This window comes from Microbacterium sp. 1262 (assembly GCF_040544895.1).
Classification (GTDB): domain Bacteria; phylum Actinomycetota; class Actinomycetes; order Actinomycetales; family Microbacteriaceae; genus Microbacterium; species Microbacterium plantarum.
Map to the genome: position 1 here is coordinate 342461 of NZ_JBEPKU010000001.1, position 53361 is coordinate 395821.

61 protein-coding genes, 1 tRNA gene and 1 riboswitch (2 of these 63 only partly in view) are annotated in these 53361 nt (G+C 70.4%); of the genes, 37 read left to right on the forward strand and 25 right to left on the reverse strand.

What is annotated here, in order from left to right; all coding sequences use genetic code 11:
- Positions 1-1047, forward strand: the 3' portion of a protein-coding gene (locus ABIC53_RS01555) for an MFS transporter (RefSeq protein ID WP_274178842.1). The gene continues 210 nt to the left of window position 1, outside the view; 1047 of the gene's 1257 nt are visible here — the last part of the coding sequence; its start codon lies beyond the left edge, outside the window; its stop codon occupies positions 1045-1047.
- 4 nt (positions 1048-1051) lie between these two features.
- On the opposite strand, the gene metX is transcribed toward ABIC53_RS01555, so the two are convergent.
- Complete coding sequence (metX, locus tag ABIC53_RS01560; RefSeq protein WP_269267789.1) at positions 1052-2254, reverse strand: homoserine O-acetyltransferase MetX; 1203 nt, start codon at positions 2252-2254, stop codon at positions 1052-1054.
- Positions 2255-2299: 45 nt separating this feature from the next.
- A complete protein-coding gene (locus ABIC53_RS01565; protein WP_274178841.1) occupies positions 2300-3316 on the reverse strand; it encodes a DUF2332 domain-containing protein in 1017 nt (338 codons plus the stop codon).
- 180 nt (positions 3317-3496) lie between these two features.
- Between ABIC53_RS01565 and ABIC53_RS01570 the strand changes: the two genes are divergently transcribed.
- Positions 3497-4528 (forward strand): TerC family protein, encoded by a 1032-nt coding sequence (locus ABIC53_RS01570; RefSeq protein ID WP_112617318.1) that lies wholly within the window; start codon positions 3497-3499, stop codon positions 4526-4528.
- A gap of 78 nt (positions 4529-4606) precedes the next feature.
- On the opposite strand, the gene ABIC53_RS01575 is transcribed toward ABIC53_RS01570, so the two are convergent.
- Positions 4607-5929, reverse strand: coding sequence for a bifunctional o-acetylhomoserine/o-acetylserine sulfhydrylase (locus tag ABIC53_RS01575; RefSeq protein WP_274178840.1), 1323 nt, complete (start codon positions 5927-5929; stop codon positions 4607-4609).
- Positions 5930-6049: 120 nt separating this feature from the next.
- Between ABIC53_RS01575 and ABIC53_RS01580 the strand changes: the two genes are divergently transcribed.
- Positions 6050-6835: an SDR family oxidoreductase gene (locus ABIC53_RS01580; RefSeq protein ID WP_274178839.1), complete on the forward strand. Its 786-nt coding sequence runs from the start codon at positions 6050-6052 to the stop codon at positions 6833-6835.
- Between the two features lie 20 nt (positions 6836-6855).
- Here the strand turns inward: ABIC53_RS01580 and ABIC53_RS01585 are convergent, their stop codons facing one another.
- The gene (locus ABIC53_RS01585; protein ID WP_274178838.1) at positions 6856-8349 is read right to left on the reverse strand and encodes an MFS transporter; all 1494 of its coding nucleotides are present in this window, start codon (positions 8347-8349) and stop codon (positions 6856-6858) included.
- 81 nt (positions 8350-8430) lie between these two features.
- Between ABIC53_RS01585 and ABIC53_RS01590 the strand changes: the two genes are divergently transcribed.
- Both ABIC53_RS01590 and ABIC53_RS01595 read left to right on the forward strand, forming a co-directional pair.
- The gene (locus ABIC53_RS01590; protein WP_274179035.1) at positions 8431-9087 is read left to right on the forward strand and encodes a uracil-DNA glycosylase; all 657 of its coding nucleotides are present in this window, start codon (positions 8431-8433) and stop codon (positions 9085-9087) included.
- Between the two features lie 47 nt (positions 9088-9134).
- A complete protein-coding gene (locus ABIC53_RS01595; protein ID WP_274178837.1) occupies positions 9135-9761 on the forward strand; it encodes a GNAT family N-acetyltransferase in 627 nt (208 codons plus the stop codon).
- Between the two features lie 4 nt (positions 9762-9765).
- Here the strand turns inward: ABIC53_RS01595 and ABIC53_RS01600 are convergent, their stop codons facing one another.
- The 8 genes from ABIC53_RS01600 to ABIC53_RS01635 all read right to left on the reverse strand — a co-directional run bounded on the left by ABIC53_RS01600 (position 9766) and on the right by ABIC53_RS01635 (position 17615).
- Complete coding sequence (locus ABIC53_RS01600; RefSeq protein ID WP_354450087.1) at positions 9766-10125, reverse strand: protealysin inhibitor emfourin; 360 nt, start codon at positions 10123-10125, stop codon at positions 9766-9768.
- Complete coding sequence (locus ABIC53_RS01605) at positions 10118-11170, reverse strand: M4 family metallopeptidase (RefSeq protein ID WP_354450089.1); 1053 nt, start codon at positions 11168-11170, stop codon at positions 10118-10120. Before ABIC53_RS01605 ends, ABIC53_RS01600 begins: the two co-directional genes overlap by 8 nt.
- A gap of 48 nt (positions 11171-11218) precedes the next feature.
- Complete coding sequence (locus ABIC53_RS01610) at positions 11219-12028, reverse strand: ABC transporter ATP-binding protein (protein ID WP_269267780.1); 810 nt, start codon at positions 12026-12028, stop codon at positions 11219-11221.
- Entirely contained in the window at positions 12025-12807 is a 783-nt protein-coding gene (locus tag ABIC53_RS01615) for an ATP-binding cassette domain-containing protein (RefSeq protein ID WP_274178835.1), read from the reverse strand. The genes ABIC53_RS01610 and ABIC53_RS01615 overlap by 4 nt, the downstream gene beginning before the upstream one ends.
- Positions 12804-13685 carry an ABC transporter permease gene (locus ABIC53_RS01620; RefSeq protein WP_354450092.1) on the reverse strand — a complete coding sequence of 294 codons (882 nt, stop codon included), beginning with the start codon at positions 13683-13685 and terminating at the stop codon, positions 12804-12806. The genes ABIC53_RS01615 and ABIC53_RS01620 overlap by 4 nt, the downstream gene beginning before the upstream one ends.
- The gene (locus ABIC53_RS01625; protein WP_274178833.1) at positions 13682-14632 is read right to left on the reverse strand and encodes an ABC transporter permease; all 951 of its coding nucleotides are present in this window, start codon (positions 14630-14632) and stop codon (positions 13682-13684) included. Before ABIC53_RS01625 ends, ABIC53_RS01620 begins: the two co-directional genes overlap by 4 nt.
- Positions 14629-16140 carry an ABC transporter substrate-binding protein gene (locus ABIC53_RS01630; protein WP_354450094.1) on the reverse strand — a complete coding sequence of 504 codons (1512 nt, stop codon included), beginning with the start codon at positions 16138-16140 and terminating at the stop codon, positions 14629-14631. The genes ABIC53_RS01625 and ABIC53_RS01630 overlap by 4 nt, the downstream gene beginning before the upstream one ends.
- Positions 16141-16667: 527 nt before the next feature.
- The gene (locus tag ABIC53_RS01635) at positions 16668-17615 is read right to left on the reverse strand and encodes an alpha/beta fold hydrolase (protein WP_404568747.1); all 948 of its coding nucleotides are present in this window, start codon (positions 17613-17615) and stop codon (positions 16668-16670) included.
- A 53-nt stretch (positions 17616-17668) separates the two neighbouring features.
- Between ABIC53_RS01635 and ABIC53_RS01640 the strand changes: the two genes are divergently transcribed.
- The 3 genes from ABIC53_RS01640 (at position 17669) to ABIC53_RS01650 (ending at position 19398) form a co-directional block, all read left to right on the forward strand.
- Positions 17669-18145, forward strand: coding sequence for a carboxymuconolactone decarboxylase family protein (locus ABIC53_RS01640; protein ID WP_274178830.1), 477 nt, complete (start codon positions 17669-17671; stop codon positions 18143-18145).
- Entirely contained in the window at positions 18142-18864 is a 723-nt protein-coding gene (locus ABIC53_RS01645) for a tyrosine-protein phosphatase (protein ID WP_282501330.1), read from the forward strand. The genes ABIC53_RS01640 and ABIC53_RS01645 overlap by 4 nt, the downstream gene beginning before the upstream one ends.
- A gap of 72 nt (positions 18865-18936) precedes the next feature.
- Entirely contained in the window at positions 18937-19398 is a 462-nt protein-coding gene (locus ABIC53_RS01650) for an SIP domain-containing protein (RefSeq protein ID WP_354450097.1), read from the forward strand.
- A 6-nt stretch (positions 19399-19404) separates the two neighbouring features.
- Here ABIC53_RS01650 and ABIC53_RS01655 read toward each other — a convergent pair whose 3' ends face one another.
- The 4 genes from ABIC53_RS01655 to ABIC53_RS01670 form a co-directional block, all read right to left on the reverse strand.
- Positions 19405-19854: a Fe-S oxidoreductase gene (locus tag ABIC53_RS01655; protein ID WP_282502592.1), complete on the reverse strand. Its 450-nt coding sequence runs from the start codon at positions 19852-19854 to the stop codon at positions 19405-19407.
- Between the two features lie 11 nt (positions 19855-19865).
- On the reverse strand, positions 19866-20705 hold the full coding sequence (locus ABIC53_RS01660; protein ID WP_274178827.1) for an arginase family protein: 840 nt from the start codon (positions 20703-20705) through the stop codon (positions 19866-19868).
- Positions 20706-20789: 84 nt separating this feature from the next.
- On the reverse strand, positions 20790-21524 hold the full coding sequence (locus ABIC53_RS01665; RefSeq protein ID WP_112617301.1) for a PspA/IM30 family protein: 735 nt from the start codon (positions 21522-21524) through the stop codon (positions 20790-20792).
- 41 nt (positions 21525-21565) lie between these two features.
- Positions 21566-23578: a TPM domain-containing protein gene (locus ABIC53_RS01670; RefSeq protein ID WP_354450099.1), complete on the reverse strand. Its 2013-nt coding sequence runs from the start codon at positions 23576-23578 to the stop codon at positions 21566-21568.
- 181 nt (positions 23579-23759) lie between these two features.
- Between ABIC53_RS01670 and ABIC53_RS01675 the strand changes: the two genes are divergently transcribed.
- The 5 genes from ABIC53_RS01675 (at position 23760) to ABIC53_RS01695 (ending at position 27090) form a co-directional block, all read left to right on the forward strand.
- The gene (locus tag ABIC53_RS01675) at positions 23760-24593 is read left to right on the forward strand and encodes a DUF3097 domain-containing protein (RefSeq protein ID WP_269267769.1); all 834 of its coding nucleotides are present in this window, start codon (positions 23760-23762) and stop codon (positions 24591-24593) included.
- A gap of 49 nt (positions 24594-24642) precedes the next feature.
- A complete protein-coding gene (gene trmB / locus ABIC53_RS01680) occupies positions 24643-25392 on the forward strand; it encodes a tRNA (guanosine(46)-N7)-methyltransferase TrmB (protein WP_274178824.1) in 750 nt (249 codons plus the stop codon).
- Between the two features lie 15 nt (positions 25393-25407).
- Positions 25408-26265, forward strand: a complete 858-nt coding sequence (locus ABIC53_RS01685) for a CPBP family intramembrane glutamic endopeptidase (protein WP_323986288.1) — start codon at positions 25408-25410, stop codon at positions 26263-26265.
- A gap of 19 nt (positions 26266-26284) precedes the next feature.
- Positions 26285-26350: riboswitch (guanidine-III (ykkC-III) riboswitch) on the forward strand.
- Between the two features lie 10 nt (positions 26351-26360).
- On the forward strand, positions 26361-26675 hold the full coding sequence (locus ABIC53_RS01690; RefSeq protein WP_114588482.1) for a DMT family transporter: 315 nt from the start codon (positions 26361-26363) through the stop codon (positions 26673-26675).
- 1 nt (position 26676) lies between these two features.
- The gene (locus tag ABIC53_RS01695) at positions 26677-27090 is read left to right on the forward strand and encodes a DMT family transporter (protein ID WP_282501328.1); all 414 of its coding nucleotides are present in this window, start codon (positions 26677-26679) and stop codon (positions 27088-27090) included.
- On the opposite strand, the gene ABIC53_RS01700 is transcribed toward ABIC53_RS01695, so the two are convergent.
- Entirely contained in the window at positions 27022-27201 is a 180-nt protein-coding gene (locus ABIC53_RS01700) for a hypothetical protein (protein WP_112617295.1), read from the reverse strand. The two genes, ABIC53_RS01695 and ABIC53_RS01700, sit on opposite strands and share 69 nt — an antisense overlap.
- 159 nt (positions 27202-27360) lie before the next feature.
- Here ABIC53_RS01700 and ABIC53_RS01705 point away from each other — a divergent pair, with 159 nt between their 5' ends.
- Positions 27361-27552, forward strand: a complete 192-nt coding sequence (locus tag ABIC53_RS01705; protein ID WP_274178821.1) for a hypothetical protein — start codon at positions 27361-27363, stop codon at positions 27550-27552.
- A 113-nt stretch (positions 27553-27665) separates the two neighbouring features.
- Positions 27666-28148, forward strand: coding sequence for a pyridoxamine 5'-phosphate oxidase family protein (locus tag ABIC53_RS01710; RefSeq protein ID WP_274178820.1), 483 nt, complete (start codon positions 27666-27668; stop codon positions 28146-28148).
- A gap of 75 nt (positions 28149-28223) precedes the next feature.
- Here ABIC53_RS01710 and ABIC53_RS01715 read toward each other — a convergent pair whose 3' ends face one another.
- On the reverse strand, positions 28224-29060 hold the full coding sequence (locus ABIC53_RS01715) for an alpha/beta fold hydrolase (protein ID WP_323986285.1): 837 nt from the start codon (positions 29058-29060) through the stop codon (positions 28224-28226).
- Between the two features lie 117 nt (positions 29061-29177).
- Between ABIC53_RS01715 and ABIC53_RS01720 the strand changes: the two genes are divergently transcribed.
- Positions 29178-29978: a DNA-formamidopyrimidine glycosylase family protein gene (locus tag ABIC53_RS01720; RefSeq protein WP_354450103.1), complete on the forward strand. Its 801-nt coding sequence runs from the start codon at positions 29178-29180 to the stop codon at positions 29976-29978.
- A 4-nt stretch (positions 29979-29982) separates the two neighbouring features.
- Here the strand turns inward: ABIC53_RS01720 and ABIC53_RS01725 are convergent, their stop codons facing one another.
- Positions 29983-30495 carry a MarR family winged helix-turn-helix transcriptional regulator gene (locus ABIC53_RS01725; RefSeq protein ID WP_282501325.1) on the reverse strand — a complete coding sequence of 171 codons (513 nt, stop codon included), beginning with the start codon at positions 30493-30495 and terminating at the stop codon, positions 29983-29985.
- A gap of 119 nt (positions 30496-30614) precedes the next feature.
- On the opposite strand from ABIC53_RS01725, the gene ABIC53_RS01730 reads away from it, so the two are divergent.
- Genes ABIC53_RS01730 through ABIC53_RS01740 form a run of 3 tightly spaced genes read left to right on the forward strand, consistent with a single transcriptional unit; the run spans position 30615 to position 31603 of the window.
- Positions 30615-31001, forward strand: coding sequence for a DUF7882 family protein (locus ABIC53_RS01730; RefSeq protein ID WP_274178816.1), 387 nt, complete (start codon positions 30615-30617; stop codon positions 30999-31001).
- Positions 30998-31348: a peptide ABC transporter permease gene (locus ABIC53_RS01735; RefSeq protein ID WP_274178815.1), complete on the forward strand. Its 351-nt coding sequence runs from the start codon at positions 30998-31000 to the stop codon at positions 31346-31348. The genes ABIC53_RS01730 and ABIC53_RS01735 overlap by 4 nt, the downstream gene beginning before the upstream one ends.
- A 42-nt stretch (positions 31349-31390) precedes the next feature.
- The gene (locus tag ABIC53_RS01740; protein WP_114588477.1) at positions 31391-31603 is read left to right on the forward strand and encodes a hypothetical protein; all 213 of its coding nucleotides are present in this window, start codon (positions 31391-31393) and stop codon (positions 31601-31603) included.
- Between the two features lie 87 nt (positions 31604-31690).
- Here ABIC53_RS01740 and ABIC53_RS01745 read toward each other — a convergent pair whose 3' ends face one another.
- The gene (locus ABIC53_RS01745; RefSeq protein ID WP_354450106.1) at positions 31691-32203 is read right to left on the reverse strand and encodes a hypothetical protein; all 513 of its coding nucleotides are present in this window, start codon (positions 32201-32203) and stop codon (positions 31691-31693) included.
- Positions 32204-32567: 364 nt separating this feature from the next.
- Here ABIC53_RS01745 and ABIC53_RS01750 point away from each other — a divergent pair, with 364 nt between their 5' ends.
- A complete protein-coding gene (locus ABIC53_RS01750) occupies positions 32568-33722 on the forward strand; it encodes a hypothetical protein (RefSeq protein WP_323986275.1) in 1155 nt (384 codons plus the stop codon).
- Between the two features lie 18 nt (positions 33723-33740).
- Here the strand turns inward: ABIC53_RS01750 and ABIC53_RS01755 are convergent, their stop codons facing one another.
- The gene (locus ABIC53_RS01755) at positions 33741-34343 is read right to left on the reverse strand and encodes a TetR/AcrR family transcriptional regulator (protein WP_274178813.1); all 603 of its coding nucleotides are present in this window, start codon (positions 34341-34343) and stop codon (positions 33741-33743) included.
- A gap of 243 nt (positions 34344-34586) precedes the next feature.
- Here ABIC53_RS01755 and ABIC53_RS01760 point away from each other — a divergent pair, with 243 nt between their 5' ends.
- From ABIC53_RS01760 to ABIC53_RS01775, 4 genes are all read left to right on the forward strand, one after another.
- Entirely contained in the window at positions 34587-36014 is a 1428-nt protein-coding gene (locus ABIC53_RS01760; RefSeq protein ID WP_274178812.1) for a hemolysin family protein, read from the forward strand.
- Positions 36011-37039 carry a CNNM domain-containing protein gene (locus ABIC53_RS01765; RefSeq protein WP_112617286.1) on the forward strand — a complete coding sequence of 343 codons (1029 nt, stop codon included), beginning with the start codon at positions 36011-36013 and terminating at the stop codon, positions 37037-37039. Before ABIC53_RS01760 ends, ABIC53_RS01765 begins: the two co-directional genes overlap by 4 nt.
- A 134-nt stretch (positions 37040-37173) precedes the next feature.
- Positions 37174-37773, forward strand: coding sequence for a TetR/AcrR family transcriptional regulator (locus ABIC53_RS01770; protein ID WP_354452139.1), 600 nt, complete (start codon positions 37174-37176; stop codon positions 37771-37773).
- Positions 37770-38555 (forward strand): NAD(P)H-dependent oxidoreductase, encoded by a 786-nt coding sequence (locus ABIC53_RS01775; protein WP_282501322.1) that lies wholly within the window; start codon positions 37770-37772, stop codon positions 38553-38555. Before ABIC53_RS01770 ends, ABIC53_RS01775 begins: the two co-directional genes overlap by 4 nt.
- Positions 38556-38632: 77 nt before the next feature.
- Here the strand turns inward: ABIC53_RS01775 and ABIC53_RS01780 are convergent.
- Positions 38633-38708: transfer RNA gene (locus ABIC53_RS01780), tRNA-Arg, on the reverse strand.
- Positions 38709-38796: 88 nt separating this feature from the next.
- Between ABIC53_RS01780 and ABIC53_RS01785 the strand changes: the two genes are divergently transcribed.
- Genes ABIC53_RS01785 through ABIC53_RS01800 form a run of 4 tightly spaced genes read left to right on the forward strand, consistent with a single transcriptional unit; the run spans position 38797 to position 40548 of the window.
- Entirely contained in the window at positions 38797-39222 is a 426-nt protein-coding gene (locus tag ABIC53_RS01785; RefSeq protein ID WP_282501321.1) for a hypothetical protein, read from the forward strand.
- The gene (locus tag ABIC53_RS01790; protein ID WP_282501320.1) at positions 39219-39572 is read left to right on the forward strand and encodes a transcriptional regulator; all 354 of its coding nucleotides are present in this window, start codon (positions 39219-39221) and stop codon (positions 39570-39572) included. The genes ABIC53_RS01785 and ABIC53_RS01790 overlap by 4 nt, the downstream gene beginning before the upstream one ends.
- Positions 39569-40168: a GNAT family N-acetyltransferase gene (locus ABIC53_RS01795; RefSeq protein WP_282501319.1), complete on the forward strand. Its 600-nt coding sequence runs from the start codon at positions 39569-39571 to the stop codon at positions 40166-40168. Before ABIC53_RS01790 ends, ABIC53_RS01795 begins: the two co-directional genes overlap by 4 nt.
- Positions 40165-40548: a YybH family protein gene (locus ABIC53_RS01800; RefSeq protein ID WP_274178806.1), complete on the forward strand. Its 384-nt coding sequence runs from the start codon at positions 40165-40167 to the stop codon at positions 40546-40548. Before ABIC53_RS01795 ends, ABIC53_RS01800 begins: the two co-directional genes overlap by 4 nt.
- A gap of 17 nt (positions 40549-40565) precedes the next feature.
- Here ABIC53_RS01800 and ABIC53_RS01805 read toward each other — a convergent pair whose 3' ends face one another.
- Positions 40566-41372 carry an SGNH/GDSL hydrolase family protein gene (locus ABIC53_RS01805; RefSeq protein WP_274178805.1) on the reverse strand — a complete coding sequence of 269 codons (807 nt, stop codon included), beginning with the start codon at positions 41370-41372 and terminating at the stop codon, positions 40566-40568.
- 75 nt (positions 41373-41447) lie between these two features.
- Positions 41448-41855, reverse strand: coding sequence for a RidA family protein (locus tag ABIC53_RS01810; protein WP_274178804.1), 408 nt, complete (start codon positions 41853-41855; stop codon positions 41448-41450).
- A gap of 104 nt (positions 41856-41959) precedes the next feature.
- Here ABIC53_RS01810 and ABIC53_RS01815 point away from each other — a divergent pair, with 104 nt between their 5' ends.
- Genes ABIC53_RS01815 through ABIC53_RS01825 form a run of 3 tightly spaced genes read left to right on the forward strand, consistent with a single transcriptional unit; the run spans position 41960 to position 45335 of the window.
- A complete protein-coding gene (locus tag ABIC53_RS01815; RefSeq protein WP_274178803.1) occupies positions 41960-42787 on the forward strand; it encodes a transglutaminase-like domain-containing protein in 828 nt (275 codons plus the stop codon).
- 59 nt (positions 42788-42846) lie between these two features.
- The gene (locus ABIC53_RS01820; protein ID WP_323986172.1) at positions 42847-44514 is read left to right on the forward strand and encodes an arginine--tRNA ligase; all 1668 of its coding nucleotides are present in this window, start codon (positions 42847-42849) and stop codon (positions 44512-44514) included.
- Positions 44515-44519: 5 nt separating this feature from the next.
- On the forward strand, positions 44520-45335 hold the full coding sequence (locus ABIC53_RS01825; RefSeq protein ID WP_323986170.1) for an LmeA family phospholipid-binding protein: 816 nt from the start codon (positions 44520-44522) through the stop codon (positions 45333-45335).
- Between the two features lie 32 nt (positions 45336-45367).
- Here the strand turns inward: ABIC53_RS01825 and ABIC53_RS01830 are convergent, their stop codons facing one another.
- Positions 45368-45883: a hypothetical protein gene (locus ABIC53_RS01830; RefSeq protein ID WP_269267742.1), complete on the reverse strand. Its 516-nt coding sequence runs from the start codon at positions 45881-45883 to the stop codon at positions 45368-45370.
- 35 nt (positions 45884-45918) lie between these two features.
- Here ABIC53_RS01830 and ABIC53_RS01835 point away from each other — a divergent pair, with 35 nt between their 5' ends.
- The 6 genes from ABIC53_RS01835 to rho form a co-directional block, all read left to right on the forward strand.
- Complete coding sequence (locus ABIC53_RS01835) at positions 45919-46512, forward strand: YdeI/OmpD-associated family protein (protein WP_323986169.1); 594 nt, start codon at positions 45919-45921, stop codon at positions 46510-46512.
- A 129-nt stretch (positions 46513-46641) separates the two neighbouring features.
- Complete coding sequence (gene lysA, locus ABIC53_RS01840; protein WP_323986167.1) at positions 46642-48051, forward strand: diaminopimelate decarboxylase; 1410 nt, start codon at positions 46642-46644, stop codon at positions 48049-48051.
- A complete protein-coding gene (locus tag ABIC53_RS01845) occupies positions 48048-49367 on the forward strand; it encodes a homoserine dehydrogenase (RefSeq protein WP_269267739.1) in 1320 nt (439 codons plus the stop codon). The genes lysA and ABIC53_RS01845 overlap by 4 nt, the downstream gene beginning before the upstream one ends.
- Position 49368: 1 nt before the next feature.
- Positions 49369-50454, forward strand: a complete 1086-nt coding sequence (thrC, locus tag ABIC53_RS01850) for a threonine synthase (RefSeq protein ID WP_323986165.1) — start codon at positions 49369-49371, stop codon at positions 50452-50454.
- Positions 50451-51380 (forward strand): homoserine kinase, encoded by a 930-nt coding sequence (gene thrB / locus ABIC53_RS01855; protein ID WP_112617273.1) that lies wholly within the window; start codon positions 50451-50453, stop codon positions 51378-51380. Before thrC ends, thrB begins: the two co-directional genes overlap by 4 nt.
- Positions 51381-51532: 152 nt before the next feature.
- On the forward strand, positions 51533-53361 hold the 5' portion of the coding sequence (rho, locus tag ABIC53_RS01860) for a transcription termination factor Rho (protein WP_354450114.1). Its footprint extends 322 nt past the window's final position; 1829 of the gene's 2151 nt are visible here — the first part of the coding sequence; its start codon is at positions 51533-51535; its stop codon lies beyond the right edge, outside the window.

Consider the following 53361-nt stretch of genomic DNA (forward strand, 5'->3'; position numbering starts at 1 on the left):
GTCGTGGGGGCGCCGACCATCGCAGGAGTCGTGGCGAAGTACCCGCGGCACCGGGTCATGGTCTTCCTCGCGCTCGCCCTCACCCTCGGCAACGCGCTGACGCTCGTGCTGCCGACGTTCGAGCTCGTCGCGGCATCCCGGTTCCTCGCGGCCCTGCCACACGGTGCCTACTTCGGCATCGGTGCTCTCGTCGCCGCCGACGTCCTGGGTCCGGGCAAGCGTGCGCAGGGCGTCGCGTTCGTGCTGACGGGCCTCACGATCGCCAACGTCGTGGGTGTTCCGCTCGGCACCTTCCTCGGCCAGCAGTTCGGTTGGCGGGCCGCGTTCCTCGTCGTCGCGGCGATCTTCGCGCTGGCCACCGTGGCGATCGCACTGACCGTCCCGCATCACGCAGGGGAGCCGTCGCGCACCCTGCGCGCCGAACTGCGGGTCTTCGGCATCGGCCAGGTGTGGTTCGCGCTCGGCATCGGGGCGATCGGCTTCGGCGGCTTCTTCGCGGTCTACAGCTACGTCGCGACCCTCGTCACCGAGGCGGCCGGCTCGCCGCAGTGGGCGGTGCCGATCGTGCTCGTCGTCGCGGGTCTCGGCATGACCGTCGGGAACCTCGTCGGAGGCAGGCTCGCCGACAACGATCTGCGGCGCAGCCTTCTGGGCGGCCTGCTCGCTCTTGCGGCGGTTCAAGCGCTGCTCGCACTGACGGCCGGCTGGATCGTGGCGGTCGGCCTGTTCGTCTTCCTGGTCGGGTTCTTCTCGTCGGCGTTGAGCCCGACCATCCAGACGAGGCTGATGGATGTCGCGGGCGACAACCAGTCGATCGCGGCGGCGCTGAACCACTCGGCGCTCAACATGGGCAACGCGTTGGGTGCGGCACTGGGCGGAGTCGTCATCGCCGCCGGGCTCGGGTTCGTCGCGCCGGTCTGGGTGGGGGTCGTCCTCGCCCTCGCCGGGTTCGGGGTCGCGTGCGCGAGCCTCGCCGTCGAGGCTCGTGCGCGGCGGCGCTCGCCTTCGCTGATCGACCGATCCGACGCGCCTGCGCCGACACGCTGAGACGTCAGCTTTCGAGCAGCCGTCGCAGGTGAGCGCCGACGATCGGCGTCTCGATCAGGAAGGCGTCGTGCCCGAAATCGCTCGAGATCACCACCGCCGCCTCGTCGATCGTCGATCGGATGCCGCGGGCGATGCGGTGCTGGCCCTCGACGGGGAACAGCCGGTCGGAGTCGATGCCCAGCACGAGGGTGCGCGCGGTGACGCGTGCCAGGGCGTCGTCGATCCCGCCGCGGTCACGGCCGACGTCGTGCGAGTTCATCGCCTCGACGAGCGTGATGTAGCTGTTCGCGTCGAAGCGTCGCGTGAACTTGTTGCCGTGGAAGTCGAGGTAGCTCTCCACCGCGAAGCGTCCGCCGAGACCGAGCGGGCTCTTGCCTGACTGCCACGTGCGCTGGAAGCGCAGGTTCAGCTCGGTCGGGCTGCGGTAGTTCAGCAGAGCCATGCGGCGCGCGAGCGCGAGACCGCGGTGCGGGCCGTCGCCGTCTGCCGCGTCGTAGTACTCGCCGTCCTGGAACCTGGGGTCGATGCGGATGGCTTCGAGCTGGACCGAGTTCAGCGCGATCTGGTCGGCGGTGTTCACGGGCGGGGCGGCGAGGATCGCGAGCCGCTCCAGGCGGTCGGGGTGCCCGATACCCCACTCGAGCGCGTGCATGCCGCCCATCGATCCGCCCACGACCGCGGCCCACACCTCGATCCCGAGGGCGTCGGCCAGCCGGACCTGCGCGGCGACCTGATCGCGGATCGTGAGGTACGGGAACCGAGCCGCCCATTCGTAGCCGTCGGACGAGATCGACGAGGGGCCCGTCGACCCCTGGCAGCCGCCCAGCATGTTCGGGGCGACCACGAACCAGCGGTCGGTGTCGATCGCCAGACCGGGACCGACGATGTCCTCCCACCAGCCTGCCGTCGGGTGCCCCGGGCCTGCCTCGCCGCGCAGGTGGCTGTCGCCGGTGAGGGCGTGGAGCACGAGCACGGCGTTGTCGCGTTCGGGTGAGAGCTCGCCCCACGTCTCGTAGGCGAGGCGGAAGCTCGGCAGCTGCTCGCCGCTCTCGGTGATGAGCGGACCGAACGCACCGAAGCTCCGATGGCCGACAGGGTCGCCGTCGCGCCAGGCGCCCGTGGCGGGCGGGCGTCCGCGCAGCAGGCGCGCATCGGCCTCCGTGATCGGCGCGCTCGGCACCGTGTCCTCGGAGGTCTGCCAGTCCATGTCGCCATTCTCCCGGGTGCGGGCGCACGCTGCTCGCGTGTTACGTCACGACCGGAACGGAGACACCTCGTAGGCCGCGCCGTGCTGGCCCGCGAGTGCGACGGGCATCCCGTCGATCGTCTGGACGAAGCTGCCGGTGGGGTCGACGCCGTGCGGCATCCGTCCGTCGATCTCCGGCAGGGTGCCCACCGTCTCGTTCGAGATCCAGACGACGTGACGGTTCACCCGTTCGCCGAGAGCGCTCACGAGGTCGGCGAAGCGGCGACGTTCGTCGGCACCGAGGTAGAGGAGCACCGCGCTGTGGAAGACCACGAGCGTCGCCTCGGGCGGGCTCTCGGCTGCGACCTCGGGAAGGAGTTCGAGGATGTCGCCGGCGACGATGCGCGGTGGGTCGGCCCGCGCCACCTCGACGGCAGCGCGGAGTCGCCCGATGCGCTCGTCGTGGACGGGGCCCGGCCAGATGAGCGTCTCGAGCCAGGCGATCGCATCGGCGTCGCGCACGTCGATCGGGGCGAGGTCGATGCCGGCGCGCCAGACGATGTCGGGAAGGGACTCGGGCACGGCGCCGGGGTCGTCGATGCGGCAGCGCAATAGCGGGCGCGGAGCGGCATCGGGTCCCGCGGGCACGATGGTCCGGGGGTGCTCGCAGCCGGGAGACGAGTACTCGTACGCGTACCGATCGGGATAGAGGCAGAGGCCGGCGGCGGTGCCGGTCTCGAGCAGGGCGATCGGGCCGTCGATGCGCGAAAGGGGAGGTAGGAGGGTGGCGCAGCGTCCGACCTCGTTGGTCTGCGTGCGGCGCTCCGCGGTGATGGCGGCGACCCGGTCCCACTCCGAGATCAGCCGCTCGCGCCAAGCGGCGAACGGCCCGAGTCCGCAGCCGGCCCATCGCGCCGCGGCGAAGACGAGATTCGGCTGGCCGCGCCGCTCGCCCAGGAGCGCGATCCGCTCGGTGAGATCGTCGTCGCCGGCGATGCCCTCGGCCCATTCGGCGTAGAGCGGCGAGCTGCCCCGGGCCCAGTCGGCGAACGCATGGTAGCGGCGGGAGGTGTCGGCGTCCATCGCTTCAGGGTAGATGCGCTGAGCGTCACGATCGTCGCGTAAGATACCGCGAAGCAAGGGGAGTACTTCCGCCTGCGGCGCTCTCGTCATTACGGATCCGACGTCGGATTCCGGGACGCCGGTCCCTCCGGGGATGAAGGAGACCTGGCCGTTCGCTACTGTCGACCCCTTGGAGCCTTCGTGGACATCACTCCGCTCGTGTGGATCATCACCATCGCGGTGACCATCGCCTTCTTCGTGTACGAGTTCTTCGCGCACGTGCGCACTCCGCACGAGCCGACGATCGCCGAATCGGCGCGCTGGTCGGCGTTCTACATCGGCCTCGCGCTCATCTTCGGCGTGGTCATCGGCTTCGTGCCGGGCTGGGGCTGGGTGTTCGCGGGCGAGTACTTCGCCGGTTACTTGACCGAGAAGGCCCTGTCGATCGACAACCTCTTCGTCTTCCTGATCATCATGACCGGCTTCGCGGTGCCGAAGAAGTACCAGCAGAAGGTGCTGATGATCGGCATCGTGATCGCGCTCATCATGCGCGGCGCGTTCATCGCCATCGGCGCGGCGCTCATCGACAACTTCTCATGGATTTTCTACATCTTCGGTGCGCTGCTGCTCTTCCTCGCCTACCGTCAGGCCTTCTCGCACGGTGACTCCGACCCGGCCAACGGCAAGTTCATGACGTTCGTCCGCCGCCACCTTCCCGTGACCGACGAGTACAACAGCGACAAGCTGACGGTGCAGAAGGACGGCAAGCGCTTCGTCACGCCGATGCTCCTCGTCATCATCGCGATCGGCTTCATCGACCTCGTCTTCGCGGTCGACTCGATCCCGGCGATCTACGGTCTGACCAACGAGGCCTACATCGTCTTCACGGCGAACGCCTTCGCCCTGATGGGCCTGCGGCAGCTGTTCTTCCTCATCGGCGGTCTGCTGGAGCGTCTGGTCTACCTCGCGCAGGGCCTGGCGGTCATCCTCGCCTTCATCGGCGTGAAGCTCGTGTTCCACGCGCTCCACGTCAACGAGCTGCCCTTCATCAACGGCGGCGAGCCGCTGTTGTGGGTTCCCGAGATCCCGATCTGGTTCTCGCTGCTGTTCATCGCCGCTACCGTCGCGGTCGCCACCGTCGCGAGCCTCGCCAAGACGCGCGGGGACAAGGCGAAGAACGATCGCGAGCAGGTTCAGGGCGAGCAGATCACGACGGCCACCGACGCCGACTGACGGCGCCGCGAACGACGGATGCCCCGGCCCCACCGCTCACGGTGGTCCGGGGCATCCGGTCGTTCTGAGGAGGAACGATCAGGCGCGCGCCGCCTCGGCGACGTTGCGCGCGGCCGCGAGGGCCTGCTCGAGGTCGGCCTTGAGGTCGTCGATGTTCTCCAGCCCCACCGACAGGCGGACGAGGCCGGGGGTGACGCCCGTCGTGAGCTGCTGCTCCGGGGTCAGCTGCGAGTGCGTCGTCGACGCGGGGTGGATGACGAGCGACCGCACGTCACCGATGTTCGCGAGGTGGCTGAACAGCTGCAGCGAGTCCACGAACGCGCGGCCGGCGGCGACGCCGCCCTTCAGCTCGAACGACAGCACCGCCCCGACGCCCTTCGGCGCGTAGCGGTTGGCCGCGGCGTACCAGGGCGAGGTCGGCAGGCCCGAGTAGTTGACCGAGGCGATGTCCTCATGGTTCTCGAGCCACTCGGCGATCTCCTGTGCGTTCTGCACGTGGCGCTCGATGCGCAGGGAGAGCGTCTCGATGCCCTGGATGAGCAGCCACGCGCTCTGGGGTGAGATCGCCGCGCCGAGGTCGCGCAGCAGCTGGACGCGGGCCTTGATGACGTAGGCGAGGCCGTCGCCGACAGCCTGCGTGTAGACGGCGCCGTGGTACGAGGGGTCGGGCGTCGTGAGCCCCGGGAAGCGCTCGGAGTGCTCCGTCCAGGGGAAGCTGCCGCCGTCGACGATGACGCCGCCGATGACCGTGCCGTGGCCGCCGAGGAACTTCGTGGCGGAGTGCACGACGATGTCGGCGCCGTGCTCGAAGGGACGGATGAGGTAGGGCGTGGCGATCGTGTTGTCGACGATGAGCGGCACGCCGGCCTCGTGGGCGACGTCGGAGACACCGCGGATGTCGAGGACGTTGATCTGCGGGTTGCCGATCGTCTCGGCGAAGAAGAGCTTGGTGTTGGGCCGCACTGCGCGGCGCCACTCCCCGAGATCGTCCTGGTTCTCGACGAACGTGACCTCGATGCCGAGCTTGGCGAGCGTGTACTTGAACAGGTTGTAGGTGCCGCCGTAGATCGAGCTCGAGGCGACGAAGTGGTCTCCGGCTTCGGCGATGTTGAGGATCGCGAACGTCTCGGCGGCCTGACCCGACGCGACGAGGAGGGCCCCGGTGCCACCCTCGAGTGCGGCGAGGCGCTGCTCGACGACATCCTGCGTGGGGTTCTGGATGCGCGTGTAGATGTTGCCGAACTCCGCGAGCGAGAACAGGTTCGCGGCGTGGTCGGAGTTGTCGAACACGTACGAGGTCGTCTGGTAGATCGGCGTCGCCCGTGCCTTGGTGACCGGGTCCGGTGCGGCTCCGGTGTGGATCTGCTTCGTCTCGAAGCGCCAGTTCTCGGATGCGGACATGCGTGGCTCCATCGGGTCGGGAAGCGGCGACGGTCGCCGGCCTGGGTCGAGCGTACGGAAACCGGGTGTGCCCGACAATGCGCGGGACACGCTGCGTAACCTGACGGCTACGGTGGGAGCATGACGCGACGTGCAGTGGTCACCGGTGCGAGTTCGGGAATCGGCGAGGCGGTCGTCCGCGCGCTGCGGGCGTCGGGGTGGGAGGTCGTCGGCGTCGCCCGGCGGGCGGAGCGCCTCGAGGCGCTCGACGCCGAGGTCGGCTCCGCCTCATTCGCCGCGGATCTGACCCGCGAGGGGGATGTCGCCGCCCTCACCGAGCACCTCGCCGCCTCCGGCGATGTCCACGCCCTCGTCCACGTCGCCGGCGGTGCCCGCGGCACCGACCGCGTCGAAGACGGCGCGGCCGAGGACTGGCAGTGGATGTTCGAGGCGAACGTCCTGTCGGCGCAGCGGCTGACCGCGGCTCTCCTCCCGCTGCTGCGACGCGCCGTCGCGGCGGGCTCCGGCCATGCCGACACCGTCTACGTCACCTCGACCGCCGCTCAGACGGCCTACCCGGGAGGCGCCGGCTACAACGCGGCGAAGGCGGGGGAGTCGATGCTCGTCCACGCGCTGCGGCTGGAGCTGAACGGCGAGCCGATCCGTGTGGTCGAGATCGCGCCCGGCATGGTGCGCACCGAGGAGTTCACGCTGAACCGTCTCGGCGGCGACCAGGAAGCGGCGGACCGCCTGTACGAGGGCGTCGAGCAGCCTCTCGTCGCCGAAGACGTGGCGGATGTCGTCGCGTACGCCCTGAACGCGCCGGGGCACGTCAACCTCGACCTCGTGACGATGCGTCCCGTCGCGCAGTCCGCGCAGCACCTGCTGGCGCGCGGTCCGCTGCGTCCGCGGTCGACCGGAGCCTGACCGCCGGGCGATCAGCCTCCTCAGCCGCGGGGCTGGGCGATGGTCCCGTCCGTGCCGCCCGCGGGCTGCGGAGCGGCATCCTCAGCGTCGGCGAACGCCACGCGCGGCACGACGAACAGCAGGACCGCTGCGACGAAGCCGCCGGCGGCGCAGATGGCCCACACCGTGAGGTAACCGCCGAGGGAGGCGGCGGTCTCGCTCGCGACGACACCCGCGCCGGCAGCCAGCACCACACCGAAGATCGCCGACGAGAACGTTCCGCCGACGGTCTTGGTCGTGTTGGTCATGGCCGACGCCACACCGGTCTGCCCGCGCGGGGCGGCCGCTGCCGCCGCAGCCGGCATCGCGCCGACGAGCGCGCCACAGCCCAGGCCCGCGATGCAGAGGTTGAGCAGAACCTGCCAGAGCTCCCGGTGGAACGGCAGGAAGAGCGCGTACCCGATGCCGACGAGCAGCGCTGCGCCGATGAGGACGACCCGGGGACTCGCTCGGCGAGACGTGACCGCGAACAGTACGGCGCCCACGATGAGCGACACGAGGTAGACCCCGATGATGTTCGACCGGTCGGTGGCGTCGAGCCCGAGACCGTAACCGAGCGCAGGGTCCGTGCCCGCATAGGTCGACAACGGGCCCTGGGCTCCGAGCAGACTGATGCCGACGAGGAACGCGGTGGCCTGCACCGGCCACATCTCCGGGCGGGCGAGCATCCGAATATCGACCGCGGGGTCGGGCTGGCGCAGTTCGAACCGTCCGAAGACGACGAAACCTACGATTCCCGCGAGGAGCAGCGCCCACACCCAGAAGGCCGCGGGGCCGTTCAAGCGGAGGAACGTTAGGGCGCTGGTGACGAACAGCAACGAGACCGCGAGGAGCACGAAGCCACGTGAGTCCAGCTGCCGCCGGCCCGGCTCCGGCTTCGACTCGGGCACCCAGAGCCAGATGACGATCGCGACGAGGGTCACCGCCACCGCCGGCACGATCAGCGTCAACGTCATGTCGCCGGCTGTGGCGGCGTAGATCCGGCCCGCGGCCAATGCGCCCATGATCGCGCCGGCCTGAAGCCCGACGACCAGGAGCCCCGCCGCGCGCCGGGTGAGCGAGACGCCCCGGCTCTGCCGCCTGCCCCGTTCGAAGATGAGCGCGATCTCGAGGGGGAGCCAGACGACGTAGAAGCCCTGCAGCGCCCAGGCGATGAGGAAGGTCCAGAAGGATGCCGCAAACGCGAGCCACCAGGTCGCCGCGGCGGTCAGGACAGCTGCGACCAGCAGGATCCGCTTGTGCCCGTACATGTCGCCGAGCTTGGCCAGCACCGGTACGACGAGCGCCGACAGCAGCAGTTGCGCGGCCTCGAACCAGTTCACGTCCGAGTCGTGGATCCCGAGCTCGGCGACGATGTCACTGAAGAGCGGAACGTAATAGCCCTGCAGGATGCCGCTGACGATCTCGACCAGGATGAACCACCCGATCAGACCCGCGGTGACGCCCAGAGCGGAGGTGCGCAGCGTCGTCGACACGGGGCGAGCATACCGGCACGACCGGCCTACCCTGAGAGGGTGACGCCCCATTCCCTGCCCGAGCTCGCCGCCGCCGGTCTGATGGCCCCCGAGTGGGCCGAGGCGCTGCAACCCGTCGCCGGTGACATCGCGTCGCTGGGTGACCGGCTGCGCGCCGAGACCGCCGCCGGTCGCGGGTACCTGCCGGCGGGCGACCGCGTGCTGCGCGCCTTCCAACGGCCGATGGCCGACGTCCGCGTCCTGATCGTCGGTCAGGATCCCTACCCGACCCCGGGGCATCCGATCGGACTCTCCTTCGCGGTCGACGCCCACGTGCGGCCATTGCCCCGGAGCCTCGGGAACATCTATCGGGAGCTCGAATCGGACCTCGGCATCGCCCCCGCGCCGCACGGCGACCTCTCCGCCTGGAGTGATCAGGGCGTGCTGCTGCTGAACCGAGTGCTGACGGTCGCCCCCGGGGCACCGGCATCCCACCGGGGGTGGGGCTGGGAACGCGTGACGGAGCACGCCATCCGCGCGCTGGTAGCGCGGGAGCGCCCCCTCGTGGCGGTTCTCTGGGGGAAGGATGCCGCGACCCTGCGGCCGCTGCTCGGCGACGCGGCGATCGTGGCGTCGCCGCATCCCTCACCGCTCTCGGCGAACCGTGGCTTCTTCGGGTCGCGCCCCTTCTCGCGCGTGAACGAACTGCTCGTCGCGCGGGGTGGCGAGCCTATCGACTGGCGCATTCCGGAGGCCTGAACCGCCGTCGTCATCGGCGCGAAACGTCTGCGCCGTAGAGTTGCTGCATGCTCGAGGAGGACTCCAACCGCGACCGCCGACGCCTGCCGCGGCACCTGCGCCGTCCGGCCGAAGCCGAACGGCCCTTCTCGTACGAGATCCGGCCGGCGCGCCCGGATGACCTCCCCGACATCCGCGAGATCTACAACTACTACGTGACCAACTCCGTCGTGACCTTCGACGAGAAGAAGTGGTCGCTCGCGCAGTGGCGCGAGAAGTACGACTATCTGACGAAGCTCAAGCTGCCGTTCCTCGTCGCGGTGTCGCCGACGGGGCAGATCCTGGGATACGCACTCGCGTCGCCGTGGAACGGCAAGACCGGATTCCGCTACACCGCCGAAACGTCCATCTACCTCGGTCAGGCGGCCACCGGGAAGGGCCTCGGGCGTGCGCTGCTCGAGGCACTCATCGACGCATGCCAGCAGCTGGGACTGCGCGAGATCGTCGCGGTCGTGAGCGACAAGGGCGCCGAGGCGTCGATCGCCCTGCACGAGCGTTTCGGGTTCGTCGAGGTCGGCCGGATGGGGCGCGTGGGCCACAAGTTCGGCCGGTGGCTGGGCACGATCTACCTGCAGAAGTCGCTGGAGCAGCCGAAGAAGGGGCTGCGCGGGCTTTTCACTCAGAAGTCCGGCTGAGGCCTCACCCCGCGTCGTCGGCATTCGGGTCGGGTTCGGCCGGGTGACCGGTTCGCACCGCCTCGACGAGCGATCGCCACGGTTCGTCGAGGTCGTCGTTCAACTCGGCCTGACGCGTCGTCTCGCTGTCGGTGACGGCGATCCGCCAAAGGAAGCGGTCGGCCCCGCCCGATCCGGTCTTGCCTGCCGGTGCCGACGCGTCGATCTCCTGCCAGGGGCACCGCCCTATCAGCTCGCGCCACCCGTCGCGGTCAGCCGGCGTCGGCTCGACGCGCCACGTCCGGGTCAGGCCGGCGAAACCGCCGGTGCGCTCCACGACGATCCGCAGCTGCGCCGCGGAACCGTCGTCACGGGTGTCAGGCATCCTCCAGCACGCCGACGCCCTGCCATCCGGCACGCACGGCGGCGACCTCCTCCGTCTCCTCACCGTACTCGTCGACGGCCTGGGCGATGGTGGCGGCGGCGAAGGCAGCGAAGTCGGAATCGGGGGAGAGCGCTCCCGAGGCGAGTGTGCGATACCAGATGAGTCCCGCGCGTTCCCAGGCGTAGCCGCCCAGCCGCGCTGCGACGAGGTGGAACGCTCTGTTGGGAATGCCCGAGTTGATGTGAACCCCGCCGTTGTCGCTGGTCGTCACGACGTAGTCGCGCATGTGCCCGGGCTGCGGGTCGCGTCCGAGAACATCGTCGTCGTAGGCCGACCCGGGTTCGGCCAGCGACCGGAGGGCGCGCCCCTGGACGGCATCCGTGAATATGCCCGCGCCGATGAGCCACGACGCCTGCTCGGCGCTCTGGCCGAGTCGGTGCTGCTCGGTGAGCGCGCCGAACACATCGGACAGCGACTCGTTGAGAGCGCCGGACTGACCCGCGTACGTCAGGCCTCCCGAGGACTCGGTGATGCCGTGGGCCAGCTCGTGGGCGATGACGGTCAGCGACCCGGTGAACCCGGTGAACACCTCGCCGTCGCCGTCGCCGAAGACCATGCGCTCGCCGTTCCAGAACGCGTTGTCGTACGCCTCGCCGTAGTGGACGGTGGCCGCGAGCACACCGCCTCGCCCGTCGAGCGAATCGCGGCCGTAGGCGTCGCGGAAGAACGAGAACGTCGCGCCGAGCCCGTCGAAGGCCTCGTCGACCGCGCGATCGCCGGTGGGCGGGTCGTCTTCGCGGCGGACGAGGACGCCCGGAAGCTCTTCGCGGCCCTGCGCGTCGGATACGGCCCGGTCGGCTGCGGCGATGCGCTCGGCGACGAGAGTGCCGCCCGGCTCGACGGAGAGACGCAGCTGCGAACGTCCGGCCAGATCGGACGGACGCGCGGCGAGGGTGGTCCGCGCGGCGACCGCGGCCCGCGCGAGGTGGGGCTCGCGAGCGGAGGCGACGCGGGCGAGGAGGTACGGGGGGATGATCGCGCGCATGGCCTTACGGTAGCGGCGGTCACCGACATCGAGTGCGGAAGGGGACGTCTAGTCCTGCGTGCGATGCGGGTCGATCACGGGCACCGAGGCGAGGAGGCGACGCGTGTAGGCCGCCTGCGGCTGGAGCAGCACCTTCTCGGTGGGGCCCTCCTCGACGATGCGCCCCTCGGTCATCACGATGACCTCGTCGCAGAGGTTCTGGACCACGCCGATGTCATGCGAGACCAGCAGCAGCGTCATCCCCTGTTCCGCACGCAGACGGCGCAAGACCTCGAGGATCTGCGCCCGCACCGTCACATCGAGCGCCGACAGCGGCTCGTCGCCGACGAGGATCGCCGGGCGGTGCGCGATCGCGCGGGCGAGCGCGATGCGTTGGCGCTGACCCCCCGAGAACTCGTGCGGGTAGCGCTCCGCCGCGTCGGCATCCAATCCGACGTCCGACAGCACCTCGTGGACGCGCGCGCGGCGGTCGCCGGGAATGTCGAGCGCCCACAGGGGCTCAGCGATGATGCGGCCGACGCTCATGCGGGGATCGAGCGAGGCGTACGGGTCCTGGAAGACGATGCCGGTGCGTCGGCGGAGCCAGTGCAGGCTGCGAGCCGACGCGCGGGCGTCCACGGGACGCCCGTCGATCGTCACCGTTCCCGTCGAGGGCGTGTCGAGGCCCAGGAGGAGCCGCACGAGGGTCGACTTGCCCGACCCCGATTCGCCGATGATCCCCAGCGCCGAGCCCGAGCGGACATCGACGTCCACGTCGTCGAGCGCGACGGTCTCGCGTCGTGGCGCACCCGCACCGCCGGCGCGCACCCGATAGCGCTTGCTCAGGCCGCGCGCCGAGATGAGCACCTCGCCTGTCATGCGTCTCCCTCCGGCCGCCAGACCGTGGCCGTCGCGTCGCGGAGCAGGCCACGGGTGACCTCCGACTGCGGAGCGGTGAGCAGGTCGGCGACCGTGCCGTCCTCGACGACGCGACCATGCTCGAGCACGACCGCCTCCGACGCGACCTGAGACAGCACGGCGAGGTCGTGGGTGATGAACAGCAGCGACATCCCGTCGTTCTCGACCAGCTCTCCCAGGAGCGCCAGGATCTCGGCCTGGATCGTCACGTCGAGCGCGGTCGTCGGCTCGTCGGCGATGAGCAGGCGCGGCCGAGCGGCCAGGGCCATGGCGATCGCCACCCGCTGGCGCTGGCCGCCCGAGAGCTGATGCGGGTAGCGGCGCAGCGCGCCCTCGGGGAGCCTCACCCGATCAGCATCGGCCTGAGCCCGTGCGAGAGCCTCACGCCGGCCGGCGCGGCCGTGGATGCGCAGGGGCTCCGCGACCTGCCGGCCCACCGTCCGCAGCGGGTTCAGGGCGGTCTGAGGCTCCTGGAAGACGATGCCGATCTGCTCGCCGCGGAGAGCGGCCAGCTCGCGGTCCGGCAGGCCGATCAGCTCCCGCCCGTTCCACCGGATGCTGCCCTCGACCTCGGCGCCGTCGGGAAGCAGCCCGAGCACAGCCAGGGCGGTCAGCGACTTGCCCGACCCCGATTCCCCGATGAGCCCGACCCGCGCGCCGTCGGCGACGCCGAACGACACGTCGTCGACCACGCGGCGCCCGTCGAGCACGACCGACAGGCCCTCGACCTCGAGACTCATGCGACCACCGCCGGAGTATGCGATGCGGCGGGGGAGCGCCGCCGGGCGAGCGTCGGGTCGGTCGCCTCGCGCAGACCGTCGCCGAGGAGGTTGAGTCCCAGCACGGTGATCGTGATCGCGAGCCCCGGCCACACGACGCTCAGCGGATGCGCCGTCAGGTACGTCTGCAGCTCGCTCAGCAGCAGCCCCCACGAGGGCTGCGTGGGGGGAGCGCCGAAACCGAGGTAGCTCAGGCCCGCCTCGGCGAGGACCGCGACCGCCATGCCCCACGACAGCTGCACGATGAAGACGGGCGCGACGTTCGGGAGCAGGTGGCGCAGGGCGATCTGCGACGGCGTGAGGCCGTTGGCGCGCGCCGCGAGCACGAAATCGCTGTGCAGCGTGCGGCGCAGCTCCGGCCGGGTGACGCGCGCGATGTTGACGCCGAATCCGATGCCGACGGAGATGACGACCACCCACAGTGAGCCACCCCACACCGCCGAGATCATCATCGCGATCAGCAGCACGGGAAAAGCGATCAGGATGTCGACGAGCACGGCGACGACCTCGCGGGTCCAGCGGCGGGTGAGCGCGCCGAGGCAGGCGAGTGCGATACCGATCAGCGTGGCGACGACGCCCGCGCCTGCGGCGACGAGGACCGTCGTGCGCGCCCCCGCGATCAGCAGCGAGAGGATGTCGCGACCCGACGCGTCGGTGCCGAGCAGATGCGGCCAGCTCGGCGGGCTCCACCGCGCCGGGATGTCCACCCGCTGCGGGTCGAACGGGGTCCAGACGAGCGAGACCGCGGCCACGACCCCGATGGTGACGACCACGATGAGCCCGAAACGGCTGGCAGGAAGCGACCACAGTCGCCGCAGCCACGGCATCCGGTCGTTCATGAGGCCTCCCGCTGTCTCGGATCCAGACCGCGATGCACGAGGTCGACGATGAAACCGACGACGAGAACGACCGCCGTGAGCGCGAGGAGCTCGCCCTGGACCTTCGGCAGATCGCGCAGGCCGACATCCGAGACCAGCATCCGGCCGATACCCGGCAGGGTGAACAGCTGCTCGATCACGACCGCTCCCACGACGATGCCCGCGACCTGCAAGCCCAGGACGCTGATGATCGACAGGCCAACCGTCGGCAGGCCGTGGCGAAGCAGCGCGGCACGGCGCGTGAGTCCCTTGGCAGCTGCGGTGCGGACGAAATCCTGCCCCATCGCCGAGAGCGTGGCGCTGCGGACGAACCGCATCAGCATCGCGCCCTCGACGACGCCGATGGTGACCGCGGGAAGGATCAGTGCGGCGAAGGCCCGCGCCGGGTCGCCCCACCCGCCGCGCGGGAAGCCCTGCGCGGGCAGCCAGCCAAGCCAGATCGCGAACACGACGACCAGCATCATGCCCGCCCAGACCACGGGTACGGCGGCGATCGCCTGCGCGCCGAACGAGAGCGCCGTGCCGTCGGCGCGGCCGCGACGGATGGCCGCGATCACGCCGAAGGGAAGCGCGATGATCAGTGCGACGAACATCGACATGAGCCCGAGGGGAACGGTGACCTGGGCCTTGGCCGCGAGTTCGGCCGCGACCGGCGAGCCCGTCACCAGCGACGTGCCGAGGTCGCCGCGCAGCAGCCCCGACACCCACTCGAGGTACTGCGTAGGCAACGGCACGTCGAGACCGAGGCGTTCACGCAGCGCCGCGACCTGCTCCGGCGTGGAGTTGGTTCCGGCGATCTGCTGCGCGACATCGCCGGGCAGAACCCGCAACGTCACGAAGATCAGCACGCTGGCGACGACCAGACCCAGCAACAGCAGGGCCAGTCGCGTCAGCGCGTAACGGATCACCCGTCGCTCTTGGCGATCTCGGCGAGGCTGATGCGCGCGTTCACGTTGTCGACGGGCATACCCGAGACGTTCGTGGCGACCGCGACCACTGAAGCCCAGTTGTAGAGCCAATCGGCGGCGTGGTCCTCGGACACGATCCGCGCGGCCTTCTTCAGGAGGTCATCGGCGGACTGCTCGTCCGTCGCGAGCAGCGACTGCGCGTAGAGATCCTGCACCTCGGCGTTGTCGTAGGTGAAGTAGTAGTCGGGATTCGCCCAGTTCTCGAAGTCGCGCGGCTCGGCGTGGTTGACGACGCTGAGCTCGTAGTCCTTATTGGTGTACACGTCGCTGAGCCAGGTGCCGAAGTCGACGGGGTTGACCTTGAGGTCGATCCCGACGTCGTTGAAGTTGGAGACCAGGATCTGCGGGAGCGTCGTGCCGTAGGCCGACGGGATGGTCAGGGTCAGCGCGAGATCGCTGACGCCGGCCTCACTCAGCAGCGCCCGGGCTGCCTCGGGGTCGTAGGAGACGACATCCGAGAGGTCCTCGTATCCGGGGTCGGCCTCGGGGATCGGACCGTAGAGCGTCTGCCCTGCACCGACGGCCTCGACGATCGCGTCGTGGTCGATGGCGGTTCGGATCGCCTCGCGCACCCGGACATCAGCCAGGGGCCCCGACGTGGAGTTCATCGCGAGCACGCTCTTATCGGTCGCGCTGCCGGTCTCGACGACGAAGTCGCCGCCGCCCTCGACCTGATCGGCGAGGTTCGCGTCGAAGCCGACGACGACGTCGATCTCGCCGGCGAGAGCGGCGTTGATGGCTGCTTGGTTGTCGGGGATGAAGTCGAACGTGACGTCGGCTACCTGAGCCGCATCCCCCCAGTACGCCTCGTTCCGCTCGAGCGTCAGGCTGGCGCCCTGGCGCCAGTTGGCCAGGCGGAACGGGCCGGTGCCGTTGGCGGCGGTGTTGTAGTCGACGGTGTCGCCCTCTTTGAGGATGATGCCCGCGCGGCCCGTGAGGTTCCACAGCAGCGACGAGTCGGGCTGCGACAGCGTCAGCACGATCTTCTGCCCGTCGGCGGTGACCGACGTGACGTTGGCGAGTCGTTCGCTGTCCGCCCATTCGGCGGTGGCCTGCCGGGTGGTCAGCGACGACACGACATCCTGAGGCGTGAGGGGTTGGCCGTCGTGGAAGGTGACTCCCTCACGCAACGTGAACGTGTAGGTCAAGCCGTCTGCGGAAACCTCGTGGGCGCTGGCGAGCGCGTCGACGATCTCGCCCTCCGCGGTGCGGGCGACGAGGCCCTGATAGACGTTGTCGATGAGCGTCTGATCGAGCGAGATGCCCGCGGTCTGCCGGATGTCGAGGTTCGAGGGCTCGAGCACCAGGCGGATGTTGACGCTGGCGTCCGGGTCAGGGGCGCCCATGGTGGCGGACGGCCCGGGCTCGGTCGACCCGGTGCAGCCGGCGAGGAGGAGGGTGCCTGCAGCCAGCAGTGCGGCGGCGGTCACGGTGGTGCGGCGGAGCATGTGGAGGAGGGTTCCTTTCGCAAGGGCGGTGGCATCGTTGCTGTCCGATGCGCGTCCGCGAACTCAGTGCGGCATACAGCCTAGGGTCCGCCACGACCGCGAGACGCATTCACCGACGTCCAGCGTCGCACGGCGACTCCCTATTTCATCGAGAGCGGGCCGTGCGCAGGCTGAGCGCGGGCTGCGGGGCGGGTGAGACGGCCGCAGGCCGGTTGAGCCTGTCGGCGGTACGGCTTGGCCGGTGGAGCTCGCCGCAGTAGCGCAGACCGGGCCGATCTCCGCCGACCAGACGCGCCCTCCAACCCGGCGATGCCCGCTGTTCGCGGGGGTTCCGTCGCCAGGATGAACAGCTGAATCGCGCGACGCAGCTGGGCCACGCGCGCGTTGAGCCTGTCGGCGGCACCGCAGCACGGCTTCGCCGCGGCGCCGCGGCCGTTGACAGGCTGAACAACCCTCCTGCGGCGCCCGGGTGCCCGTGACGTCGGCTCCGCCTGTTGACGGCACAAAGCCCGCAGTATGCGGGGGAGTCAGGCGGTGGCGGCGTCGCGGATGATGCGGGCGAGCTCGGTCGGGAGCTCCTCCTGCACGTTGTGGCCCGATTCCACCGTGACGATGCGCGCTGCGGGAAGGCGCTCGCCGAACCGATCGACGTCGGCGTCGGTCAGATAGCCCCGTGTGCCCCGTACGAGCGTGATGGGCGCCGCCACGGCGGCGAAGTCATCCCAGCCCGATGCCGCGAGGGCCGGAGCCAGCGCATCCTGCCGCTCGGATGCCGCGGCCGCGGCGCCGGGGTCGCCGGCGAGCCCGTTGGCGATGCGTGCGAAGTGGTGCTTCCACTCCACGCGGCCGTCATCGCGCACGCGCGAGTTGAGGAAGACGCCGCGCTCGGCCGCGGTGCGGTCTCCGCCGAGCCCGAACGACAGTGCACGCTCGACCATCTCCGCGCGAGAGGCCCAGCTGGTCGGTCCGGCGAAGAACCGCCGGATCTGCGACGCCGCTCCGGCGGGGTCGAGCCCGGGCGCGATGTCGACGATCACGAGGGCACGCACCAGCTCGGGGTGCGCTGCGGCGAGGGCCGCGGCCGTGAGGCCGCCGAGCGACTGCCCGACCACGACCTGCGGAGTCGTCGTCCACTGCGCGAGCGCCGGTGCGATGTCGGCCGCGAGCGTCCGTCCCGTGTAGTCGGCGTCGTCGCGCCACGCGGAGTCACCGTGTCCCGGCAGGTCGATCGCCAGCGCCGGCCGCCCGAGCGCGAGGACGGTGCGATCCCACGTATGGGCGTTGAGGCCGGCCCCGTGAAGAAGGGTGACCTCGGGCTCGCCGTCGCCGAGTCGGAGCGCGCTGACCGGTCGCCCGTCAGGGGCGAAGGTGAACAGCCGCTCGGCCGCGGGTGTCGGAACGCCGGCCTCAGCGGCCTGGACGGGCAGGAACGAGAACTCGTCGAACGTGTCGTCGTGCACGGTGATCCTTCGCATCGGGGAGGGACCATTCTCCCGCGACGGGGGAGGGCGGTGGATAGGGTTGACGCATGAATCCGGAGCGGCGCATCCATCTCGCCAAGGCGGCTCGTCCGGCCTACGACGCGCTCGACGCGTTCGCCCGCACGGTCGGGACCATCGCGCAGGATGCCGGCATCGACGAGCGTCTGAAAGAGCTCGCGCTCGTCCACAGCTCGCAGCTCAACGGCTGCGCCTACTGCGTGCGTGTGCATGTGGGTCGGGCGGTGGCTGCCGGTGTGACGGCCGACGAGATCGCCCAGCTCGCCACCTGGCGCGAGTCGGGGGTCTTCGACGAACGCGAGCGTACGGCTCTCGAGCTCGCCGAGGCGTATGTGCACATCGCCGACGAGGGCGTCTCGGACGAGCTGTACGACCGCGTGGGCGGGGTCTTCTCCGAGGCGGAGTACGTCGCGCTGAGCTGGCTCTTCATCTCGATCAACGCGTTCAATCGCCTGACGATCGCGGGCCGGTACCCCGTGCCGCCGCTCCCGCGTCCCGGCGGATGAGCGGCGCGGCATCGCTGTCGGTGCCGGGAGCCCTGAACTTCCGCGACACCGGCGGCCTGCGGGCGGGAAACACCTCGACACGATCGGGCGTGCTCTACCGTTCGGGCAACCTCTTCCGCGTCGACGACGCCGGGCGCCGCGCTCTCGGCGCGCTCGGGCTGCGTCGCATCATCGACCTGCGCGACGACGACGAGGTGCGCTCCGAGCCCACGGTCCTCGGAGATCTCTCCATCGAGACCCAGCGGGTGCCGCTGTTCCTGGGGTCGGTCGCCTCGCTGTTCCGCGCCGACATGTCGCTCGAGTCGATGTATCGTTCGCTCATCGACGACTCGGCTCCGCGCGTGCTCGAGGTCGTCCGCGGGGTCATCGCCGATCAGCCGGTGCTCGTGCACTGCACGATCGGCAAGGACCGCACCGGAGTGACGATCGCGATGATCCTCGCGGCAGCGGGAGTGGACGAGGATGCCGTCGTCGACGACTACGCCCGCACGGAGACGTTGCTGCCGGCCGAGCGCAACGCGCCGATCCTCGCGTATCTCCGCGCGCACCACCCCGACGCCCCGCAGCTGGTCGACCTGGCCACGCGGTCGCCGGCGCCGGTGATGCGCGCGCTCCTGGCCGACCTGCGCGAGCGATTCGGTTCCCCGGCCGACTACCTCCGGTCGCATGGACTCGCCGACGACGAGCTCGCCGAGCTGCGCCGCATCATCCTGATGTGAGACCTCGGGGGGCCGTCCGGTTTCGGCTACGTAGGTAAGGCATGCCTACACCGCGGGTATAGTGGAGTCATCATGACCGAGCTCCACAGCGCCGCCGCCTGCCGCGCCTCGAAGCACGTCCGGGTGCAGCACCTGGTGACGGCCGACGAGCACTCGCTCGCCGAGCTCGAGGCGCTCCTCGCCACCCTGCCGCTGTGCTCGACCGGCCGGGTCTTCATCGAGGTGCCCGACGCCGCTTGGATCGGCACCGTGTCGGCGCCGGCCCGCATGGTCGTGACCTGGCTCGACCGTTCACGCCGAACCGGTGCTCCGGGTTCGGGCCGGGGCTGCGGGTCGGGCGAGGCGCTCTCTCGCGCGGTCACCGCGTGGGCCGACGAGATGCTGTGCACGGATGCCGCGAAGGCGACGCGCGTGCACCTGCTGGGCGGGTTCCTCGGCACGGTCGACATCGTCGATCACCTCACCGCGCGCTGCGGAATGACCGCCGCGTCGATTCACACGCCCGAGCGCTTCGGGCTCGCGACCGCCCGCTGAGGTCCGTCAGCGGCTCTCGGCGCGCCGGGGGATGTAGTTGCCGTCGGCCAGTCCCGCGTCGATCTCGAATCGGTTGCGCAGGGGATCGCGGCCCGCGATCAGGTAGAGCAACGGCATGAGGAGCCCGTATCGCCGCCACTGCCGAGCGTGCACGGCCTCGTGCGTGAGGATCCGCTCGCTCGGTTCACGGTCGCCGGTCAGGAAGCACGACCCGACGCAGACGCCCCCGCGGCCGAACGTCCATTCCGGCATCCCGCGGAAGACCCACAGCCCCTGACGTCGCTCGACGCGGCCGGTCGACCACAGCGTGCCCCAGACGAACCCGAAGGCGGTGCCCGCCCGGGCGCCGAACTCGCTGACGGGGGAGTCCAGCAGCATCCGGGGGATGAGCCGGTCCACCGCCGCGCCTCGCGCGACCGCCGCGTCGGCTCGCTGCCGCCATCCGGCGGGCGGCATCCGGACGCTGCTCACGCCAGAGCCCCGACGACCCGCAGCACGGAGCCCATGTCGTCCACGACGGCCTCGGGATGCGGCGGAGCGAACCCGGAGACGGACGCTCCGGCGAACGAGAACCGCCCGCGCAGGATGCCGATCGCGTTGGTGAGGGTTGGGATGTCGATTCCGAACGGCACGGCCGTGCTCACACCCGTGATCGCCGCGGGGTCGAGGACGTCGAGATCGACGTGAACGTAGACCGAGCCGGCGCCGGTGGCAGCGACCGCGTCCGCCAGACGGGCGGGATCGGCCAGATCGTCGACGCCGAGATGCGTCAGACCCGCGATCTTCGCCGCATCGGTCTCTGCGTCGTCGAACTCGCGGGCGCCCGCAAGGACGATGCGATCGGCGGGCACCGCGGCATCCGGTGACAACGGGGTCGTCTCGAACACCGCGCGCAGGGCCATCCCCGCGAACGCACCCGAGGAGGACGATTCGGGGGTATGCAGGTCGGCGTGCGCGTCGAACCAGACGACGGCCATGTCGGGATGCAGCGCGGCCGCATGCGCGATCGCCGGCACGGCCACTCCGCAGTCGCCGCCGACGACCAGCACGTGGCCGCTCGGGCTCGCGCCGTCCGCGGCACCGTCGGCCTCGGTGAGGGCGGCCGTGACCAGGTCGCGGGTGCGCTGGAGCGAGCTGAACCGCCGGATGCCGCTGCCGAGCGCCTCGCCGGCCTCGATCGGCACGTCGACCCGGACGGTCGCGCTGCGCGGGAGGTCGCCCGCGATCGCGTCAGCGCCGTCGATCAGCGTCATCGATCGAGTTGAGGGCGAGCCCTGCCATTGCGGGACCACGATGAATCGGGTCATTCCTTCGTCCTTCGTCGGGCGTTCTCAGCGGTTCGAGCGTCGACGCCCGGGCGGCAGAGCCGGCCCGGGCGTCGACATCGGCACTCAGCGCTCGATGGCGCCGGCGGCTCCGCCCGTCTTCAGCGCGGCGAGTCGCGCCTCCACCTCGGTGAGCTGGCCCACGTCCTCGAGGCTCTCGAACTGCGCGTCGAGGCTCGAGGCGGCGAGTTCCTGCTTGCCGGCGGCGAGCGCCTCCTGGCGGCGGACCTTGTCTTCGAAGCGTCCGAGCTCGCTCGTCGGGTCGAGTACGTCGATCGACTTGACGGCGTCGTGGACGCGGTTCTGCGCCTCGGCAGTCTTCGCGCGCGCGAGCAGCTCGGAGCGCTTCGCGCGGAGCTGGTCGAGCTTGACCTTCATGCCGTTGAGGCCGTCCTTGAGCTTCTCGACGACCTCGGTCTGGGTCGCGATCGTCGGCGCGATGGTCCGGGCCTCGTTCTCCTCGCTGATCTGACGCTGCAGCGCGACCTTCGCGAGGTTGTCGAACTTGTCGGCGTCGGCGGTGTTGCCCACCGCGCGCAGCTCGTCGGCCTTCCGGCTCGCGGCGAGGGCCTTGTTGCCCCACTCTGCCGCGGCCTGGACATCCTCCTGGTGGTCGCGCTCGAGCAGGCGCAGGTTGCCGATCGTCTCGGCGATCGCCGACTCCGCGTCGGCGATCGAGTTGGTGTAGTCCCGCACGAGCTGGTCGAGCATCTTCTGCGGGTCCTCGGCCTGGTCGAGGAGGGCGTTGATGTTCGCCTTCACGAGCGTCGAGATGCGACCGAAGATGGACTGCTTTGCCATCGGGGTTCCTTTCGTGGGTGGTCGGGAAGAGGGAGAAGTCGTCAGAATCGGCCGCCGCCGCGCCGAGAGCGGCCGCCACCGAACCCGCCGCCGCCGCTGCGACCGCGTGAACCGCCGCCGAACCCGCCGCGCGAGCCGTTGAAGCCGCCGCCGAAGCCGCTGCCGCCGAAGCCCGACGAGCGGCGTCCGGACGACCCGCCCCCGAGGAGCGAGTTCAGCACCATGCCGCCGATCATGGCACCCATCATGCCGTTCGAGTTCGATCCGGGGGAGCCAGTTGCGAAGCCGCCGACATCGGTGCGTGCCGCGTCGATCGCGAGTCCGCTCAGCTGCGTCGCACGTGTTGCGTCGGCCAGCGCGCGCTCGGGTTCGATCTGCGCGGTCGCCTCCGCCCGGTCGAGCGACGCGCGAGCTTCCGCCACTCGCGTGCGGGCCGTGGCGCCGACGGCTCCGCGTCGCGTGCCGATGTAATCCTCGGCGGCCGACACCTGCGCCCGGGCCTGCTGCAGCTGCTGTTCGAGCGTCTGTCGCGCGCGGGCGGCTCGCTGCGCGGCATCCCGGGCGCCGGCCAGCGCGGCGTCGATCGCCGAGTTCGCGCCCAGCAGCGTGGACAAGGCGGCCTGCGGGCGACGGTGCTCGCCGGTCAGCTGGGAACGGGCGGCGTCGATGTGCTGCCGGGTGGCGGAGGCGACCGCGGCGAGCGTGCCGTCGGGGTCGGGTACGCCGACCGCTGCCGCAACGTCCTGTTCGAGGTCCGTGATGAGCGCCGCAGCGTCGCGCTCGGCGGTGGCGAGATCCGCGGCGACCTTCTCGACCGCGGCCTCCAGCTGAGCGGCCTGCGCGACGGCTCCTTCGGCGGCACGCAATGACACGGCCGCCGCAGCGCCGTCCCCCGCGGCGATCGCACGCTGCGCCGTCGCGAGCTGCTCGTCGGCGTAGTCGAGGCGGCTGCGCACCTGCTCGGGGTTGTCGCCGATGGTCGCGAGTTCCTCGGGGGCGTACGCCGATCGAAGCCGCTCGAGAGAGGCGACCGCTCCGTCGAGCCCGGTTCCGGCGGCGCCGCGTTCCTGCTGGATGCGAACGAGCGCTTCGGGGGCGTTCTGCTCGAGGTCGCGCAGACGGTCGAACTCCTCGGCGCGCGCGTCGAGCTCGGAGTCGGCGTGCGCGCACAGCTCGAGGATGCGGGTGTGGATCGCGCGGACGTCCGCCTCGGTGTCGGGCTGATCGTCGTCGAGGCGCTGCTGCAGCGTGAACGCCTCGTCGAGGTCTCGGCGTGCCTGCGCCAGGGTCTCGGCGAAAGCGGTTGCCGCCTCGTCGCCGAACTGCGCCGTCGCGAAGCCGAGCTCCTGCTCGCTCGTCCGGATGGCGTCGTCGGCTGCCACGAGCGCGCTGGCGGAGCGCCGGGCGAGATCCTCGATCGGCTCGGCGGCCGCGCCACGGGCGGAGCCGGGGCCGGCGCCCGCCCGACGACGGCGCACCAGGACGACGATGACGGCGATCACGGCACCGACCGCGAGAATTCCGAGGACGATCGTCAGGCCCGACATGCCCGAGCCGCCCGCCGCGCCGCCGGATCCACCGACCGCCGCCGCGAGTCCGCCGGCGGCGGCGAACGCGGCGCCGCCCCAATCCTCCGACCGGAGCTCTGGAAGGATGTCGCGCGTCTCGATGTCGCCGAGCGTCTCGCCGTCGACGGGGCCGTTGGTGTCGCCCGACAGGTAGAAGTTTCGCTGCTCGGTCGCGATCGCCAGTACGTACTGGTCCACGCCGAGGCCGCCGCGCTGGGCGACCGCGTTGGCCCAGCCCTCGGCGTCGGACGGGCTGGTGAACGCGTCGACGTACACGACCCACAGGTCGATGCCCGCCTCCGAGCTCAACGCGGTGAGCCTCTCGTCGACGGCACGCTCTTCGCCTGGCGTCAGCGCGTCGGCCTGATCCACGACGCGTCCCGAGCCGAGGTCGACCGGGTCGGTCGCCCAGGCCGCGGCGGAGCCGCCCGCGACGAACATCAGGCTCGCCAGGATCGAGAGCGTCACCGCTCGGAGCACGCGCATCCGTTCCCCTTCCGAGGTCGGAGGACCGGCCTCGTCTCCACTCTATTGAGGGCGTCGTGCCTGAGCCTATGCCGGGACTGTGAATCAGCGGCCAGCGGAATCGCGGCGCGGATACCCGGCGACGGGAACGGCCGCGGTTACGCTGACCCGCGGCCCGACGGGGCGCGAGGCGGGAGGAACCATGGACGACAGATACGGCACCGATGTGCTCGCAGCCGGATGGCGCGATGCCGGACGCAAGGTGGTGCCGGAGGTGCCCGCCGATCCCGATCTCGTCGTCGAGGTGGCGGCCGACGGCTACTGCGGAGCGGTCGTGGCCGTCCGCGGCGGGAACGTGGAACTCGAGGACCGCCTCGGCAAGGTGCGTCTGTTCCCGCTCGGGGGCGGCTTCCTCGTCGACGGCGAGCCCGTCAAGCTCGTCGCTCCGAAGGCCGCACAGCCCGCGGGTCGGCTGCGTACCGCTTCGGGGTCGTTCGTCGCGCCGCAGCAACGGGCGCGCGTGGCACGCGCGTCGCGCATCCTGGTCGAGGGACGACACGACGCCGAACTCGTCGAGAAGGTCTGGGGCGCCGACCTCCGCGTCGAGGGCGTCGTGGTCGAGTACCTGCAGGGGATCGACCTGCTGGAGGACCTCCTCCGAGACGAGCCGCCCTCTGCCGAGCGTCGCTACGGGGTGCTCGTGGACCATCTGGTCGCGGGCTCGAAGGAGACCCGCATCGCGGAGCAGATCCTGCGTGGTCCGCACGGTGCCCACCTCAGGATCGTCGGGCACCCCCACATCGACGTCTGGCAGTGCGTGCGCCCCGAGGCCGTCGGCATCCGCGCGTGGCCGCAGGTGCCGCGGGGCATCGAGTGGAAGACCGGCGTCTGCCGGGCGCTCGGCTGGCCCGCCGAGGACCAGGCCGACATCGCGCATGCCTGGCAGCGCATTCTCGGATCGGTTCGGACGTACCGCGACCTGGATCCTGCGCTGCTGGGCCGGGTCGAGGAGCTCATCGATTTCGTCACGGCCTGACGCCCCAGGTCCGCTCGGCGCACCTCCCGTCGCTCGATACCCTGGACTCATGCCGCAGACCGACGCGCCCGACACCGGTGACGAACCCCGCTACCGCGAGCGGCCCGTGTCGTTCGCCCGCCGCAGCGGGCGGATGAGCGACGGACAGGAGCGCGCCTGGAACCAGCTCGGCGGCTTCTACAACGTCCCCGTCGAACGGGATCAGGCTGTGCTGAGCGTCCGGCCGGGCTCGGAGGTCGACCCCGCCGCGCTGTTCGGTCGCAGTGCGCCGCTCGTGGTCGAGATCGGCTCCGGCCAGGGGCACGCGATCGTCGCGGCTGCACAGGCCGCGCCGGAGACGGATTTCCTCGCCGTGGAGGTGTTCCGGGCGGGGCTCGCCCGCACCATGCTCGACGCCGATCGTGCGGGCGTGCGGAACCTCCGCCTCGTCGAAGCGAACGCGCCCGAGGTACTCGAGCACCTGCTGCCCGCGGCATCCGTCGACGAGCTCTGGATCTTCTTCTCCGACCCGTGGCACAAGACGCGTCACACGAAGCGGCGCCTCATCTCGCCCGACTTCACGCCGCTGGCGGCGCGGGCGCTCAAGCCCGGGGGCGTGCTCCGACTCGCGACCGACTGGGAGGACTACGCGCGCCAGATGCGCGAAGTGATGGGGGATGCCGCGGGCTTCGTCCCCGACTTCGAGGATGACTGGGCGCCGCGTTTCGAGGGCCGCGTGATGACGGCCTTCGAGCGGAAGGGCATCGCCAAGGGGCGCGACATCCGCGACCTCGCCTATCGCCGTACCGACGCGGTCTGACGGAGGGCGGACGCCGTGAAGACGCACCCGGGACTGGCCGCCCGCCCCGTCGTCTCGGCGAGCACCGTGCCCGCCCTTCTGGTCTGCCTGGCGGCGCCGGCGTTCTTCGTGCTGCTGCAGCCCTGGCTCGGGTGGACGCTGCTGGTCCTGGGGCTCGTCTCGGCTCTCGGCGTCGACCGCTGGCGGGTGGGTGAGGAGACGCGGCCCTCGCTGGCGCGCGATCTCTCCCTGATCGCCCTCGGTCTCGTCGTCGTGAGCCTCATCGACCTGAAGGCCGAGCTCGACAACCTCGCGATGCTGCGCTTCACCCTCGCGCTGGGCGGGGCGGTGCTGCTGCCGTACCTCGTCTCGCGCTTCGTGTATCGCGATCACGCCATTCGCTTCCCCTGGCGCGGCGGAGGGCGCTGGACCACCTTCCAGTGGGCCTGGCTCGCCGCGGTCCTCGTGCTCGGCTGGCTGATCCTGCCCTTCTACTTCATCACGTCGGGCGTTTACACCAACTGGCCCGTCGTCGACACCCCCGACCTCATCGCGCGCCTCTTCGTCGGCGTCGGCGCCGTAGGCATCTGGGACGAACTGTTCTTCATCTGCACCTGCTTCGCGCTGCTCCGGCGGCACTTCGCCGATGTCTCGGCCAACGTCCTGCAGACGATCGTGTTCGTCTCATTCCTCTGGGAGCTCGGCTACCGCGCCTGGGGACCGGTGCTGACCATCCCGTTCGCGCTCCTGCAGGGCTACATCTTCCTGCGCACGCGGTCGCTCACCTACGTCGTGACGGTGCACCTTCTCTTCGACGCGGTCGTCTTCGGCGTGCTCGTCCACGCGCACAATCCGGGTCTCCTCGACGCGCTGTTCCTCGTCCCCGCGCCCTGACCCGCGGCTACGCTGGGTCGCGGGGCCCCGACGCGGGGCCCGCGGACGAGGGAGCAGTACCCGCAACGGACAAGACTGACTCGGACAGGTCTGTCATGGCATGGGTGATCCTGATCGCAGCCGGCGTCCTCGAGGCGGTATGGGCTGCCGCGCTCGCGGCATCCGAGGGATTCCGCCGCAAACGGCCCGCGTCGCTCTTCGTCGTCGCGCTCGCCGCGAGCATGGCGGGCCTCGCATACGCGATGACCGAGCTGCCGACCGGCACCGCCTACGCCGTCTGGGTCGGGGTCGGAGCGACGCTCACTGTCGTGTGGGCGATGGTGACCCGTCGCGAGCGCGCGTCGACCGCGCGCATCCTCCTGCTTCTGCTCCTGGTCGCCTGCGTCGTCGGCCTCAAGGTGGTGAGCTGACATGACGCGTGCATGGACGATCCTGCTCGCCAGCGCGGTCTGCGAGGCTGTCTGGGCGACGGCCCTGGGCGAATCGGACGGGCTACGCCACCCCGTGCCGAGTGTCGTGTTCGCCATCGGTCTGCTGCTCAGCATGCTCGGGCTCGGACGCGCTATGAAGCACATTCCGATCGGTACGGCCTACGCGGTCTGGGTGGGGGTGGGCGCGGCGCTGACCGTGACCTGGTCGATCGCGACGGGCGCTGAGGCGTTCGCTCCGGGCAAGGTGGTCTTCATCGCCGGCATCGTGGTCGCTGTCATCGGCTTGAAGCTCGTTCCGGCCACGAGCAGGACTGCGGCGCGAGGGTCACAGCCGAGCGAGGAGCGCGGGACCGAAGACGAGAGCGGCGGCGATCGGCACGACGAGCGCCGCTAGGGCGATGATGCCGAGGATGGCGATGTTGCCCAGGATCGAGCCGAGCAGGGCGCGACCGCGGCCGGCGGCGAGGTGGATGCGGTCGAGGGGAGAGAGGGGAGCGGCGGTCACAGTTCGACGCTACGAAGCGGTGGCCCTGCGACGCGTCGGTCGATCGGCTGAGAAGCATCCCCCTGCGGGATGATCCGTGCCTCACGTGTGTCAATACCCTCGGTCCGCGCCGGCTCGGTGCGTAGCGTCGCGGTCACGCAACGACGAGAGGACGAACACATGAGTGACCGAGAGCGTCCCGACATCCCCGGCGACGACATCGAGACCGGAACCGCCACCGGCGGGGCATCGGCCTTTCCGGGGGCTCCGAGCGCGGCGCCCGACGAGCCCGCACCGGAGGGCCATGGTGGAGATGCCGACACGACGACCGATGGCGACGGTCAGCCGCTCGAGAACCCCTCGGGCGGTTGAGGGGTCGCGCGACTGTCGCGCATCGAGTCGGCTGTCAAGACGGCGACCGAGGGCTGGTCCCGGTGCGAGCCTGGACCCACGGATGACGACCACGCCAGATCGAAGGAGAAACGATGAGTGACAACGAAGACCCCCGCGCGATCCTGGCGGAGCTGCTGCCCGAGTTCCGGTTCGCCATGGTGACGACGGTCGACGAATCGGGGAAGCTCACAGCGCGCCCGCTGACGGTGCAGGAGGCCGAGTTCGACGGAGACCTCTGGTTCGTCGTCGACCGCGGATCGTCCGTCGCGACGCACGTGGCCTCGCGGCCCGCCGTCGGCGTCGCCCTCAGCAAGGACGACGCGTGGGTCTCGCTCGCCGGTGAGGCGACTGTCGTCGACGACCGCGCTCGCCTCGAACACTACTGGTCGAGCACTCTCGAGGCCTGGTTCCCCGACGGCCCGGACGACCCCAGCATCACGCTGCTGCGGGTCGACGCGATCTCGGGGGAGTACTGGAGCAGTGCCGGCGGACGCATCGCGACCGCCATCGGCCTGATCAAGTCGAAGATCACCGGTGAGACCTATGAGGGCCGCAACGAGAAGCTGGACCTCTGAGTCTTCGGGCCTCTACGCCACGATGGGCCGTCGCCGCTGCTGCGGGACGGCCCATCGTCGTCGAGCGGAGCAGGCCTACTTCGCGAGGAAGGCGAGCAGGGCGTCGTTGAACTCGCGGGCGTGGCTCACGTTGAGGCCATGAGGTGCGTCTTCGATGAGCGCCAGCTCACTGCCCGGAAGCTGCTCGTGGGTCCGCTTGCCCGAGCCTTCGAAGGGGACGGTGCCGTCGCCGTCGCCGTGGATGATCAGCGCGGGCACGGTCACCGCGGCCAGATCGCGGCGGAAGTCGGTCGTCGCCCACGCCTCCATCGACTTCAGTGCCGCGTGGTGGTCGGCCTGGCGCGCGAGCGCGAGGGCCTCCTGGCGCTGCTCCTCCGTGACCTTGAGCTCGCCGTCGACGGAGAAGAAGGCGGTCGTGAAGCCGTCGTAGAAGGTCGCTTCATCCGCGCGGAGGCCGTTCTCCATCTCGTCGGCGGCCTCCTGTGTGAGCGGGCCCTCCGGGTTATCGGGCGTCTGCGCGAGGTACGGCGGCACCGCGGCGGCGAACACGACGCTCCGCAGCCGATCCTGGCCGTGATTGGCGACATAACGGGCGACTTCGCCGCCTCCCATCGAGAAGCCGACCAGGGTCACGTCGCGCAGGTCGAGGGTGTCGAGGACGGATGCCAGGTCCTGAGCGAACGTGTTGTAGTCGTAGCCCGAGCGAGGCTTGTCGCTGCGCCCGAAGCCGCGGCGGTCGTAGGCGACGACGCGGTACCCGGCGGCGGTGAGCGCGGGAATCTGCTCGGACCACGATTCCGCCGACAGCGGCCAGCCGTGGATCAGCACGACCGGGCGACCCGATCCGCCGGTGTCGTCGACGTGCAGCTCGATGTCGTTGAAGAGGCCCTTGTGGGCGGTGATCTCAGTCATGCCCACATCGTCATCGCTTCCGAAGCGTTTTTCGAGCAGTTGACGGTTCTCGGAGCCGAGGCTAGGCGCCCGCGGCAGACTGGAGGAATGAGGTCGGCGTGATGTCCGGGGGAGCCCGTGCCGGAAGGTGACAGCGTCTTCCGCATGGCAGCCCGGCTCCGGCCTCAGGTCGTGGATCGGACGATCTCGTCCGGAGAACTGCGCTCTGGCCCGGCGGCCGGGACATCCCTCGCCGGTTGGCGGATCGCTGGGCTCGAGACCCGGGGCAAACATCTGATCACCTGGCTGGATCCCGATTTCGCACTCCACACGCATCTTCTGATGCAGGGGTCGTGGACGGTCACCCGTTCGGGGCGCGTCGTTCCCGTGCGCGTGCAGCCGGCCGTGCGTGTGCGAGCCGAGTTGGACGACGGCGCGACGCTGTGGGGCATCGACATGCCCGTCGTCGAACTGCTGCGCGCGAACGGCGTCGCGACTGCGCTCGGTCACCTGGGGCCGGACCCGCTGCGCGACGACTGGGATGCCGTCGAGGCCCTTCGGCGGCTCGATGCTCGTCCGGATCGGACGTTCGCCGGCGCTCTGCTCGATCAGCGCAACATCGCGGGTCTGGGGAACCTCTGGGTGAACGAACTCGCGTTCCTCTCGGGTGTCCACCCGTTCGACCCCATTGCGACCGCTGACCTCGAGTCGCTCGTCGCCCGTGCCGCGCGCGCTCTGCGCTTCTCCGCGACAGTGCCCGGTATGTATCAGGTGACCACCGGCACCGCGCGTCGGGGGAGCGCGCACTGGGTGGCCGGCCGCGCCGGCAAACCGTGCCTCAGGTGCGGGACGCGCATCCTCGTGCGCGCCGAGGTCGCGGGCGATTCGGAACAGCGGCGCACGTGGTGGTGTCCCGCCTGCCAGCCGCGTCGAAGCTGACGGATCAGCCGGCCGGCGCTGCTCCGCGCTGGCGCTGCAGACTAGGGGCCGGTTCGACGGAGTCGACCGCATCTTGCATCCGCGAGAGGAAGTCGATCACGGCCGCGGTCGCCTCGGGCGTGGTCTCGTCGGCCACCTGATGCATACGGTCGTGCATGGCCGACAGTGTGGAACGGACCTCGTCGTCTGCGCGTTCCGTCGGTTCGAGATAGACGCTGCGCCGGTCGCTCGGATGCGGCACGCGACGAAGGTAGCCGGCGGACTCGAGGCGGTCGAGAAGGCTCGTCGTGCTGGCCGTGGAGATGCCGAGGTACTTAGCGACGTCCCCCGGCTTCACGGGAACGTTGCGCGACTGCGCGCGCAGAAGCTGACGGATGACCAGCAGCTCGTTCTCTCCCATCGACATCGACTCGCGCGTGCGGCGTCGCATCGCCGCCTCGGCCGCTTGGTAGAGACGCAACGCCTCGAGCGCGCTGGTCGCGCGCTGACGATCGTCGTTGTAGAAGAAGCCGCTCATCTGCACACCTCCGCGGTCCTGGCTGATGCGTTTTACCTTACCAGATATCTAACTTGACGAGATACTTTCCCAACTAGTAGCGTTCCCAACAAGTCATCCAGCATCTGTGAGGAGCAACAATGGGCCAGCTGTTCTACGGCAACGCGTCCGAGTCGATCGAGATCCCGGACCGCCTGCTCGCGCACCTCAAGGTGCTGACCGCGACCAAGCTCCGCCGCTCCGAGAGCTTCACGCTCACCTGGCGTCACGGCGCCGACATCGCGGCGGGGCGTCAGACCATCTGGCTGCAGCCCGCGATCCCGCTCCGCTTCGTCTTCGGCGGGGCGGAGATGGAAAAGCTCGACTCGGCGCTGCTCACCGAGATGGCACGGGCGGCAACTTCCTCCACCGGCCTCGTCGTCGACTTCGCGGACTTCGACGCGGCTCCTGCTGCCCCGATCGCCGCTGCTCCCGCCGCTGCCGAGAGCATCGCAACCGCTCCGAGCGCGCTGGCGACGGCAGCATGACCCTGCTCGAGCGCGCCCCCGAAGCGCCGCGCATCCTCACCGCCCGAACGATCACCTGGTCGACGGTCGCCCCCGGTTTCTACGTCGCCTCCACCGACGGGGAGTTCGTCGGATCCGTCGACACCTCTTCTGACGGGCACTTCATCGCGTTCGACGGTCAGGCCACCCCCATCGGCCGCTTCGCAACGCTGAAGGAAGCGCAGCACTCGCTTCTGACGACCGAGGCGCCCGGAAACCGGGCTCGGAAGTCCCGCGCACGTCGTCATCTGCGGATGACGGCCACCGCCTCGGGCGCTGTCGCGGGCGCACTCGCCCTGACCGCCGGAGCACTGGCTCCGTTCATCTGAGACCGGACGGCATCGGCCGTCGCCGAAGAGAAGGAGAACGCCATGAGCAACGATGACACCCGTCGCGAGACCGACGAGAACGCTTACGAGGGACCCGACGTCGAGGTCTCCACGGCCGACACCGACGGCGACGGTACGCGCGAGCCGGGAGGTCTCGGCAAGGACGGCACCATCCCGAGCAACCCGGACGGCGTCGCGGCCGGACACACCGGAACCGCCTCGACTTTCGAACCGGAAGAAGACGAGAAGTCCTGACCCGATCGATGTGCCCGGAGACCTGCTCTCCGGGCATTTTCGCGTCAACCGGGGTGTTCTTGCCTGGACGACGCGACGTTCACAGAGTCACAAGCCGTCAGCAGGCTCCGTAGCCGTGGACCACTGATCGAAGTCATCCGCGTCCGGGGCGATTCGACCCCAGCTCGCATCGACGGTCATGTCGGCGTTCAGCAGGCACGCGTACTCGAGCGGCGCATCGACCGTGGGATCGGTGACGGGGACGACGACGTACCAGAGGCCATCCGGGCGGAGCGCGGATCGGGCACTACCGCTCTCGACCGTGGAACGATCGAGTTGCTCGGACGCCGGAGCGTTTCCGTCTCTGACCGCGACGAGGCACGCATCGAGCAGATCGGATGTCGACAGGGACGGTGCCGGCGAGGAGATCGGGGGCGTCGTCGAGTCCGGCGTCGCGGACGGTTCCGGCTGAGTCGTCGGTGACAGGGTCTCGCTCGGGGTCGGCGATGGCGAGGGTGCTGCCGCGCCGCCGATGCCCGGGGTGGCGCACCCCGCGGTGAGCAGCGCGAATGCGAGGATGGCTGGCACACTGATGCGACGCCGAAGGACGATGCTGGTCATGGGTACTCCTCGTTCTCAGTTCTCGACGCTTGCGGGCACGCGGAAGCTGTCTCCCTCGTACTGCCAGATGTCAGGCCAGCGCGCGATCACGCCGTCGCGCTCCTCCGCGCGCGGCATGCTCGGCAGGCGTCTTCACGCTGTAGGTCAAGGCTCGGGCGGGTGTCGCAGAGGCGAGCACCAAAGAGCCAGCCGCGACGGATCCGAGCAGCACCGCCCGGCGGCTGAGCGCTCGCGGGGTCTCGTTCTCGTCCGTCGACACGAGAAGAACCTAACAGGAGGCTGAGATCCTGCCGAGGTTCGGTCTCCCCCCTCCCGCCGCTGGGACGTTTCTCCGCGGCTTGCGCCCCGCCGATAGGGTCGGATGGTGCTCCGCCTGATCTTCTTCGCAGCTGTCGGCGCGCTCCTCGGTGGCGCGGTGGTCGAGTACGTCGGGCCGCCGGACGCCGGCTGGGCGATCATCAGCATCGCGCTTCCGGTCGCGATCATCAGCGGGACGTTCATCCTCATCGGCCGATCGATGGCCGGGGGAGTGGCGGTATCGAAGGACGATCTCCGTCGCGCTCTCGATTCGCGGCGGCTCGGCCTCGCCCGCGTCGATGCGATCCGGCAGACCGGTACCCAGATCAACGATCAGCCGTTGTGCGAGATCGATCTGACCGTGCGGCCGATCCAGGGGGAGGCGTACGCGACCACTCTGCGCACCGTCGTCGCCCTGACGGAGCTTCCCGCGTTCCAGCCCGGAGTTCAGCGCCAGGTCGCCATCCTTCTCGACGGCGGACCCGAGGTCGCCTTCGTCGACGGTGAGCTCTCACCGTCTGAGGTCGGCAACCTCACGGTCCCCGATCGGTCGTCGGTTGGGTTCGTCCCCATCGCGAGCCACACCCGGATCTCCGGCGGGCGCCGCAAGGGGCCGCTGATCGGCGTGGGCAGACGCGGCCGGCCGCTGCGCCTGCTCGTGTTCACGGCTGTCGCCGTCGCGGTGGCCGTCGCTGTCGTCGCGCCCTATCGGGAGGCGGTGGCACAGACCGTCGAGGCGGTGCTCGACGGCAGGGCGCACGTCGACATGCGTCAGCCCGGGCCGCTCGCCCAGGCCCAGGCCGCCCTCGAACGCGAGATCGGCCACGACCGCGTGAGCTCGATCTACGTCACCCCGGATTTCGTCATCGTCGAGGCTCCCGTCACCGCCGGCACCACGCATACCGACAGGTGGATGTACCGCGGTGGTCAGGTGGAGCATTCCGGCGCCGTGTCGATTCAACCGAAGTCGGCCACGGAAGCGTTCTCATGGGAAGACGTCGATCTTGCAGGCATTCTTCCGGCCATGGAAGAGGCTGCGTCCCAGAGCGGGCTCCCCGTCGATGACGCGGGGGCGACGGTCATGCGCACGTGGGGTGGCGCCGAAGCGGTGTCATCCGGAGAGAAGTCGGGGCCCATCGAGATCAACTTCTCACTCGAGGACGACTACGAGACCGCGTCGTTCCGGATGTCGGCTGACGGCAGCGGGCTCACCCGCGACTGACCCCCAGGCCGGCGCGACTCACGGGCGGGCGAGGTCGTCCGACCCGAGCCGAGTGAGCGCGGAACGAACGCTGCTCTCGGCGAGAGCGTCGTCGGGCGGGGCGTACGGCGGCAAGAACATGCGTGTGATGAGGGGGCCCATCAGCATGTCGTAGACCTGATCGGCATCCACGTGCGGGGGCTCGGTCTCTCGTCGCGCAAAAGCGGCATCGATCACCTGCTTCACGCGGGCGCGGCGCGGGCGGATGAACTCCGCGTCGAGCAGCGCCGAGAGATCTTCGTCCGTCCTTGCGACCCCCACGAGGTCGACCACGCTGTTTCGAGCGACCGGGTCGGAGAGCACAGCGATCCCCTCCCGCTGGACCGCCCGAAGGTCGCCGGCAAGCGAGCCGGTATCGGGCAGCGGCCCCGGTTCGAATCGGCGAGACAAGACGGCGACGGCGAGGTGGGCCGTGCTTCGAAACCGCCGATAGAAGGTGGGGCGCGTCGACCCGGCCCGGCTCACGAGGCCGTCGACCGTGAGAGCGCAGAAGCCCTCCTCGGCGAGGACCCGCTCGCCTTCCCGGAGAAGTTCCTCGGTGATGTCCTCGACGCGCGGGCGACCGACCCTTTTCCCGGACATGCCCGTCACTGTAGCTGTGGTCTCTTCGCGCATGTCCGCGACGCTTCGTGGTGCGGATCGTTCGGCGCGGGTTCCGGTGCCCGTGCCGCGCAGGCCTTGGCCCGGTCTCGCCGACGGCCCGCTATCCTGTGAGTGCCCACCCGTGCCCTATCGAGAAAGAACACCCGTGAGCAATCGCCATTCCTCCACCGACCAGGAGGGTCGATCTTCGTACCCCCTCGCTGAGAGAGGGGGTGAATCCGAATGATCGAAGCAGTCCTGACGCTGCTGTTGGGAATCCTGCTGACACTGGCGATCATCGCCGCCTGCGGCTTCTTCGTCGCGCAGGAGTTCGCGTACATGTCCGTCGACCGGTCGCGCATGGCCGCCCGTGCCGAGAAGGGCGATGCCCAGGCGGCACGTGTGCTCGCGATCACCAAGCGCACGTCGTTCATGCTCTCGGGTGCGCAGCTCGGCATCACGGTCACCGGCCTGCTGATCGGTTACGTGGCGGAGCCCCTCATCGGCGAGTCCATCGGCACGCTGCTGGGCGGCGTCGGCATCGATCCGGCTGTCTCGGTGCTCATCGGAACGGTGGGCGCGCTGCTGCTGGCCACCATCGTGACGATGATCTTCGGCGAGCTGTATCCCAAGAACCTCGCCATCGCCAGCCCGGAGCCCCTGGCCCGCGCCCTCGCGGTTCCGACCCGCATCTACCTGATGCTCTTCGGCTGGCTCATCACGGTGTTCGATGTCGCCGCGAACGCCCTGCTGCGGCTGCTGCGCATCGAGCCGCTGGAAGACGTCGACGAGAGCGCGACCGCGCGCGACCTCGAAGCGATCATCGAGGAGTCCCGCGCGAGCGGCGATCTGCCCGACGATCTGTCGATGATCATCGACCGCATCCTCGACTTCCCGCAGCGCGACGTCGAGCACGCGATGGTCCCGCGCTCGCGCATCGACTCGATCTCGCCCGACACGACCGTCGGAGAGGTGCGCGCGCTCATGGCGACCGGCCACACCCGTTATCCCGTCATCGGCGAGGAGGACGACCCGGTCGGTGTCGTCGAGCTCATCGACCTGCTCCGCGGTCGCCATGACGACGACGCGCCCGTCTCGACGATGATGCGCGAGGCGGTCGTGCTGCCGACGACGATGCAGCTGCCGGTCGCCCTCGACCGCATGCGGCAGACGCGCAACGAGCTCGCCTGCGTCGTCGACGAGTACGGCAACTTCGACGGCATCCTCACCATCGAGGATCTGACCGAGGAGGTCATCGGCGAGATCTCCGACGAACACGACCTCGAGGTCCACGAGATCGTGAACGTCGGCGAGGACCATTGGCGTCTGCCCGGCGACGTCCATCTCGACGAGGTCGAGCGCCTGATCGGCTTCGACCTGCCGCGCGACGACGCCGAGACCATCGCAGGTCTCATCATCAGCGAGCACGGTGACCTGCCGCCCGAGGGCGCGGTCGTGCGCATCGACCTGCCCGAGCGGGCGTCCGAGACGGTGCAGGGGCTGCGGATGCAGCGCTGGCTGGATGTCGAGGTCGCCGAGGTCGCCCGTCTCGTGCCCTCCGAGCTCGTCGTGCGTCTGCACGAGGTGGATCTGGATGCCGTTGAAGCCGGTCCCGAGGTCGGCGTCGATGCCGTCGTCGCGGCTGGCGCGACCGAGGAGGTCACCCGATGAGCTGGTGGGTCGTCACGATCATCACGATCGCGCTCATCCTGGCGAGCGCGTTCTTCGTCATCGTCGAGTTCGCGCTGCTCGCGGCTCGGCGCCACCGCCTGGAAGAGGAGGCCGACCGCAGCGCGTCGGCGCGTGCCGCTCTCCGCGGCGTCAACGAGCTGACCGTCATGCTCGCGTTCGCCCAGCTCGGCATCACGGCGTGCACGTTCCTGCTCGGTGCCATCACCAAGCCCGCGATCGACTACGCGCTCGCTCCGGTGTTCGAGCAGTGGGGACTTCCTTACGTGCTCGCCGACATCATCGCGTTCATGCTGGCGCTCATCGTGGTGACGTTCCTGCACCTCGTCATCGGCGAGATGGCGCCCAAGTCGTGGGCGATCGCCCACCCCGAGGTGGCCGCGAAGGCGACGGGCATCACCGCCCGTGCGCTGACCTGGCCGCTGCGTCCCTTCCTGCTGTGGATCAATCACATCGCCAACCGGCTCGTGAAGGCCTCGGGTGTCGAGCCCGTCGAGAAGGCTGCCGCAGGCGGTCAGGACGCCGACACCATCCGCGAGATCGTCGCGCACTCACGCGCCGCGGGAACGCTCGAGGAGCAGTACTCCGAGCCGATCGCACGCGCCATCGCCCTCGGGTCGCTGACGGTCGGCGACATCGTCCGTACCGACCGGGTGCCCACCGCGGTGCCGGCGACGGCCAGTGCCGCCGATGTGCAGGCGGCCGCCGCATCCTCCGCGCACCTGCGCATCCTCGTGGGGGAGGGGCCTTCGAGCCGCGTCGCGCACGTTCGCGACACGCTCGCGGTGGCTCCCGAGACGCCGGCGCTCGAGATCGCCCGTGACGCGCTCGTGCTCGCGCCCGATGCGTCGGCGTACGACGCGCTCGCGCGTATGCGCCGCGGACACGTGCAGCTCGCGACGGTCGTCGACGGTGACCGTCTGCTCGGCGTCGTCACACTGGACGACCTGCTGCGCGAGGTGCTGCCTGGCGCCGCTGAGGCGGAGTTGGTGGCGCCCGCGAGTTGACCCGACGGCGCGAGCTCGTTCAGTTGGCAGGTCCCGCCCCATCCCGCTCGATGTGGCGGCGGGAACTGCCAGGTGAGCGCCCATCGTGCCGAGACTCCCGCTAAGCTACTGGTAGTAACTTAGCGGGAGGCGTGATGGGCGAGGGCGCACGGCGACAGCGGATGCCGCGGCGCGAGCGGCGCGCGCAGCTGCTGGCGGTCGCTCGCGAGCTGATCCGCGAGCGCGGGACCGACGAGTTCACGCTGGGTCGGCTCGCCGAGCGCGCGGGGGTGACCAAGCCCGTCGTGTACGACCACTTCGGCGATCGCGCGGGCGCCCTGGCCGAGCTCTACCGGGAGTTCGAGGAGCAGCAGCGGGCGGCTCTCACCGCGGCGCTCGCCGACGAGCCGCTCGCGCTCGATGCCGTGTGTCGCGCCGTCGCGGGAGCCTACATCGACTGCTCGCTGGCCGAGGGGCGCGAGCTGGCGGACGTCGTCTCGGCGCTCGATGGATCCGCGATGCTCGTCGAGGTGCGGCGCGAGGCGCAAGGCGCCTACCTCGCGTTGTGCGATGACGTGCTCGCCTCGTGCGGCGTTCGTCTCGATGACGCCGGCGCGCAGGCTCTCGTCGGGGCCGGCGACGCACTCTCGCGGGCGGCGCTGGACGAACGCGTGAGTCCCGCGGCCGCGCGCTCCACCCTCACGCGCGTCCTGCGCGCCCTCGTGACATCAGCCACCGAACCGGAGGAATCATGACCATCTCGCACGAGCCCGCGCCGGGCGTCGCCCACTGGGTGCTCGCCCATCCGCGATCGACCTCTTTCAACGCCCGGCTCTTCCGTGACGGGGTCGCCGAGCTGTCGCGAACGCGCAGTGTCGAGACATCCGATCTGTACGCGCAGCGGTTCAATCCGGTGTTCCCCGACAGTGAGCTCGACGTCACGCTTGGGCGGGCGGCGGGCCCTGCGGGGGGCGAGTACGGCGGCGTCCCCTTCCCGGACGACGTGCTCGAGGAACAGCGCAAGCTCGCTGCCGCGGAACTGCTCGTGCTGCAGTTCCCGCTGTGGTGGTACGGGCCGCCCGCGATCCTCAAGGGGTGGATCGACCGCGTGCTCACCAACGGCTTCGCCTACGGCGACATGGATCCGGAGCTCGGTGTCCCGCGGCGCTACGGTGACGGCGGGCTGGCCGGCCGGCGTGCGCTCGTCGTCGTGACGGTGGGAGAGGACGAGCGCTCGATCGGGGAGCGCGGAATCAGCGGCGACCTCGACTCGCTCCTGTTCCCGCTGACGCACGGCGCGCTCTGGTACGTCGGGATCGAAACCCTCGACCTTCACGTCGTCTACGACGCCGACGGGTTGGATGCCGCGGGCGTCGACCGCGAGGCCGAGCGCCTGCGTGCCCGCATCGCCGGGCTCGACAGCGAGACGCCGCGTCGCTACCGGGCGCTCCGCGACGGTGATTACCGCGGCACCCGGTCGCTGCGCAGCGACATCCATCCGGGGCGGACCGATTTCGGCATCCACCTCGCCGACTGAGCCGGACCGTGCCCACGATGGATACACCTCTGGGTACGCAGAAGGGCAGTCGAACCCTCGACTGCCCTTCTGCTCACTGGTGCCCCCGACAGGAATCGAACCTGCGACCTTTGGTACCGGAAACCAACGCTCTATCCCCTGAGCTACGGAGGCGTGCCGATCGAGACTATCACCGCGGAGGCGACCGGAACGACCGTGGGAGAGGTGGCAGCATTGGCTTTACAACTGTTAAAGTCGTTGCATGACGCAAAACAGCTTCGCTTACGATGACGCAGCCCGCATGGTCGCCATCGGGACGAAGGCCGAGAGGGATGCGCGTCGCGCGACGCGCTGGTTCCGGATCTTCGTCGTGGCGCAGGCCGCGTACGCGCTCGCGTTCACCCTGTCGATCGACGTCGCCGGCGTCGGCTACTGGAAGGCCTTCGCACCCTTCCTCCTCGCCACGCTCTGCATCTGGACCATCGCGTTCCGCTACCAGCGGTCGGTGCCCCGCAACGGACTGCGGAACATGGGGATCGCGGTCGCGACCTGGTTCGCGCTCTACACGCTGATGCTCGACCCGGCGCTCCAACTGCTCCAGCTCTCGTCGCCGTGGTGGTGGGTTCTCGCGGGAGTCGTGTCAATCTCTCCGATCTTCGCCTGCCTCTTCCCGAGCTCACGCCGATGAGTCACCCGCGCAAGGACATCGACGCCCTCATCCATTCGCCCGTGCGCTTCTCGCTGCTAGCTGCCCTCCGCAATCTCGAGGACGTCGACTTCCGCTTCCTCGCCGACCTGCTCGAGGTGAGCGACTCGACCCTGTCGCAGACGCTCACCGTGCTGGCCGACGCGGGGCTCCTCGAGGTGCGGAAAGAAGCCGTCGGCCGGCGGACGCGGACGTGGGTCGGCATCACGGATGCCGGTCGCGAGGCGTTCGCCCGCCACCTGGCGACGCTGCAGGCGATCGTCGAATCCGGTTCCGCGACGCCGACAGCACCGGCATCCGACCGCAAGCAACCCAAGGACGCACCCGCATGACACCTCGCACTCGTCTTGCCGCCGAGAACGAACTGGATGCCGCCGCCGACGCTCTCGCGGAGGCGTTCGAGCATTACGCGTGGACACGCCATGTCATCCCCGACGATGACTACGCGTGGCGGCTCCGTGAGCTGCAGCTCGTCTACCTGCGGCACGCGCACGCCCACGGCTTCGTCGGGGTCGCGGGGCCCGCTGACGGAGTGATCGCCGTGCTCCCGCCGGATGCGCCCGACCCGGCACCGGCCGTCGTCGACCGCATCGTTCAGCTGCACGGCGACCGACTCGGACGACTCGGCGACGCCGCTGACACGCCGTCCGAGCCGGACTCGTGGCGGATCGAGACGGTCGGCGTCGTGCCCGCCCGTCAGGGGCAGGGCCTCGCATCCGACCTCATCCGGTTCGCGCTCGCGGAGGGCGGGCGACGGGGTGCCGACCGCTTCGCGCTCGACACGTCGGACGAGCGCAACGTCCGGCTCTACGAACGACACGGCTTCTCGGTCGTCTCGCGGGTCGAACCGCGGGACGCGCCACCGGTGTGGAGCATGAGCGCCGTCGTCGGCGCCGCCGCTCCGATGAACGAAAGGACCAAGACATGACCGCATCCGAGACGCTCGCCCGCTACATCGCCGCGACCAACACGCATGACTTCGACGAGGTTGCACAGGTGCTCGACGCGAGCGCGGTGTACTACTTCGGCGATGCCACCTGCGTCGGCCTCGCTTCCGTCCGCGCCTACTTCGAGCGGACGTGGACGCTCATCCCCGATGAGGTCTACGGGGCGGAGGACGTCGAGTGGGTCGTGGATGCCGCCGACGCGGCGGTGGCCGTCTACACGTATCGCTGGAGCGGACACATCGACGGACAGGCCCGAAGCGGTCGCGGTCGGGCGACCAACGTCTTCCACCGCACCGGCTCGGGCTGGCGCCTCGTGCACGAGCACCTCAGCACGGGCCCTTCGCCCCACAGCGGCGCTTAGGCGGCGAGACCAGCGGGTCAGGGGACGAGCGGCTCGGGAACGGGCTCGGCGGCGACGGCCGGTGCATCCGTGATCGCCGCGACGTCGGCTGCGAGGCGATCGGCGAGATACGCGTGCCCCGCTGTCGATGGGTGGTCGCGCCCCGTGGCACTGGTGTCGATGACGTCGCTGTAGTTGGCGTCGGTGATCCAGCCCTCGGCGATGGGGGAGAGGTACCACCAGCCCCGGGCGCCGGCGAGCTCGGCGAGATCCCGGTCGATGCGGGCCGTCTCACTCTCGACCGGGAGCACCTGCGGTGCGGGGCCCAGCACGACGATGCGCGCTTCGGGGTAGGTCGCCGCGAGATCGTCCCACGCCGCGTTCACGGCGTCGCGGTACCCGGCGGCACCTTGCTTGCGGTCGTTGATCGACCCCTGGATGATCACGAGGTCGGGATCGAGTGCGGGGTCGAGCGCGGCGATTCGGTCGCCGAACGCGGGACCGTCGATGCCCGGCTTGAGGTAGCCGCTGCCGCGGACGCCGTCGACGATCGTCGTCCACCCGGTTCGCTGGGCGACGACATAGGCGTATCCGAGGGTCGGATCGGATGCCGCGGAGCCGTAGGTCCACGAGTCGCCGAAGATCAGAACGCGAGCCCCCGTGGGAAGCGCGAGCGGCGGCGCCTCGATCCTCGCGACCGCGCCGGGTCCGGCCGCCACCGGTGCCGCCGTGGGAGCCGCCCAGGGCCGCAGGAATGCCGTCAGCGCCACCGCGACGACGGCGGCCGAGATCGCCGAGACAGCCCACACGGTTCTGCGGCGGGGGCGGGCGTTTCGGGTTCGCACACGCTGAGGGTACGTCATCGGATGGGGTGCCGGGACGCCTGCGTGGCAAGACCGCGCGGCCCGAGGCCTGACCCCTCAGGCGCGGACGGCGGCGACGGCTTCGATCTCGACGAGCTGATCGTCGTAGCCGAGCACCGTCACGCCCATCAGCGTGCTGGGCACGTCGTGGTCTCCGAAGGCGTCGCGCACCACCTCCCAGGCGGTGACGAGGTCGGCCTGCGAGCTCGACGCGACGAGCACACGCGTGCTGATGACGTTCTCGATCCCCGCGCCGGCGGCCGCCAGGGCGACCTTCATGTTCTCGATGCAGGATGCCGCCTGGGCGGCGTAGTCGCCGACGCCGACCGTCGACCCGTCGGCGGCGAGCGGGCACGAACCGGCCAGGAAGATGAGGCGCGCGTCGGCGGGCGCGGTGGCCGCGTACGCGTACTCAGCGGCATCCGACAGGGATGACGCGCGGATGAGGGTGACGGTCTTCGACATGAGGGCTCCTCGTTTCATGGCCGACCACCAGCCTCTCATCGCGGCCGATCCGATCACCGCCGGGAGCGGCCCGACGGCGCTTCGCTGCGTGCGAGGATTACCCGGTGCAGCGCATCCTGACGGCCGAACTCGACCTCCAGCTGACCGGTCCCGTCGACGTCATCCTGCAGATCGCCGCGTCGCGCGCGGCGTCTTTCCGCAACGAAGAACTGAGCGTCACGCTCGCCGGCCGCTCGCTGTCCGTCTCCGAGATCGTCGACCCGCCCGCGTCTCCCGCGGGCACGCGCATCCATCGCCTCGCGGGAGAAGCGGGCACGATCTCGGTTCGGTACCGCGCTGTCGTCGACGGCTCCGCCGCCCCGGCGCCGACGAGCGAGCTCGAGACCATCGCGTACCTGCGGCCGAGTCGCTACGCGCAGTCCGACGAGGTGTTCGCGCACGCGCGTCGGCAGTTCCGGGGCCTGCAGGGCCGCGAACTCGTCTCGGCCATCAGCGACTTCGTGGCCTCGAACACGACCTACGCGCCGGGTCTCAGCCTCGGCACCGACTCCGCGGTCACGACCCTCGCGACCGGACAGGGGGTGTGCCGCGACTACGCCCACCTCGTCATCGCGCTGCTGCGCGCGATGGACGTTCCCGCGCGCTATGCCGCCTGCTACGCGCCGGGGCTTCGCCCGATGGATTTCCACGCCGTCGCCGAGGCGTACGTCGACGGCGCCTGGCACGTCATCGACGCGACTCGGCTGTCGAACCGCCGCGGGCTCGTCCGGATCGCGACCGGCCGGGATGCCGCCGACTGCGCGTTCCTCAGCTACTACGGCGGCAACGTCGCGCTCACGCATCTGCGGGTCGATGCCGAGGTCGCCGGGGGAGACGCCGCCGTCGACGATCCCGCCCGAGACGATCACGAGGCTTTCATCACCCTCGCGTGATGCCGTCCGCGAGACGTTCAGCATCGGGCCCGTGGCCGCCCGCCTAGAATCGGAGGGCTATGAATCCCGATGCTCTTGCCGAAGCCCTCCTGTCCGTCGTCGCCCCGCTCGCCGAGGCGCGACGCCCCGGCTCGAGCGATGGTCTCACCGCCGCCGACTTCGTGTTCGAGCGCCCCAAGAACCGGGACCACGGCGACTGGGCGTCCAACGCGGCGATGAAGCTGGCCAAGCGTGTCGGTGCGAACCCGCGTGAGTTCGCCGCCGAGATCGCCGCGGCGCTCGCCGAGACGCCGGGGGTGGCATCCGTCGAGGTCGCCGGCCCCGGGTTCATCAACATTCGCCTGGATGCCGCCGCCGCCGGCGCGCTCGCCCGCGAGATCGTCGAGGCGGGGGCCGCGTTCGGCCGCAACGACAGCCAGGCCGGCAACTCGATCAATCTCGAGTTCGTGAGCGCGAACCCCACCGGTCCGATGCACATCGGGCACACGCGCTGGGCGGCGCTCGGCGACGCGATCGCCCGTCTCCTGCTCGCCAGTGGGGCCGAGCTCGTCCGCGAGTTCTACATCAACGACGCGGGAGCGCAGATGCAGCGGTTCGGCCGCTCCGTGCTCGCGAGCGCCAAGGGAGAGCCCACGCCCGAGGACGGCTACCCCGGCGCGTACATCGACGACCTCGCCCAGCGGGTGCTGTCGGCGCGCCCGGATCTGCTGACCCTCGCCCTCGAGGAGCAGGAGCAGGTCGCTCTCGACCTCGGCTACGAGCTCCAGATGGCCGACCTCAAGGACTCGCTCGAGAAGTTCAACGTGCACTTCGACGTGTTCTTCAGCGAGCGGCTGCTGCACGCGACCCCCGCCGACGGTGGACCGAGTCTCGTCGACCAGGCCGTGGACCGGCTGCGTGCGCAGGGACACGTCTTCGATCAGGACGACGCCGTCTGGGTGCGGACGACCGACTTCGGTGACGACAAGGACCGCGTCATCCGTCGTTCCAACGGCGAGTACACCTACTTCGCCGCCGATGCCGCCTACTACCTGAACAAGGGCGACCGCGGTTTCGCGCACAAGATCTACCTGCTGGGCGCTGATCACCACGGCTACGTCCACCGTTTGAAGGCCCTCGCAGGCGCGGCCGGTGACGACCCCGAGAAGGACATCGAGGTGCTGATCGGCCAGCTCGTCTCGGTCAACGGTGCGCGTCTGTCCAAGCGTGCGGGCAACATCATCGAGCTCGACGACCTGCGCGACTGGCTCGGCACCGACGCGCTGCGCTACTCGCTCGCGCGTTACCCCGCCGACTCGCCGCTGACCCTCGATCCCGAGATCCTGCAGAAGCGCACGAACGACAACCCCGTGTTCTACGTGCAGTACGCGCACGCCCGCACGCACAACGTCGCGCGCAACGCCGCCGACTCCGGGGTCACCCGCGATGCGTTCGCCCCGGAGCTGCTCGACCACGAGACCGAGTCGGCTCTCCTCGGCGCGCTCCAGGAGTTCCCGCGCGTCGTGGCGTTCGCTGCCGAGCTGCGCGAGCCGCACCGGGTCGCCCGGTACCTCGAGGAGCTCGCGAGCCTCTACCACCGCTGGTACGACACCTGCCGTGTCACGCCGCTCGGAGACGAAGAGGTCACCGACCTCCACCGCACTCGCCTCTGGCTCAACGACGCCACCGGGCAGGTGCTGCGCAACGGGCTCGACCTCTTGGGTGTCAGCGCCCCCGAACGGATGTGACCGACGTGAGCGGTGCCACTCAGCCCACCCTTCCGCTGCCCGAGGCTGTCGCCGTGCCGCCGAAGCGACGGCGGCGGGCGCTGCCGTGGATCATCGCTCTCGTCGTGGTCGTCGGCCTTGCGATCGCCGCGTGGTTCGTCGCTGAGAGCATCACGCGCAGCATCCTCACGAATACCGTGCGCGAGCAGGTGATCACCCGGCTCGCACTGCCCGAGGACCGGCAGATCGACGTCGGCTTCGACGAGCCGGTGCTGCCCCAGGTCATCGGGGGCCGGCTCGACCGTCTCGATGTGGCGAGCGACGGGATCCCGCTCGGCGACGTCGTGGCCGACGTGTCGGTGCGCGCGACCGATGTTCCCATTCGAGCCGACGGAGGCGACATCGGATCGGCGGAGGCGACGGTGGTCTTCGCGGAGGACCAGCTCGAGACCCTGCTATCGCAGGTCTCCGGCGACTCAGGTGCGGGGGTCACGCTGGATCCGCCGAACGTGACGGTCGACGTCGAGATGCCGCTGTTCGCCCTCTCGGTTCCGCTCGGGCTCGACCTGACGCCGAGCGCTGCAGACGGTGACATCGTCCTGACGCCCACTGCTGTCCGGCTCGGTGGCGCGGCGCTGACCGGCGACGATCTCCGCCAGCGATTCGGCTCGGCCGCCGACGGCGTGCTGCGCGACTACCCGATCTGCATCCGCGATCGCCTTCCCGCCGGGCTGACGCTGCGCGAGGTGCGCGTGGAACCCGGCGCGCTGGTGGCCGAGGTCGATGTCGACGGAGCGATCATCCGCGATCCGGCGCTTCAGGCCGACGGCACCTGCGCCTGAGCCGGCCGCCCCACCCGGACGCCTGCCCCGGCTCAGTGGCCGTGAGCGAGGAGAAGCGCGACGGCGACCGCCGCGACCAGCCCGAGCAGCAGCGCGGATGCGACCAGGCGCTGCAGCGCGGTCAGGCCCGTGCGCGCACTGGCGAGCAGCACGACACCGACCAGCACCGCCGCGTCGGCGATGATCCCGATGATCAGCGCCGTGTCGAGGTCGATGAGGTCGAGCAGGGCGAGCAGCAGCGCGAGCAGCGGGAGCGACGCGGTTCCGAGGGCGACCACGGCCGTGCGCGCCATGACCGCCAGCTCTCGTGCGCTCGGGAACTGGCGATGCCCGATCTGATGGGCGATGACTTCGGCGACGAAGCCGGCGGCCGCGATTGCGAAGATGCCGACCGCGAGGGCGAAGATCGACTCGGTGACCGTGACGTGCTCGGCCGTGAGGAGTCCCGCCAGGATCGCCAGCCCGGTCACCGTCGCATAGATGCGTTCCTTCAGCGCACCGATACGCTCGTCGAGTCCGGCCGGTTCGCGCGTTCCATTGCCCATCATCGCCTCCTGCGCCAGGCTACAAGCGTGGAGTGCTCATGACAGCGGATGCCGGCGGTCCGCCTCTTCTCGTCGTCTCGGATGCGGCCGCGTGGCGAGCCTGGCTCGACGCGCACGAGTCCGACTCCGACGGCGTGCGGCTGGTGCTCGCAAAGAAGAACGTGACGGAGCCGACGTCGCTGACGTACGCCGAGGCGCTCGACGAGGCGCTCTGCAGCGGCTGGATCGACGGCCGGCGGAACTCCCGAGACGACTCCACCTTCCTGCAGCTCTTCACGCCGCGCCGCGCCCGTTCGATCTGGTCGCTCCGCAATGTGGGGATCATCGAGCGGCTGGTCGCGGAGGGGCGCATGCGTCCCCGCGGCCGGATGGAGGTCGAGCGTGCGCAGGCCGACGGGCGCTGGGAACGCGCTTACGCAGGCCAGGCCGGGGCCGCGGTGCCGGCTGACCTCGAGGCTGTGCTCGCGGCGTCGCCCGCGGCATCCCGCCGGTTCGCCGCGCTCCGCGCCGCCGAGCGGTACTCCGTCCTGCATCCTGTCCTGAGCGCGCCGTCGGATGCTGCGCGGGCGGCGCGGATCCGCCGGGCCGTCGCCCGGCTCGCGGAAGAGGACGCGCCCTCGTCGCTCTCGTGAGCGGGCTCACGGCCGCGTCTGTCGCGGGCGGTCACACCGGCGGAGCCCGCGCGGCGGGTGTCCTAGACTGGCGGCACCGTCGCGGCCCCGTCTGCCGGACGGTCAGCGTCTCTCCCGATTGGTGTTCCCGTGTCCGCGTCCGACGTCCGCCCTGCCGTACCGGAATGGCTGCTCCCTCCCGCTGACGTCAACGAGCTGGTCGAAGCCGTCTGGCCGCCCCGCGCCGAGCGCGACGACCTCGGTGCGCTGTCCGTCGGCGGCATCGCGACCACCGACCTCGCCGCTCAGTTCGGCACGCCGCTCTACGTGCTCGACCAGGATGCCGTCGTGGCGCAGGCGCGTCGCGTCCGTCAGGCATTCGACGCCGCCGCCGCACGCCACGGCACGAGCGCTCGGGTGTACTACGCCGGCAAGGCGTTCTTGAGCACCGAGATCGTGCGATGGGTGACGGCGGAAGGGCTCGCGGTCGACGTCGCGACCGGCGGTGAGCTCGCCGTCACCCTGGCTGCGGGAGCGGATCCGGCGCGCATCGGACTGCACGGCAACAACAAGTCGCGCCTCGAGCTCGCGCGCGCCGTCGAACTCGGAGTCGGTTCCGTCATCGTCGACAGCCTCGTCGAGATCGACCGGCTCGCCGAGATCGCCGCCGCACGCGAGGCGGTCCAGCCCGTGCTGGTCCGGGTCAACAGCGGCGTGCACGCCGAGACCCACGACTTCCTCGCGACGGCCCACGAGGACCAGAAGTTCGGCTTCGCGCTCACGGATGCCGAGGCCGTGGTCGCTCGCATCCGCGAGCTGCCCTCGCTGCGTTTCCTCGGGCTCCACTGCCACATCGGATCGCAGATCTTCGGTACGGCGGGCTTCGCCGAGTCGGCGTCACGGCTCGTGGCCGTCCACGCCCGCCTTCTCGGCGGCGGCGAGGTTCCGGTGCTCAATCTCGGCGGCGGCTTCGGCATCGCCTATACGAGCGTCGACGACCCGACCCCGATCGAAGAGCTGGCCGACGGCATCGTCGCGGCCGTCGCTCGCGAGTGCGAGGCCCACGGCATCCCGCTGCCGATGCTCGCCTTCGAGCCCGGTCGGGCCATCGTCGGCCGCGCCGGGGTGACCCTGTACGAGGTCGGCACCACCAAGCCGGTCCGCGTCAGCGACGAGCTCGAGCGCCTGTACGTCAGCGTCGACGGCGGCATGAGCGACAACGCACGGCCCGCCCTGTACGGCGCGGCCTATTCGGCACGAGTCGCGAACCGTCGCAGCGACGCGCCCGCCGCGCTCTCGCGTGTCGTGGGTCGGCACTGCGAATCGGGCGACATCGTCGTCGACGCCGAATACCTGCCCGCCGACGTCACTCCGGGCGATCTGCTGGCTGTCCCGGCGACGGGTGCCTACTGCTACTCGCTCGCCAGCAACTACAACTACGTCCCGCGCCCGCCCGTCGTCGCCGTCTCGAACGGCGTAGCCCGGGTGATCGTCCGCGGCGAGACGATCGACGACCTGCTCGCCCGCGACGCGGGCATCCCCACAGAAGGAGCCGAATGACGGACTACCGCCGCCTGCGCGTGGCCCTGCTCGGAGCCGGCGCCGTCGGCTCGCAGGTCGCCGCGCTGTTGCTCAAGCATGGAGACGAACTGGCCGATCGCGCCGGAGCCGCCCTCGACCTCGTCGGTATCTCGGTGCGCGACATCGACGCGCCGCGAGACGTCGAGCTGCCGCGCGAGCTGCTGACCACCGATCCCGAACCGCTCCTCGTCGGCTCCGACATCGTCATCGAGCTGATGGGCGGGATCGAGCCCGCGCGCACGAGCATCCTGAAGGCCATCGGCGCCGGAGCCGACATCGTCACGGCGAACAAGGCGCTGCTCGCCACGCACGGACCCGAGCTGTTCGAAGCGGCCGACCAGGTGGGCGCGTCGATCTACTACGAGGCTGCGGCCGCCGGCGCCATCCCGATCATCCGCCCGCTGCGCGACTCGCTCGCCGGCGACCGGGTGCAGCGCATCATGGGCATCGTCAACGGAACGACGAACTACATCCTCGATCGCATGGACCGCGAGGGATCGGACTTCGCCGACGTCTTGGCCGACGCGCAGGCGCTCGGGTACGCCGAGGCCGACCCGACCGCCGACGTCGAGGGGTACGACGCTGCCCAGAAGGCCGCGATCCTCGCGTCGCTCGCCTTCCACACCGCCGTGCCGCTGAATGCGGTGCACCGCGAGGGCATCACCCAGATCGACGCCGACATGATGGATGCCGCGCGCAAGGCCGGCTTCGTCATCAAGCTCCTCGCCGTGTGCGAGCGCCTCGCCGATGCCGAGGTGTCGCCGTCGGGCGAGACGATCTCGGTGCGCGTCTACCCCGCGCTCGTGCCTCGCGAGCACCCGCTCGCGAGCGTGCACGGAGCCAACAACGCCGTGTTCGTCCAGGCGGAGGCCGCGGGCGACCTCATGTTCTACGGCGCGGGCGCGGGCGGGGTGCAGACCGCGTCGGCTGTGCTGGGCGACGTTGTATCGGCGGCCCGCCGCCACATCGCCGGCGGTGTGGGCGTGGGGGAGTCGACGCGGGCGAACCTGCCGGTCGTCCCGATCGGTCACGTCACCACGCGCTACCAGATCACCCTCGAGGTCGACGACCGCTCGGGCGTCCTCGCCGCGGTGGCGGGGCTGCTCAGCGACGGCAACGTCTCGGTGGCGACGCTCGAGCAGACGATCGTCGCCGACGGCGACGTGCAGACGGCCCGCCTGGTCATCGGCACGCACACCGCCCGCGAGCAGGACCTCAGCGACGCTGTCGCCTCGCTCGGCGAGAGCGGCGTCGTCAAGCGCGTCGTCTCGGTGCTCCGGGTCGAGGGAGACTGACATGGCATACGTGTGGCAGGGGGTCCTGCGCGAGTTCGCCGACCGTCTCGACGTCACCGAATCGTCGACGATCGTGACGCTCGGCGAGGGCGGTACGCCGCTGGTGCCCGCTCGCGAGCTCTCGCGGCGCACCGGCGCCGACGTCTGGGTGAAGTTCGAGGGCATGAACCCGACGGGGTCGTTCAAGGACCGCGGGATGACGGTCGCGCTCTCGCGCGCCGTCGAGCGCGGGGCGAAGGCCGTCATCTGCGCCTCGACGGGCAACACGTCGGCCTCTGCTGCGGCCTACGCCGCCCACGCCGGAATCACAGCTGCCGTCCTCGTCCCGGAGGGCAAAATCGCGATGGGCAAGCTGAGTCAGGCGGTCGCGCACGGCGGCCGTCTCATCCAGATCCGCGGCAACTTCGACGATTGCCTCGAGATCGCGCGCGAACTGGCCGACCACTATCCGGTGCACCTGGTCAACTCCGTCAATCCCGATCGCATCGACGGGCAGAAGACCGCGGCGTACGAGATCGTGTCGCAGCTGGGCGACGCGCCGGACTTCCACTTCGTGCCCGTCGGCAACGCCGGCAACTACACGGCCCATGCTCGCGGCTACCGCGAGGAGGCGGCCCGCGGGGCGGCGACGCGCGTTCCGCGGATGTTCGGCTTCCAGGCCGCCGGATCGGCGCCGCTCGTCCGCGGCGAGGTCGTGAGAGACCCCGACACCATCGCGACCGCGATCCGCATCGGCAACCCGGCCTCGTGGCACCTCGCCCTCGAGGCCCGTGACGCGACGCAGGGCTGGTTCGGCGCCATCGACGACGACCGCATCCTCGCGGCGCAGAAGCTTCTCGCGAGCACGGCCGGTGTGTTCGTCGAACCCGCGTCCGCGATCACCGTCGCCGGCCTGCTCGACCGGGCCGAGGCGGGCGTCATCCCCGCGGGCTCGACCGTCGTGCTGACCGTCACCGGTCACGGCCTGAAGGACCCGCAGTGGGCCCTCCGCAACGCGGACGGCACTCAGGCCGAGCCGATCGTCGTCGACGCGGCGACGTCGGAAGTGGCATCCGTGCTCGATCTCGCGCCGGAGGCGACGGCATGACCCGCTCGGTTCAGGTGCGTGTTCCCGCGACCAGCGCCAACCTCGGTCCCGGCTTCGACACCCTGGGTCTCGCGCTCAGCGTCTACGACGAACTCATCGTCACGGAGCTGCCGGCACCCGGCCTCGAGATCACCGTCTCCGGCGAGGGAGCCGCCGACGTCCCGACGGACGCCTCGCACCTCGTCGTGCGGGCGATGGCCTACGCGTACGAGGCGTTCGGGCGGACGATGCCCGGCGTGCGCCTCGAAGCGGTCAACGCGATCCCGCACGGGCGGGGGATGGGCTCGTCGGGCGCCGCAGTCGTATCGGGACTCCTCGCGGCGAAGGGCCTCCTCGCGGGCGACGTGGAGATCGGTGCCGACGCGCTGCTGCGCCTCGCGACAGAGCTCGAGGGCCACCCGGACAACGTCGCGCCGGCCCTGTTCGGCGGCCTCACGATCGCCTGGGTCGACGAGCACGGCCCGCAGCACAAGAAGCTGCTCGTCCACCGCGGCGTCGCGCCGCTGGTGTTCGTGCCCGACTTCACGATGTCGACCTCGGTGGCGCGGGGGTTCGACCCTCTGCAGGTCACGCGCGAAGACGCGATCTTCAATCTCTCGCGTTCGGCGCTGCTCGTCGCGGCTCTCACGCAGAGCCCTGACCTGCTGTTCGCGGCCACCGAGGACAAGCTCCATCAGTCGTACCGCGCCCAGGCGATGGTCGAGACCGACAAGCTCGTCCGGGCTCTGCGTGCCGAGGGGTTCGCGGCGGTCGTGTCGGGTGCCGGCCCCAGCGTCCTGGTCCTCGCCGACGGGCCGGGGCAGCGTCTTGCGGCCGCCGAGGTGGCCGCGCATACCACAGACACCCCGTGGGACGCGCGGATGCTGGCGGTCGATGTGCGCGGTGGTATGGTGAGGGACCATACGGAGGGTTCCACACCTTTGTGATCTGAGCCTCCGTCGCAATTCTGCGAATCACCGCGAACACCCCTGATCCATACCCCGTGCCGTCGGCCGGACGCGTGTGGCAGGTGGATGGCGCCCGCCGTGGACGGCGCTGGACGCGGTTCTGTCATATCCACCGTTTAAGAGGAGCACTCGTGGAGTCCAACTCCGAGAACCCGACGATCGACGAGACCGTCGACGCCCCAGCCGAAGAGGCGACCGAGCAGCAGGATGCCGTCGTCGAGACGCCCGCTGAGGAGGCCGCCCCCGTCGAAGACGCTGCCCCCGCTGAGGAGGCCGCCCCCGTCGAAGAGGCCGCCCCCGTCGAAGAGGCGCCCGTCGAGCAGGCGCCCGCCGAGGTGGCCGCCCCCGCCGAGGTGGCCGAGCCCGCTGAGGCGGCTGAGCCCGCCGAGAAGCCGGCGAAGGCGCCGCGCAAGCGAGCACCCCGTCGCGCGAAGAGCACGGATGCCGCGCCTGCGGCGGCCGCTGACGAGACCCCGGCCGCCGCCTCCGAGGCAGCAGCGGAGGAGCTCTCCGCCGCCACCGATGCGCCGGCCACCGCCGATGCTCCCGCAGCCGACGCCGTCGCCGCCGACGCGCAGCCGGCCGCGGATGAGAGCGCGTCTGACGCCACGGCCGAGGCCGTCGAGGCGGAGCCCGCGGAGGCGCCGAAGAAGCCGGCGCGAGGCCGTGGCCGCGGACGCAATGCCAAGAAGGAGGCCGAGGCCGAGGCTGAAGCCGCCCCCGCGGGCGATGCGGCCACCGAATCCGCTGACGCTCCGTCTGCGGAGGGTGCCGTCGACGCTCCCGCCGAGCAGGCGCCGGACGCCGACGCCTCCTCCGACGACTCGTCGAAGTCCGACTCCGGCGAGGGCGAAGCCGAGTCGACCGGCCGTTCGCGCAGCCGTTCGCGCAGCCGCAACCGCAACCGCAACAAGGACAACGCGCAGGGCAGCCAGGGCCAGGCCGGCCAGAACCAGGGCGGCAACCAGAACCAGGGTGGCAACGGCCAGGGCGGCAACAACAACGCCGCCGATGATGACGACGCCTCGGGACAGAACGGTCGGGGACGTCAGCGCAACAAGCGCCGCGGCCAGGGCAGCGGCGACGAGTTCGAGACCGAGATCAACGAGGACGACGTCCTCATCCCGATCGCCGGCGTGCTCGACGTTCTCGACAACTACGCCTTCGTGCGCACGACCGGCTACCTCCCCGGTACGCAGGATGTCTACGTCTCGCTCGGACAGGTGAAGAAGTACAACCTGCGCAAGGGTGACGCGGTCGTCGGCGCGATCAAGCAGCCGCGCGAGGGCGAGCAGTCGAGCCGTCAGAAGTACAACGCGCTGGTCAAGGTCGACTCGATCAACGGCCTGTCCGTCGAGGACGCCGCCGACCGGGTCGAGTTCGGCAAGCTGACGCCGCTGTACCCGCAGGAGCGTCTGCGCCTCGAGACCGGCCCCGAGAAGCTGACCCAGCGCATCATCGACCTCGTCGCTCCCATCGGCAAGGGCCAGCGCGGTCTCATCGTCGCACCGCCCAAGGCCGGCAAGACGATCGTGCTGCAGCAGATCGCCGGCGCGATCGCGCAGAACAACCCCGAGGTCCACCTCATGGTCGTGCTGGTCGACGAGCGGCCCGAAGAGGTCACCGACATGCAGCGCACGGTGAAGGGCGAGGTCATCGCCTCGACCTTCGACCGTCCCGCCGAGGACCACACGACCGTCGCCGAGCTCGCGATCGAGCGCGCCAAGCGTCTCGTCGAGCTCGGCCGCGACGTGGTCGTGCTGCTCGACTCGATCACGCGCCTCGGTCGCGCCTACAACCTGTCGGCCCCGACGTCGGGCCGCGTCCTGACCGGTGGTGTCGACGCTTCGGCGCTGTACCCGCCGAAGCGCTTCTTCGGTGCAGCGCGCAACATCGAGAACGGCGGCTCGCTCACGATTCTCGCGACGGCGCTGGTGGAGACCGGCTCCAAGATGGACGA

Coding starts and splice junctions, on each gene's coding strand:
- metX (WP_269267789.1), bottom strand. CDS start 2,254: ATGGACTGGCAGACCTCCGAGGACACGGTGCCGAGCGCGCCGATCACG.
- ABIC53_RS01565 (WP_274178841.1), bottom strand. CDS start 3,316: ATGGACGCCGACACCTCCCGCCGCTACCATGCGTTCGCCGACTGGGCC.
- ABIC53_RS01575 (WP_274178840.1), bottom strand. CDS start 5,929: ATGTCCGCATCCGAGAACTGGCGCTTCGAGACGAAGCAGATCCACACC.
- ABIC53_RS01580 (WP_274178839.1), top strand. CDS start 6,050: ATGACGCGACGTGCAGTGGTCACCGGTGCGAGTTCGGGAATCGGCGAG.
- ABIC53_RS01590 (WP_274179035.1), top strand. CDS start 8,431: ATGGCCCCCGAGTGGGCCGAGGCGCTGCAACCCGTCGCCGGTGACATC.
- ABIC53_RS01595 (WP_274178837.1), top strand. CDS start 9,135: ATGCTCGAGGAGGACTCCAACCGCGACCGCCGACGCCTGCCGCGGCAC.
- ABIC53_RS01600 (WP_354450087.1), bottom strand. CDS start 10,125: ATGCCTGACACCCGTGACGACGGTTCCGCGGCGCAGCTGCGGATCGTC.
- ABIC53_RS01605 (WP_354450089.1), bottom strand. CDS start 11,170: ATGCGCGCGATCATCCCCCCGTACCTCCTCGCCCGCGTCGCCTCCGCT.
- ABIC53_RS01610 (WP_269267780.1), bottom strand. CDS start 12,028: ATGACAGGCGAGGTGCTCATCTCGGCGCGCGGCCTGAGCAAGCGCTAT.
- ABIC53_RS01615 (WP_274178835.1), bottom strand. CDS start 12,807: ATGAGTCTCGAGGTCGAGGGCCTGTCGGTCGTGCTCGACGGGCGCCGC.
- ABIC53_RS01620 (WP_354450092.1), bottom strand. CDS start 13,685: ATGAACGACCGGATGCCGTGGCTGCGGCGACTGTGGTCGCTTCCTGCC.
- ABIC53_RS01630 (WP_354450094.1), bottom strand. CDS start 16,140: ATGCTCCGCCGCACCACCGTGACCGCCGCCGCACTGCTGGCTGCAGGC.
- ABIC53_RS01635 (WP_404568747.1), bottom strand. CDS start 17,615: ATGCGAAGGATCACCGTGCACGACGACACGTTCGACGAGTTCTCGTTC.
- ABIC53_RS01640 (WP_274178830.1), top strand. CDS start 17,669: ATGAATCCGGAGCGGCGCATCCATCTCGCCAAGGCGGCTCGTCCGGCC.
- ABIC53_RS01645 (WP_282501330.1), top strand. CDS start 18,142: ATGAGCGGCGCGGCATCGCTGTCGGTGCCGGGAGCCCTGAACTTCCGC.
- ABIC53_RS01650 (WP_354450097.1), top strand. CDS start 18,937: ATGACCGAGCTCCACAGCGCCGCCGCCTGCCGCGCCTCGAAGCACGTC.
- ABIC53_RS01655 (WP_282502592.1), bottom strand. CDS start 19,854: ATGCCGCCCGCCGGATGGCGGCAGCGAGCCGACGCGGCGGTCGCGCGA.
- ABIC53_RS01660 (WP_274178827.1), bottom strand. CDS start 20,705: ATGACCCGATTCATCGTGGTCCCGCAATGGCAGGGCTCGCCCTCAACT.
- ABIC53_RS01665 (WP_112617301.1), bottom strand. CDS start 21,524: ATGGCAAAGCAGTCCATCTTCGGTCGCATCTCGACGCTCGTGAAGGCG.
- ABIC53_RS01670 (WP_354450099.1), bottom strand. CDS start 23,578: ATGCGCGTGCTCCGAGCGGTGACGCTCTCGATCCTGGCGAGCCTGATG.
- ABIC53_RS01675 (WP_269267769.1), top strand. CDS start 23,760: ATGGACGACAGATACGGCACCGATGTGCTCGCAGCCGGATGGCGCGAT.
- trmB (WP_274178824.1), top strand. CDS start 24,643: ATGCCGCAGACCGACGCGCCCGACACCGGTGACGAACCCCGCTACCGC.
- ABIC53_RS01690 (WP_114588482.1), top strand. CDS start 26,361: ATGGCATGGGTGATCCTGATCGCAGCCGGCGTCCTCGAGGCGGTATGG.
- ABIC53_RS01695 (WP_282501328.1), top strand. CDS start 26,677: ATGACGCGTGCATGGACGATCCTGCTCGCCAGCGCGGTCTGCGAGGCT.
- ABIC53_RS01705 (WP_274178821.1), top strand. CDS start 27,361: ATGAGTGACCGAGAGCGTCCCGACATCCCCGGCGACGACATCGAGACC.
- ABIC53_RS01710 (WP_274178820.1), top strand. CDS start 27,666: ATGAGTGACAACGAAGACCCCCGCGCGATCCTGGCGGAGCTGCTGCCC.
- ABIC53_RS01715 (WP_323986285.1), bottom strand. CDS start 29,060: ATGACTGAGATCACCGCCCACAAGGGCCTCTTCAACGACATCGAGCTG.
- ABIC53_RS01725 (WP_282501325.1), bottom strand. CDS start 30,495: ATGAGCGGCTTCTTCTACAACGACGATCGTCAGCGCGCGACCAGCGCG.
- ABIC53_RS01730 (WP_274178816.1), top strand. CDS start 30,615: ATGGGCCAGCTGTTCTACGGCAACGCGTCCGAGTCGATCGAGATCCCG.
- ABIC53_RS01735 (WP_274178815.1), top strand. CDS start 30,998: ATGACCCTGCTCGAGCGCGCCCCCGAAGCGCCGCGCATCCTCACCGCC.
- ABIC53_RS01740 (WP_114588477.1), top strand. CDS start 31,391: ATGAGCAACGATGACACCCGTCGCGAGACCGACGAGAACGCTTACGAG.
- ABIC53_RS01745 (WP_354450106.1), bottom strand. CDS start 32,203: ATGACCAGCATCGTCCTTCGGCGTCGCATCAGTGTGCCAGCCATCCTC.
- ABIC53_RS01755 (WP_274178813.1), bottom strand. CDS start 34,343: ATGTCCGGGAAAAGGGTCGGTCGCCCGCGCGTCGAGGACATCACCGAG.
- ABIC53_RS01760 (WP_274178812.1), top strand. CDS start 34,587: ATGATCGAAGCAGTCCTGACGCTGCTGTTGGGAATCCTGCTGACACTG.
- ABIC53_RS01765 (WP_112617286.1), top strand. CDS start 36,011: ATGAGCTGGTGGGTCGTCACGATCATCACGATCGCGCTCATCCTGGCG.
- ABIC53_RS01770 (WP_354452139.1), top strand. CDS start 37,174: ATGGGCGAGGGCGCACGGCGACAGCGGATGCCGCGGCGCGAGCGGCGC.
- ABIC53_RS01775 (WP_282501322.1), top strand. CDS start 37,770: ATGACCATCTCGCACGAGCCCGCGCCGGGCGTCGCCCACTGGGTGCTC.
- ABIC53_RS01785 (WP_282501321.1), top strand. CDS start 38,797: ATGACGCAAAACAGCTTCGCTTACGATGACGCAGCCCGCATGGTCGCC.
- ABIC53_RS01790 (WP_282501320.1), top strand. CDS start 39,219: ATGAGTCACCCGCGCAAGGACATCGACGCCCTCATCCATTCGCCCGTG.
- ABIC53_RS01795 (WP_282501319.1), top strand. CDS start 39,569: ATGACACCTCGCACTCGTCTTGCCGCCGAGAACGAACTGGATGCCGCC.
- ABIC53_RS01800 (WP_274178806.1), top strand. CDS start 40,165: ATGACCGCATCCGAGACGCTCGCCCGCTACATCGCCGCGACCAACACG.
- ABIC53_RS01810 (WP_274178804.1), bottom strand. CDS start 41,855: ATGTCGAAGACCGTCACCCTCATCCGCGCGTCATCCCTGTCGGATGCC.
- ABIC53_RS01820 (WP_323986172.1), top strand. CDS start 42,847: ATGAATCCCGATGCTCTTGCCGAAGCCCTCCTGTCCGTCGTCGCCCCG.
- ABIC53_RS01830 (WP_269267742.1), bottom strand. CDS start 45,883: ATGATGGGCAATGGAACGCGCGAACCGGCCGGACTCGACGAGCGTATC.
- ABIC53_RS01835 (WP_323986169.1), top strand. CDS start 45,919: ATGACAGCGGATGCCGGCGGTCCGCCTCTTCTCGTCGTCTCGGATGCG.
- ABIC53_RS01845 (WP_269267739.1), top strand. CDS start 48,048: ATGACGGACTACCGCCGCCTGCGCGTGGCCCTGCTCGGAGCCGGCGCC.
- thrC (WP_323986165.1), top strand. CDS start 49,369: ATGGCATACGTGTGGCAGGGGGTCCTGCGCGAGTTCGCCGACCGTCTC.
- thrB (WP_112617273.1), top strand. CDS start 50,451: ATGACCCGCTCGGTTCAGGTGCGTGTTCCCGCGACCAGCGCCAACCTC.